Raw genomic sequence first — 57,671 nt, 5'->3', positions numbered from 1 at the left:
TCGGTGCCACCGGGTCGGGCAAGTCGGAATTCCTGCGCACGCTGGTGCTGTCGATGATCACGTCGCACTCACCCGAGCAGCTCAACCTGGTGCTGGTCGACTTCAAGGGCGGCGCCACGTTCCTCGGTCTGGACGGGATCGCCCACATCGCGGCGATCATCACCAACCTCGAAGACGAGCTGACCATGGTGGACCGCATGCGGGACGCGCTGGCCGGTGAGATGAACCGCCGCCAGGAGCTGCTGCGCTCCGCCGGAAATTTCCCCAACGTCACCGAATACGAGCGGGCCCGCGCGGCGGGCGCCGACCTCGAACCGCTTCCCGCACTGTTCATCGTGGTCGACGAATTCTCCGAACTGCTGTCCCAGAAGCCGGATTTCGCCGAGCTGTTCGTGATGATCGGCCGGTTGGGCCGCTCGCTGCACATGCACCTGCTGCTGGCCTCGCAGCGGCTGGAGGAGGGCAAGCTGCGCGGCCTGGACTCGCACCTGTCCTACCGGATCGGTCTCAAGACGTTCTCGGCAGGCGAGTCGCGCAGCGTGCTCGGTGTGCCCGATGCCTACCACCTGCCCAGCGTTCCAGGGTCGGCATTCCTGAAATGCGATGCCTCCGAACCGATCCGGTTCAACGCGTGCTACGTCTCGGGAGAGTACGTCAAGCCGCGGATATCGGCCCGCACCGGCCGGGTGGCCCAGTTGGGCGCGCTGGCGCCCAAGCTGTTCACCGCCACACCGGTGAAGAAGGACGCGGTGCCGGCGAGGGTGGCGGTGCCTTCGGAGCTACCAGAGGCAGAGCCGGTCAGTTCCGGTCCGACCAAGACCACGCTGCTCGACATGGTGGTCAGCCGGCTGCGCGGCCATGGCAGGCTCGCCCACGAGGTGTGGCTGCCGCCGCTCGACGACAGTCCCGCGGTGAACGAACTTCTGCCAGAATCGGATTGGTCGGCACCGCAGAACCTCAACGGCCGCTTGTGGATGCCGATGGGTGTGGTGGACCGGCCTTACGATCAGCGTCGCGATGTGCTCATGGTCGACCTGTCCGGCGCCCAGGGCAACGTGGCCGTAGTCGGTGGGCCGCAGTCGGGCAAGTCCACCACGCTGCGCACATTGATCTTGGCCGCGGCTGCCACGCACACCCCTGAGCAGTTGCAGTTCTACTGCCTGGACTTCGGCGGCGGCACCCTGACCAGCCTGGCGAAACTGCCGCACGTCGGCGGGGTGGCGGGCCGCATGGACGCCGACGCCATCCGGCGCACCGTGGCCGAGGTGGCCGGCGTGCTGCGGAGCCGCGAGCAACTGTTCCGCGAACTCGGCATCGAATCCATGCGCGACTTCCGCCAGCGCAAGGCCAAGGGCGAGGTGAGCCAGGACAAATTCGGCGACGTGGTGCTGGTCATCGACGGCTGGGCATCGATCAAGAGCGACTTCGAGTTGCTCGATCCGGTGATCCAGTCCCTGGCCATCCAGGGTCTGTCCTACGGCGTGCACCTGGCCATCACGGCGTCGCGGTGGATGGAGATCCGGCCGGCGGTCAAGGACATGCTCGGTACCCGCGTCGAGCTCCGCCTGGGCGACCCGATCGACAGCGAGGTGGCACGCCGCTCCGCCGAACTGGTGCCGATCGGGCGGCCCGGTCGCGGTATCAACTCCGAGCGCCTGCACATCCTGATCGGGTTGCCCCGACTGGATTCCAGTTCGGAGGTGGAGGATCTGCCCGCCGGGGTGGCCGGGGCCGTCGAGGCGGTGCGTGCCCACTACCAGGACCGGGAGGCGCCGAAGGTGCGGATGCTCCCGCACGACGTGAACCGCGACGACGTCGTACGCGCGGCCCGCGATTCCGGCCAACTCAGCAAGGCCCGGATCGCGATCGGCATCAACGAGGAAGAGCTCGCCCCCGTGGTTCTGGATTTCGATTCGCAACCGCACCTGGTGGCCTTCGCCGATACCGAATGCGGAAAGACCGGTCTGCTGCGCAACATTGCCGCCGGTGTCATGGAGAACGCCAGCCCGGTGGAGGCCAAGATCATCCTGGTCGACTTCCGTCGTTCGATGCTGGGCGTCGTGCCCGACGAATACCTCGGCGGCTACGCCACGGCCCCGCAGTCGTGCACCGATCTGATGACGGCACTGGCCGGTGCCCTGAAAGATCGCCTGCCGCCCAACGACATCACCCAGCAGCAACTCAAGGAACGGTCCTGGTGGTCGGGCCCGGACCTGTTCGTGATGATCGACGACTACGACCTGATCCCCGGTGGTTCGCTGAGCCATCCGCTCGGACCGCTGGTCGAATACCTGCCGCAGGCCCGCGACATCGGGCTGCGCGTCGTGGTCACCCGCCGCAGCGGCGGGGCCGGGCGGGCGATGATGGACCCGATCGTCGGACGTCTGAAAGACCTGTCCTGCAACGGCTTGGTGATGAGCGGAAGCAGAGACGAGGGCGGCCTGTTCGGCGGGCACAAGGCCAGCGCCATGCCTCCCGGTCGCGGCATGCTGGTCTCGCGGACCACTCGTAGCGGCGTGGTGCAACTGTCCCGGATGCCCGACCTGTGACCGGCGTCGAGGAGCTTCGCTCGGTGCACGTGGTGTCCGCGGCACCCGAGGCGTTGCGGGTGTCTGTGGTCGGCGGGCGCACCCAACTCGATGTCGCGCTGCCGGCCGACGTCCCGGTGGCCGCGTTCCTTCCGGAACTGGCCCGGTTGATCAAGTCCCGGGACGACGAGCGCAGTGACGACATGGCCGATCGGGACGAGCGACGGACGTTCTGGGTGCTCAGCCGCGCGGGCCGGGCTGGCAGCGGTGTGCTGGAACCCGACCGGACCCTGCGCGAAGCCGGGGTGAAAAACGGTGAGCTGTTGCGTCTCTCGGCTCGTCAGGCGTTGTCGCCGCCCACGTTGTACGACGACGTGGTGGACGCGGCGGCCCGGCTGAACCGCGCGTCCTACGCGGCGTGGAGCGCCACCGCGGCGCGGATGATGGCCTTCGCGGGGTTGTGGCTGTGCGCGGCCTTGTGGGTCGTTCTCCTGCTCGCCCCCGGGTTGTCGGCGCACCGGCCGCTGATACTGGTCTCCGCGGCCCTGATGACGGTGGCGCTGGTCGGCGCAGCCGCACTCGTGCGCCGAGCGCTCGGCAGGGGCGACATCGCCGCAGCGGTCGGCCCGCCGGTGATCGCGGTGGGCGTCGCCGCGGGCTGGGTGCTCGCGGCCCCGCACGGTGAGGTCGGCCTGGCGGTCGGGAGCGCAGTGTTGTTGGTGCTCACGGTGATATGTCACCGCGTGATCGGAGCCGGCCACTGGACCTACGTCGCGGCGGCGGTGCTGCTGGGCTTCGGTACGGCGGCATTCGCGGCCAGGGCGCTGGGCGTGCCGATCCCGGTGGTGGCTGCGGTCACCGCCGTGGTGGCGGTGTTCGGGTGTCTGGCGGTGCCGGTGCTGACGGCACGGCTTGACCAGTACCCGGTGGCCTCGGACGACGCCGCGCGCACGGACGACCCATTCACGACGGGGGCGCTCCAGGCCCCGGCGGCAACCCCGATGCCGAGCGCGGAACAGGTGTGGGACCGGGTGCAGTCGGCGGTGCTGACCCGCTCCGGCCTGCTGGCCGGGTCGGCAACCACCGCATTGATCAGCGCCACCGCATTGATGCGGGTCGACACGGGTTGGGCGGCATTCGCTTTCGCCCTCGTCTGTGCTGCGGTTCCGGCCCTGCGAAGCCGCCGGGCGACGACCTGGCCGGAACGCGCCGCGCTCGCCGTGCCTGCCGTGATGCTGGTGCTGGTGGCCTGTGTGCAAGCCCAGACCGGGGCCTGGTCGTTGCAGCTCGCCGGCGTCGTCGTACTCGCGGTGCTGGTGGTGGGCGGGGTCGCCGCCTCCTACGCTCATCGGATCCGGAGCGTCGCGGTGTATCTCGAGTATCTGGCCGTGGCCGCGGTGATCCCACTCGCGTTGTGGCCGCTCGGACTGTACGAACGGCTGGGCGGCTAATGACCGCCCGGCGGTACGCGGCGGTGGCGACGGTCGTCCTGACGGTGGCGCTGGCGGGCTTCGGCGCGCCGCCTGCCGGTGCGGTGGCGCCGCCCGTCGTCGAACCCGGTCCGCCCCCGAACGGGCCTGTCGCGCCGGCTCAGCCGACCGAGCAGAAGGCGATCTGCGGAGTCCCCACCGGCGTACTCCCGGGAACTGACTTCACCAAGCAGACCAGCGCGGAGGCAATGCTCGAATACCGCAGGGCATGGCGCTTTTCGCGGGGCGCCGGGCAGAAGGTGGCGGTGATCGACACCGGCGTCAACCGTCATCCCCGGCTTCCCGCGCTCGAACCGGGCGGCGACTATGTGTCGAACAGCGACGGCCTGGTCGACTGCGACGCGCACGGCACCCTGGTCGCCGGAATCATCGGTGCGGCCCCCGTCGACGGTGACAGCTTCGCCGGGGTGGCCCCCGAGGCCTCGATCCTGTCGATCCGGCAGAACAGTGGAGCCTTCAGCGTCGCGGGCACGAGCAGCAGCCAGAACGACGACCCCAACGCGACGTCGATCGGTTACGGCAATACGCACACTTTGGCGCTCGCGATCGCTCGGGCGGTGGACCTCGGTGCCACGGTGATCAACCTGTCGGAGGTGGCCTGCGCGCCGGTTTCGGCCGGAATGGACGACCGGGAACTCGGGCTTGCGGTGCGCTACGCCTACGAACGCAATGTCGTGGTGGTGGCTGCGGCGGGAAACTTCAACTCCCAGAGCATGTGCAAGGCACAGAACAACATGAACGATCCGAACCAGCCCCTGCACACCGGCTGGGACAGCGTCAGCACCATTGCCAGCCCGGCCTGGTTCTCCGACTACGTGCTGACCGTCGGCGCCGTGACGACCTCGGCCACCCCTGCCGACTTCAGCCTGCACGGGCCATGGGTGGCGGTGGCCGCCCCGGGCGAACGGGTCACCTCGTTGGACGCCGGTGGTCCTGGTCTGAGCAACGCACAACTCGGCCAGCAGGGGCTGGCCCCACTCAACGGCACGAGCTTCGCGGCGCCGTTCGTCTCGGGTGTGGTGGCGCTGATCCGGTCGCGTTACCCGGGCCTGACCGCGGGTGAGGTCAAGGATCTGGTCGAACGGACGGCCCGCACCCCGGGGAATGGACCCAACCAGGCCACGGGTTATGGAGTCGTGGACCCAGTCGCGGCACTGACCTACCAGCTCACGCCTGGGGTCGACGGCCGCGATGTCACTGCCGCTTCACCGATCAGCGGGCCGCCGCAACCCGACCCGGGTAATGTGCGGGCGCGCAGGATCGTCTTCACCGTCACCGCGGCGTGTCTTGCGTTGATGGTGGCGGCGGTGGCGGTGGCTGCTGCCCGGCGGCGGACCAGGTGAGTTAGGGGAAAGATGCCGGACGAGAATCGGCCGATCGGCGAGCCCACATCGCTCGACGACATGGCGCCTGGCGAATTGGACGCGGTGGAGGCCCGGGCGGCTGCGTTGCTGGAACAGATTGCGGCGCAACGGTCGGCCCGGCAGGCCCACACCGCCACCTCGCCGGCCGATGACACGACCGACGCCTTTGTGGTATCTCCTCCTCCTGCACCACCTGCACCTGCACCGGCACCGGCTCCTGCCCGTCGGCTTGCCCCGCCTCCGTGGCAGATGCACAGCTCGATCGGGTCGCGCGAGTTCGCCGAACGGTTCGAACTCGATGAGCCCGCTCGGGAGCCTGAACCCGAGCCGGACCCGGAACCGCAGCCGGAGCCGCCGACCGGCTTGATCCCGATTCCGCCGTTGCCGGAGACGGCAAGGCATGCGCGGCCGCCCGAGGCCGGCCCGCAGATGCCGCCTCCTCCACCGCCGCTGCCTCCGCTGCCGTTGCCGCCGCCGGGATTCATGCCCCCGCTGCCGCCGCTCCTGCCGCCGCCTGGCGCGGCGCCGCCGCCGCAGTACTCGCCGGTGCCGCCCTCGCTCGACGACGCCGGAATCATCAACCGTGCCCGCAACGCACCTCACTCCGGATGGCGCCGGGCTGTACATCTGGCGAGCGCGGGTCACGTCAATCCCGGTGAATCACGCAGGGAGCGTGAGCGCGAGGACCTGCTGGCCCAGATCCGTCAACCGATCGCGGGCGACTTCAGGATCGCGGTGCTGTCGATCAAGGGTGGTGTCGGCAAGACCACGACCACGCTGGGGTTGGGCTCGGCGCTGTCGATGATGAGGCAGGACCGGGTCATCGCGGTCGATGCCAACCCGGATCGCGGGACGCTGGCCGAACGGGTTCGGGACGCGTCGAGCCAGTCCACCGTGCGGGACCTGCTGTCGGATCCCGACATCGAGCGCTACGCCGACGTCCGCAACCACACCCGGATGGCGGGCAGCCGACTGGAAGTGCTGGCCAGTGAACAGGAACCCGCGGTTTCGGAGGTGTTCGGAGAATCCGACTACCGCCGCACCGTCAGCATCCTGCGTCGCTACTACAACATCATCCTCACCGACTGTGGCACCGGCATCATGCATTCCGCGATGGCGGGTGTGCTCGATCTGGCGCACGCGATCGTGCTGGTCAGCTCCCCGGCGATCGACGCGGCCCGCAGCGCATCGGCGACGCTGGACTGGCTGATGCAGCACGGTCACTCCGCGCTGGTCCGCGAAGCGCACGTGGTACTCAGTGCCTCGCGGCCAGGATCGGCGAAACTCAAACTGGACAAGGTCTACGAGCACTTCCAAGCCCGATGCCGTTCGGTGCACATGATCCCGTTCGATCCGCATCTGGCAGAGGGTGCCGACGTCGACTTCGACCTGCTGGATCCGGCCACACTCCAGGCGTATCTGGAATTGGCTGCGGCCGTTGCGGAGAAGTTTCCCAGGCTGCGCGCCGCACCCCAGTACGGGTGACCACCTGGCCCTCACGATCGGGGGAGGCAAAGAACACGCCCATCGGTCAAGGGTGTGAGAGCTATCGGCGTGGGAAGCGGACTGCCGAGTAAATCTCGGTTATCTACGCGCGGGTGGCAAATTGCGGTGTGAGTGGCATTGCGACGATGGCAATTTCGCAGACGTAATTGTTCGTACGCTCAAATATGGTCGGCTGTAATCGAATTCGGCAAAGAACGTGGCGGTGCCTGTGAGGATCTGGAACACTGGCCCGAATGAGTAACGATGCCCTCCGGCATCAGATGACCGAGGTGCTTGCCTTGGTCCAAGAGCAGATGGCCGATATTGCGGCGGTGCAGCGCGAGCAGGCGCAGCTCACCGCCAGCTCGAAGGCGGCCGATGGCTTGGTCGAGGTGACCGTCGACGCTCGGGGCCATGTCGTCGAAACCGTGATCGACGAGACGTATCTCGATGAGTACGAACTCGAAGAACTCGGCGGCCACGTGACAGAGGCCGCGCAGTCCGCGGCGCAACTCGTGGCGCAGCGGTCGGCTGCCCTGATGATGCCGATCGAGGAACGGCGCCGGATGATGCCGTCGCTGTCCGACGTCGTCGACAGCGCGCCCGATCTGCGCGATCTGACCAGAGCTGTATACGGCAACGATGACGCGGTCCGAGCGGGTGAGCCGGAGGACGACGACCGGGATGAATCCGCCTTCCCCACCGTGAGGAGATGAATCGATGGCTGACGAACTCGGTGTCGGACCTTCTGACCTGCGGGCGACCTCGAAGGACCTCAATGACGTCAGCGTCAGGATGAAGAACGTGCTGTCGTCCCTGCAATCCAATCTGGCCGCCGAAGGCGCCGCGTGGGGTGACGACAAGATGGGTGACGGGTTCGCGAGAGGCGGCGGAGGCTATCTGGCGCAAAAGGATTGGGTCGACGGGTCCGTGGCGGTCAAGACCGACCTGCTCGATTACTACTCGGACGGCTTGAAGGGCTCCGCGGACTCCTTCGAACAGCAAGACCAGCCGTAGCGGTCACCGCACCGCGTGGACATCCAGATCCCACCCGAGCTCCAATGGGTGTCATATCTCGCGGGCGGTGAGTGGCCGCAGGGCAGTGAAACCCGCACGCGCCGTATCGGCGAGCACTATCAAGCCGCGGCAGAAGCGCTTCAGGATCTCGTCCCGGACCTGAGCCGGGTCCGCGGTGAGACCATGTCGGTGCTGTTCGGCGACACCGCCGATGCCGCGGAGAAACAGTTCGCCATGCTGTTCGACGGCGACTACACGGTGGACAAACTCGCCCAAGGCATTTCGGGGATGGGCGAGGGCGCCACCAACTTCAGCTCCGAGATCGAATACAGCAAGCTGTCGATCATCGTCGGACTGGCGCTCGCCGCCGCCGAAATCTCCTACAGCCTGGCCATGTCGAGCCCGACACTCGGGGCGTCGACAGCGGCGATCCCCGTCATCGAGACAACGACGATGGCGTGGATACGTGCGCTCGTCGCGTGGGCGATCCGGCGTATCGGCGAGAAGATGGCCGAACTGCTGACCAAGACGATGATGAAAAGGCTCCTGCACGAGACCATCCAGGAATCCTTCGAGGAGCTGGGTCAGGGGCTGCTCCAAGAGGGGATCGTCCAGGGCATCCAGGCCAACAACGGACACGCCGATTACCGGTGGGACCGGTTCAAACAGACGGCGATCGCCTCGACGGTCGGTGGTGGAGCGGGCGGAGCCACCGCTGTCCCGGTTGCACACGGCCTGGGAGGTGCCCGCAACCGGTTCATGGCGGCGACCAAGGGCGCCACCACCATGTTCACCGCCGGTGTGTCGGGAAACGTGGCAGGCACCTTGTCGGTCGGCGGCGAGTTCGACACGATCTCGATCCTTGCCAGTTCCACCAGCACCAGCATCGGCGGTCTGAAAGGCATCGGCGGAGGCCATCCGGCACAACAGCAGGGCAACCAGACCAATCCGGCCGGCCCGCCGCGGCCCGACGCTCCCAATGTCGGCCTACGAGGTGAGAATCCAGACGGGAGGCTGGACACCGGACAGCAGGACACCGACGACGACGGTGAGACCACAACCAACCGAACTCCGCAGAACGATTCCTCCCAGCAGTCGGCCGCACCGGCCAAGGCGGGAACCGGGCGTGGCAGCAGTGGCCAGACGAACAACACCACACCGCAGTCCGATTCGAAGCCGACGTCCAAGAACGGGGAACGTCACGGTGCGGTCGACGAGTCCACGGATCAGGACTCCGACGAGACACCCGAGAAGGCCGACGCCGAAACCGATGCCGAGACCGACACCGACACCGACGCCGAAACCCAACATGCCCCCGCCGACCGGGATGAGCAGCAGGACTCGTCAAAATCGGAGCACGACAACAGCGATTCGGCCGACATCCCCGCCGATGAGCCCGCGCACACGGCCATGCTCAGCTCGGACCAGAATGCCGCCGACCCGGCGGCGAATGTCTCGACGACGGACGTGCCACACGCCGCAGTAGCCGCCGAACCGGTGTCGACCGATGCTGGGCAGGTCGATGCGACTCCCGACGCGCAGGGTGCGCAGCATGTCGAAGGCGCACAGGCTGCTCCCGAGGTCGCAGACGTCGCACAGGCACCTGCCGACCCGACGCAGGTGCAGCAGGCGCCCACGCCGGAAGCCCCGCCGACACCGGTGGCCTCCACGCCCACGCCCACCGCCACACCCGCGACCACCGCACCCGCACCCACGACCACCGCACCCACGACCACCACCAACACGCCCGAGCAAGCTGCCAAACCGGCTGCGACGAAATCTGATTCGAAGCCCGTCGAGCCGAAGCAGACCCCTCCGACTGCTCAGCCCGCCGGGCCGGAACAGCAGGCTGCGGGCGTCCCGGCCGCACGGATCCAGGAGACCGCGCAGGACACGAACCAGAACAACGCGCCGAACACCGGTGAGCAGGTTTCGGTCCCGATGCACGGCGACCAGAACTGCCTGCTCGACGCGGCCGATGATCTGTCAGCACACTTCGGCAAGCAGTACCAGGTCGACGGCGAGCCGACGTCCACCGGAATGCCGGCGCGGGCCCTGTACCAGGCAACCGGGTCACGGGCCGACTTCGCCACCTACAGCGAGATCGAGGCCGCGCTGCGCGGGATGGAACCCGGTTCTGCCGCGGTCATCACGTCGGCGTGGGCCGGCGACGGACAACGCCAGGGCGGACATGCCTACGTAGCGGTGTTCGACGGTAAGGACGTATATCTGCTGCACCGCGGGGAACGGCAGGGCTGGCCACCGTCCTGGGGGCAGAGCGCGGTGTCGACGACCGCAGTCGGTTACCTTGACGCACAGGGTAATCCGGTGAATGAGCTCGGATTCCGTTCCGATGATCTCGCCGCGGCGATTGCGGTGGGCGACGTACAGGGCACCCCAGACCAGGCGCCGGGTGAGCAGTGGCGGCATGTCACACCCCAGAGCCAGATCGCTGACGAGGCGCTCGCGAAACGCGTGCCCCCGGTCGATGCCGGTGACCTGCGAAACCCGCTGGGACTGATGGAGTCGGCCGACGCCCGGGCGCGCGCCAACGCGACCTGGTGGACCGGGCTGACGGGCGCCGAGCAGCGCGCCCTGATCGACATGCACCCGCAGCACATCGGCAATGCCGAGGGCATCCCGCCGGCAGCCCGCCATGCGGCCAACACTCAACTGCTGGACGCGCAACGCCGGCAATTGCAGGATTGGCGGGACAGCGGCCAGCGGTTGACGCGCAGCCAGAGCCGAATGCTGGCTCGGCTGGACCGGATTCAGAGCTCGTTGGCCGACGCGCAAGCCCGCGCCCAGGAGGCCGGGGTCGACGCGCCGATGCTGTTGGCCTTCGATGCCTCGGAATTCGGCGGTCACGGCCGAGCAGTCGTCAGTTTCGGTGCCGATCCGTATCGAGCGGATTCGGTATCGTGGCACGTGCCGGGGCAGGGCACCACGATCGACCGGATCGGCGCCTGCATGGACGGCGCTCTCAACCACCTGCAGGCCACCCTCCAGGCCAACCCGGGGCAGTCGGCGGCCTCGATCGCGTGGCTCGGCTATGACGCACCCAGCGGCTGGAGTGCGTGGCGGGTGGCGGGGCACGGGTCCGCGCGCGAGGGCGGCGCCGTCCTCTACAGCGATATCCGGGCGTTCAACGCGGGCCGCGACACCGTGGCCGCCGACGGCAGTCATTTCACCGACAACCACATCTTCGCCCACGGCTACGGTTCGACCGCCGTCAGCTATGCGGGCCGAGATGGCCGGCTGGCCAACGATATTCGCACGGTCACCCTCACCGACTCGCCGGGAGCCGGTCCGGTACGCCGCGCCGCCGAGTTCGGCATCGGGGCCGACAACGTCTACGTGGCGTCGACGTCGCGGGACGTTCCCGCTGCGCTGGCCGGACGAACACCGATCGCCGAACTCAGCCTCGGGGTCGACCCGTGGGCGGAAGCCTTCGGGGCCAACCGCGGAACCCACACACAACTCGAACCGTCGTCCGAGACCGATGCTCCTGCTCTCGAGCCGGCCGCGCCCACCGTCCAGAGCACGCGCGAGATCGCGGATGATGCGCTGGCGCAGCGGGATCCCCCCGCGAGCGCCGGCGATGTGGTCAATCCACTCGGTGTGGCCGAGGACGCCCGAACCCGGGCCGAGGCCAACGTGCGCTGGTGGGCAGGTCTGACCGAGGAACAGCGGCAGGCGCTGATCGACACGTACCCGACGCGGATCGGCAACTCCGAGGGCATTCCGCCGGTCTCCCGCGACCTGGCGAACCGCACCGCCCTGCAGATGGCCCGGGATCACGTGCAGCAGAAGCTCGATCGCGGCGAAAAGCTGACCAAGCCGGAAAAGAACCACCTGCTGCGCATGAACCGCCTGGATGCCGCGTTGCAACAGATGGGGCGCGAAGCAGCCGACGCCGGCCTCGACGCGCCGCTGGTGCTGGCATTCGACCCGCCTGCGTTCGGCGGCGACGGCCGGGCCGTCGTGAGCTTCGGTGCGGACCCGTATCAGGCGGATTCGGTGTCGTGGCTGGTGCCTGGATTCGCGACGACGATCGACAAGCTCGAAGGGAACATGCGCAATGCGCTGAACCACCTGCAGTCGACGCTCCAGGAGAATCCGACGCTGGCGGCGACGTCGATCGCCTGGATCGGCTATGACGCGCCGAACGATTCGGCCACTCCCCGGGTCGCCAGGCCGACGCTCGCACGCCAGGGCGCCGAGATTCTGTACAGCGACATCCGGGCGTTCAACGCGGCGCGCGACACCGTGGCCGGTGACGGGAGCCATTTCCGCGGCAATCACATCTTCGCGCATTCGTACGGTTCCACCACCGCCAGTTACGCCGGACGGAACGGGCGACTGGCCAACGACATCCGCACCGTGACGCTGCTGGGCTCGCCCGGTGCGGGCCCGATGCGGCATGCCCGCGATTTCGGGATCGGCGCCGACAACGTGTTCGTCGCGTCCTCCTCGCTGGACCCCGTCACCGGATTGGGTGGGCGCACACCCGGTGAGAACGGCCGGTTCTTCGGGCGCGGTCTCGGCCTCGATCCGGCGATGGATACATTTGGGGCGGTGCGGGTTACCGCCCAATTCCCAGCATCGATGAACGACGGCGGCAGCGTCGGCACCCACCGAAGCTACTACCGCTACATGGACGGCGACACCGCTCCACGGGTACGCACAGAATCGCTGGCCAACTTCGGCCGGATCGCCGCCGGGCATCCCGAGAGGCTTCATCGCGAACGTTACCGCACTGTCGTCGACGGGCGCACCGTCGAGCCGGCCGCCGGGCGTGCGTTGCGGCTGGACGGCGATATCGACACCCACCAGCCCGGGGAACCACGCCGGTGGAATCCTCGGTGGCATCCGGGCGAGGTCGAGCCGTCAGCGGTGCAGTTGGCGGCGGATCAGGCGCTGGGGCAACGGATCCCGCCGGTGGGCATCGCAGACCTGGTCACCCCGCTGGGGAACGAGCCTCAGGCGGTGGCCCGCGCACGAGCCAACGCGGCGTGGTGGTCGGGACTCGACGAGCAGCAGCGGGCCGATCTGATCGAGGCGTACCCCTTCCAGATCGGCAATGCCGAAGGCATCCCGGCCGCCGACCGCGACATCGCCAATCGCCGTGTGCTGCAACGCTATCTGGACCGTGCGGCCGGCATCCAGGCGCAGATCGATGCCGGTACCCAACCCAACGACACACAGCTCGACTTCCTGCTGCGGGTGAACCGGCTGGAGAGTGCTCTGCAACGGGCGCATGTGGCCGCTCAGCAGGCCGGTGTGGGGGAGCCGCTGGTCCTCGCCTTCGACCCTCCGGCATTCGGCGGCGACGGACGTGTGCTGGTGAGCTTCGGCGTCGACCCGTATGTGGCGGACTCGGTGTCGTGGTACGTGCCCGGCATGGGGTCGCAGATCAACAAGCTCGACTACATCATGCACTGCGCATTGAACATCCTGCAGTCGACGCAAACCGAGAACCCGACGTTGTCGGCGGCCTCGATCGCCTGGTTGGGGTATGACGCACCCAATGACTCGGCGACGGTCCGGGTTGGCAGTACGAAGTTGGCCGAGGCCGGCGGTGACATCCTGCACGCCGACATCAGCGCGTTCAACGCGACGCGTGACGCGTTCGCCGGGGACGGTAGCCATTTCACCGGCAATCACATCTTCGGACATTCGTACGGGTCGACGACCACCGGTTATGCCGGACGTGGCGGACGGTTGGGGGAGCACGTCAGCACGATCACGCTGCTCGGTTCACCCGGCGTGGGCCCGGTGCAGAGCGCCAGTGATTTCGGGATCGACCCTCGCAATGTGTTCGTGGCGTCGTCTTCTCGGGATTTCGTGACGGGCATTGGTGGGCGCACGCCGGATTCGCATGGAAGATGGGGCCGGGGCCTGGGCACCGATCCCGCGATGGACACCTTCGGCGCGCAGCGGATCCGCGCGGAGTTCCCGGCGTCGATGGACCGCAAGGACACCACGGCGACCCACAACGCGTACTTCGATTTCCAGGAGACCGACGGCCCGGGCACCCGGCAATGGCTGGTCACTCCGGCGAACGCGGTCCCATCCGAGTCGCTGGCCAACGTCGGCCGCATCGCTTCCGGGCACACCGAACGACTCGATCTCGAACCACACCGCACCATGGCGGAGCGGCCCGGGCGCTTCTTCGGAACTCGCAGGGAGACCGTCGAACCGGCGGGGGCACGGAACAACAACCAGGGCCGCAACTGGTGGAATCCGCGGTGGCGTGACGCCGACATCGAAGTCGACCCACAGCACGCCGTCACCGAACCCACCTGGACCCGGGCCGGCGGCCAGACCCAGCACACGGCAACCCGGGCAGTGGCGGATGCGGCTCTGGCGCAGCGGGTTCCGCCCGCCGGTGCCGCCGATCTGGTCAATCCGCTGGGTAGGGCCGGGGACGCGGTGGCGCGGGCCCGCGACAATGCCGTGTGGTGGTCGGGCCTGACGGATGCGCAGCGACAGGCGCTGATCGAGTCGTATCCGGCACGGATCGGCAACGCGGAAGGTATCCCGCCGGTAGCCCGGGATGCCGCGAACCGCCTGGCGATCAAGCGTTTCCAGGACCACGTGCAGTCGATGATCGACCGTGGTGTGCGACCGGGGAAGAACGACCTCGCCAATCTGTTGCGGGTGAATCGTCTGGACATCGCCTTGCAGGCAGCGGCGGCGAACGCGGCGCAGGCCGGGGTCGGCGGCCCGATGGTGCTCTCACTGGACCCGTTCGAGTTCGGTGGTGACGGCCGGGCGGTCGTGAGCTTCGGTGCGGATCCGTATCAAGCGGATTCGGTGTCGTGGCTGGTGCCCGGATTCGCGACCACGGTCGACAAGCTCGAAGGCAACATGCGCAACGCGCTGAACCACGTGCGGTCGACGATGCGCGAAGATCCCACACTCGCGGCCACGTCCATCGCCTGGATCGGCTATGACGCGCCCAACGGCGCAGCCAGTGGCCGGGTGCTGAGCCCGGCATTGGCGCGCGCCGGGGCCGAGATCCTGTACTCCGACATCCGGGCGTTCAATGTCGCCCGCGACACCGTGGCCGGAGATGGCAGCCGTTTCAACGGAAACCACATCTTCGGCCACTCCTACGGTTCGACCACCGTGAGCTACGCGGGCCGGGGCGCACGTCTGGCGAACGACATTCGCACCGTGACACTGCTGGGGTCCCCCGGTGCCGGACCGATGCACCATGCCGGTCAATTCGGGCTCGACCCCGGCAACGTGTTCGTCGCGTCTTCCTCGCTGGATCCGGTCACCGGCTTCGGTGGGCGCAGAGCGGAGCAGAACGGCCGCTTCGCGGGGCGTGGGCTGGGTATGGATCCGGCGATGGACGAATTCGGGGCAGTCCGGGTCACCTCCGAGTTCCCGGCGTCGATGAACACGGCGAGCACCGTCGGGACGCACAAGAGCTACTACCACCATGTGAGTGAGGGCGACGGTCCGCCGGTGCGGACCGAATCCCTGGCCAATTCCGGGCGGATCGCAGCAGGGCGCACCGACAGGCTGGACCGCGAAGGGCATCGTCGGGTGGTCGACGGCCGCACGGTGGATCCCGCGGCCGGACGGCCACTGCGATTGGACGGTGACACCCAGGTAGAGCACGAAGGCCCGCGACGGCCGTGGAATCCCCGGTGGCGTGCGGGTGAGATCGAGCCGTCAGTGGCGCGTGTGGTCGCGGACGAGGCGCTGGGGCAACGGATTCCGCCACTGGCTGTCGGCGACCTGGCACATCCCCTGGGTAGGGAACCGCAAGCGGTGGCGCGAGCTCGCAACAACGCCGCGTGGTGGTCGGGGTTGTCGGAGGAGCAGCAACAAGCTCTGCTTCAGGAGTATCCGCAGCAGATCGGCAACGCCGAAGGCATTCCGGCTGCCGTTCGCGACGCCGCCAACCGGGAGATGCTGCGGCGCCACGCCGAGCGGGCCGCGGCGGTGCAGGCAAAGGTCGATGCCGGTCAGGACCCCGGCAAACGCGACCTGGACTTCTTGCGAAGGATCAACCGGCTCGAAACCACCATGCAGCGAGCGGAAGTGGCGGCCCAGCAGGCCGGGGTCGGGCATCCGCTGCTGCTGGCGCTGGACCTGGGGGCGTTCGGCGGTGACGGACGCGCGCTGGTGAGTTTCGGAGTCGACCCGTACACGGCGGAATCGGTGTCGTGGTACGTGCCCGGCCTGGGTTCCCAGCTGGACAAGCTCGACTACATCATGCACTGCGCGTTGAACATCCTGCAGTCGACGCGAACCGAGAATCCGTCACTGTCGGCAGCCTCGATCGCCTGGCTGGGATATGACGCACCGAACGATTCGGCTTCGGCGCGGGTGGCCCGGCCCGGCCTGGCCCAAGCCGGCGGCGAGATGCTCTACACCGACATCAGCACCTTCAACGCTGTACACGACGCATTCGCCGGTGACGGAAGCCATTTCAACGGCAATCATGTGTTCGGGCATTCGTATGGGTCGACCACCACGGGCTACGCCGGTGCCGGCGGCCGGCTGGCGCCGCACATCACCACGGTGACGCTGATCGGATCACCGGGCGCCGGTCCGTTGCGGAGTGCCGGTGATTTCGGGATCGACACCCGCTACGTCTTCGTCGCCTCGTCGTCACGGGACTTCGTCACCGGGCTGGGCGGGCGGACCTCGGATTCGCAGGGCCGGTTCGGGATCGGTCTGGGGACCGACCCTGCGATGGATACCTTCGGCGGGCAACGCATCAGTGCTGAGTTCCCCGCGTCGATGGATCGCAAGGACACCCTCACGACCCACAATGCCTACTTCGACTACCTGGAAACCGACGGTCCCGGGACCCGGCAGTGGCTGGTCACCCCGTCGCACGCGGTCCGTACCGAGTCGCTGACCAACATCGGCCGCATCGCCGCCGGGAACTACGATGACGTTCACACCGAACGGCACCGCACTGTCGACGAAAGCGGTTCCCGCACCATCGAACCCGCGGCGGCCCGTCCGGTCATGCGGCTCGACGACGATCCCGGTGTCTTTCACCCGACCGACACTCACCAGCGGAACCGCATCCCGAGCTGGACCCGAGGCAGCGACTGCGCACAGGTTCTGGCCGGGGAAGTGTCAGCACGGACCGGCCGCGACATCCAGCTCGACACCGCGCCGTCACGGCGTGGGACACCCGCGCGGGCGATGTTCAAAGCGTTCGGATCCAGCGCCGATTTCGCGACGTACGCACAGATCGAAGAGACGTTGCTGGGCAGGCCCTCGGGCTCGATGGCGGTGATCGCGTCCCGCTGGAGCGGAGGGCAGCCCGCCGGGCATGCGTACATGGCGGTCAACATCGACGGCCGGGTGTATCTGTTCGACCCGCACACCCGGCAGTACTCGGGATGGCCCCCGCACTGGGGCCAGGACGCGGTGGCTCAAACCGCCGTCGGCTATCTGCACAGCAACGGTGATCCCGTCCAGCGCGGGCGGTGGCACAACCAGTTCGCCGCGGCCGCCATCGGCAGGGTCCAGGGACTCCCCGAAGGTCTGGCGCACGGGAACATCGACAACAGGCCGGCCGCCGAACGTGATGCCGCGAATCGCGATGCACTGCAGCACTATCGGGACCGCGCCGACCACATCCGGACCAAGCTCGACCAGTTCGGGCCGGCCACCCGCGAAGAACGTGCCTTCCTGGCGCGCATCGACCGGCTCGACCTCGCGGTGCGGCAGGCCGACGCCGACGCGGCGCGGGCCGGCCTCGATCCCCCGCTGGTGCTCGCCCTGGACACCTCGGCGTCCAGTGGCAACGGTTACGCCGTCATCAGCTTCGGCGCCGATCCGTACCACGCTTCGAACGTGACCTGGCAGACCGCACGTGGATCGATCGAGCAGCTGGGCACCGTGACCGTCCGCGCTCTCGACGGGCTGCAAACCTCCACCGGACTGCAGGACTCAGCGGCCATCGCCTGGATCGGCGACACCGGGGCGCTGCACCGGGACCTGGCCGCCTTCCATGCGACCCGTCAGTCATTGGGAGAGCCGGGGCCGTTCACCGGCAATCACGTTGTCACCCAAGCGGGCCCGCCGAGTCGCGCCGAGTCGGGAACCCAGGTGGTCGCCCACCGGGGCGCTTCCCACGACTTCCCGGAGCAGACCCGGGCCGCGTACACCGAAGCGTTGCGGCAGGGCGCGGGCGCCCTCGAATGCGATGTCCGGCTCACCAAAGACGGTGAATTGGTGCTCATCCACGACAAGACCGTGGACCGCACGTCGAACGGCACCGGCCGGGTCGGCGACATGACGCTGGCCGAGTTGCAGGCGCTCGACTTCGACGGTCACGGCATTCTGACCCTCGACGAGTTCATCCAGCTCGCCCAGGACGCCGAGCGTCCGGTGACATTGTTCATCGAGACCAAACATCCTGCGCAGCAAGGCTTGAAGATCGAGCGTGAGGTGGTCGCCGCGCTGGAACGGCACGGGCTGGCGAGCCCGGGACCGGACCAGTTGGTCAAGGCGGCGGTGATCTCGTTCTACCCCGATGCGTTGGTGCGGGTCCGCATGGCCGCGCCGAACGTCCCCACGGTTCTGCTGGGCCCGTCGGCCCGGTACCTGGCCGGCATGGTGGGTGCCACGGCGATCGGCCCGTCGATCGAAACGCTGCGCAACAATCCCGAGCTCGTCGGGGCGGCAGCCGCGCGAGGATTGGCCACCTACTGCTGGACGGTCAACAACGAGGCCGACGTGCAGTTCGCCCGGGACCTCGGCGTGGACTGGGTCGGCACCGACCATCCGGGCCGAACCGGGAACATGCTCGGAGATGCGCCCACGCGATCGTCCACCGAACATGAAAGCTCGGTGACTGCGCCGGAAACCGCCCTCAGCGAGACGGTTCGGCAGGTGGCCGACGACGCCTTGGCGCGGCGGATTCCGCCGGTGCGGCCCGACGAACTGCGCAATCCGATGGGGCCGGCCGAGGAGGCGTCGGCGCGAGCGGCCAACAATGCCCGCTGGTGGTCCGGGCTGACCGACGAGCAACGCAGCGCGGTCATCGAGACCTACCCGCAGCACATCGGCAACGCTGAAGGTATCAGCGCTGGGGACCGCGACCGCGCGAACCGCAATGTCCTGCAACAGATGCGGGAGCAGGCGGATGCCGTCCAGTCGAAGGCGGATCGCGGGGAACGGCTGAGCGGCGCGGAGAAGAAGTTCCTCCGCCGGATGGACAAACTCGACCTCGCGCTGCGCAAGGCCGCTGTCGACGCCACACAAGCAGGGGTCGACGGACCGCTGCTGCTGGCCTTCGACGCATCGGAGTTCGGCGGGGACGGGCGCGCGGTGCTCAGCTACGGCGCCGACCCGTACACCGCGGACTCGGTGTCCTGGCACGTGCCGGGTGTCGGTTCCACGGTGGACTCGATGCTCGGCTTCAACACCACCTCCGCACTCCACCACCTACAGGCCGTACAGCAGGAGAACCCAGGCTTGTCGGCGGCCTCGATCGCCTGGGTCGGCTACGACGCGCCCAGCGGCTGGAGCACGCTGCGTGCCGCCGGGCACGGTATGGCCCGCACCGGCGGCGACATCCTCTACAGCGACATCACGGCATTCAACGCCGCCCGCGACACGCTCGCCGGTGACGGCAGGCACTTCACCGGCAATCACGTCTTCGGCTACTCCTACGGATCGACCACCACCGGATACGCCGGTCAGAACGGAAGACTCGCCAGGCAGGTCCGAACCGTGTCCCTGGTCGGCTCACCCGGCGCTGGTCCGGTGCGTACCGCCGGTGAGTTCGGTATCGGCGCCGACAACGTGTTCGTCGCCTCCTCATCACGAGATGTGGTCACCGCGTTGGGCGGCCGTGCCTCGGGCTCCAACGGCCGGATCTTGGGCATCGGCCTAGGCACCGACCCGGCGATGGATTCCTTTGGCGCTGTGCGGGTCACCGGCGAGCCGCCGGCATCCATGAACCGCCTCCTCACGGGCGGCACCCACCACGCCTATTTCCTGAACACCGAATCGACGACGAATCTCGGGCGCGTCGCCGCCGGGCGTACCGATGCCGTCACCACCGAGCAGCACCGCACCGAGATGGGACGCAGCCGCAGGCAGCCATTGCTGCGCACCGTCGAACCCGCCGGAGATCGAGTGGGGGGCCGACGATTCTGGAACGCGCTGTGGCGCCGGCCGCCCAACTGCGCTGTCACGGTCGCCGACGAGTTGTCGACGCTGTTCGGCCGCACGTTCGGCCTGGATGCCACCCCGTCGCGTCGCGGTGTGCCGGCGCGGGCGCTGTTCCAGGCCGTCGGATCCGATGCAACGTTCGCGACCTACGACGAGGTCGAGGCAAGACTGCTGGGTGACCCGTCGCTGCGCGTGGCCGTGCTGACGTCGCAGTGGGCCGGTGGACGGCAGGGTGGTCACGCCTATCTGGCCGTCAAGGTCGACGGCCAGGTGCAGCTGTACGACCCGCACACCCGGAAGTACTCGCCGTGGCCCCCGCACTGGGGTCAGCACGCGGTGACCCAGACGGCCGTCGGCTATCTGCAGCCCAACGGCGACCCGGTCGGGCCGATGACCACCGATGTGCCGTTACAGCTCGACGCGGCCGATGCTGTCGGCAATGTGCAAGGCCCCCAGACTGATCCGGACTTCACCCGGCGGCAGGCCGAGTACCGCGCCCAGGATCCGGCCACCCGGCTCGTGGACAGCCGCTACGCCGAGCCACTGGGTGACGTTGTCGACAACGCCTCCGACCATGCCCGGGTCCAACAGCTCGCCCGGGACCTGTCCGGTGTGTACGGGCCCTACCGCATCCAGTTCAGCGCGGTGAACCTGCCCGGCGAGGTGATGCTGACCGGCGACATCTACGACGGCGATAACAAGATCGGGAAGATCCAGCGGTCGTTCGACAGGGACAGCGCGGGCAACCTCGTCGCGTATCACAGCGGCTTCGTCATCAATGAGAAGTTGGCCGACGGCACGCCGTTGCGCGGCAGGGGATTCTCGAAGGCGGTGACCTCCGAGCTCGAACGCTTCTACGTGCACTCGGGCATCGACCGGATCGAGCTGACCACCCACGACAAGGGTGCCTACGCCTGGGCCCGACGCGGCTACGCCTGGGATCCCGGGGCCCGTCAGCTGCAGGAATCGCTCGACCGGGTGAAGATGTCGGCCGGCCAGCTGCGCGAAACGGTCAGCGACGAGGCCAAGGCTATCCTGGATCAGGTTGTGCGACAGCTGGATCCGAGTAACCCGCGGTTGCCGGAACCCATCGACCTGGCCAACCTGGCCACCACTGCCGAACCTGATCTGGGCCGGCGCCTGCTGGACGGCACCGGCGCGGTGCCCGGCCGAAATGGCGTGCACTACGTCAAGTATCTGGACTCCGCGCCCGCCGCTCCGGCGCGCACCGGCCTAAAAAGCTGGCTGCAGAACCTGTTCGGTCGCGACGGCGCGACCCGCGCGGACGCCGACGACAACTGCGCCTACGGGGTGGCCGGCGAGCTGTCGACGCTCTACGGCAGGCGTTTCGATCTGTCCGTCGCGCCCACGAGTACGGGGGTGCCCGCCTGGGCGCTGTTCCAGGCGGCGCAGTCCCGCTCCCAGTTCGCGACCTATACCGACATCGAGACCGAACTGCTGGGCAGGCCCGCCGGGTCGTCGGCGATCGTGGTGTCGCGCTGGTCGGCCGACGGCGGACGGCAGGGTGGGCATGCCTACCTCGCGGTCACCGACGGCGAGCAGGTGCAGCTCTATGACCCGCGCACCCGGCAGTACTCGCCGTGGCCACCGCACTGGGGCGAAGGCGCCGTGGACCGCACCGCCGTCGGTTACCTGGACGAGAACGGTGCGCCGGTCCACCCGATCGGTGATGAACCCGTACAGGTTTCGCTGCGCGCTGCCGACAGCGTCGGCGATGTCAAGGGTCTGCCAGACGCCGACGGCTTCCTGGCCAGGCAACAGGAGTACCGCACCCAGGATCCGACCACCCGGCGCGTCGACTCGAGGTACCTGGAACCGCTCGGGCACATCGTCGACAATCTCGATACCGAACGGGTGCAGCAACTGGCCGCGGACCTGTCCGGGAGGTACGGCCCGTACCGCGTCGAGATGTTCCGGGCGATAGCCAACGAGCGGTCCGGTGAAGTCATCGTCGGTGGCGCGATCCTCAACGGTGACGAGGAAATCGGGTTCATGCAGGTGACCTTCGTCCGCGACGGGGACGGCAATCTGGTCGCTCATCAGAACGTGATCGAGATTCCCGACACAGACTTCCGTGGCAAGGGTTTCTCGAAGGCTTTGCGTGCGCAGCTGGAGGGCTACTACGCGATCTCGGGAGTCGACCGGGTCGAGCTGCGTACCGAGCAGGACGGTGGCTACGCCTGGGCACGCCAAGGTTTCACCTGGAACCCTGATCCGGCGAAGCTGCAGGCGTCGCTCGACAGCGTCAGGAACGCGGCGCTCCAACTGCGTGATCAGGTCAGTCCCGATGCGCGGGTGGTCCTCGATGACCTTGTACAGCGCCTAGATCCGAGTCGGCCGGATTTCCCCGAGCCCTTCGATGTGGCGGCGTTGGCCACAGCAGAGGAACCGCATCTGGGGCGCGATCTGCTGACCGGAACCCACTGGAGCGGGGTCAGGTACCTCGATGCCGCCGACGCGATCGGTGATGTCCAAGGTCATTCGGGGGACAGCGATTACCCGGCGAGGCAACAGGAGTACCGCGGTCAGGATCCCGCCGCCCGTCAGGTGGACAGTCGGTATGCCGAACCTGTCGGCGATGTCGTCGACAACGCGGCGGATCAGCAACGGGTACACCAGATGGCTCAGGATCTCTCCGGGGTGTACGGGCCGTTCCGGGTCGAGCTGCAGCGGGTGCCGGACGAGGCCACGGGGATCGCCGGCTACATCCTGAGCGACGGCAAGCGCATCGGAACCATCTACTGGTCGTATCACCGTGACGCCGGGGGCAATCTGGTCGCCTTCCACGGGATGATCGAGATCACCAGTGCATCCCATCGCGGAAAGGGATTCTCCAAGGCCCTGGCCAAACAGTTGGAGCCCTACTATGTGCACTCGGGCGTCGACCGGATCGAGATGGAAGCCGCCTGGGACGGCGCGTACGCCTGGGCCAGTTGGGGTTTCGGCTGGGCGCCGGACACAGCGAAACTGCAGGATTCACTCGTCAGCATCAAGAGCTCCGCCCAGAAGCTGCGGGCACAGGTCGGCCCCGAGGCGCAGGCCGTTCTCGACGAGGTTGTCCACCGGCTCGAACCCGACCACCCACGCCTGCCAGAGCCCATCGACCTGGCCCGCCTGACCGCTCCCGGCCATCCCGACCTGGGCCAAAGGCTGCTCACCAACACCAACTGGCACGCCGTCAGATACGTCGACTCCGATGCCGGCTATGGGATCGGTGACGTCCAAGGCCTCCTTGCCACCGCCGAGGCGCAGAACCCCGTGCAGAACTGCGCACTCGATGTCGCGGACCGGTTGTCGGAGCGCTACGGCCGCGACTACCGGGTCGACGTCGAACCCACCCGCACCGGTGTACCGGCCCGGGCACTGTACGAAGCTGTCGGATCCTCGTCGCGATTTGCCACCTACGCCGAAGTGGAACAGACGCTGCGGCAACTGGGCGACGGCTCCTCGGCGGTGGTGACGTCGCGCTGGCGGGGCGGACGCAGTGGCGGGCATGCATACCTCGCGGTCAACGACGGCGATGAGATCTATCTGATCGACCGGGAGACCGGGCAGCGTTCGGGATGGCCGCCGCACTGGGGTCAGGGTGCGGTCGACCGCACCGCAGTCGGCTATCTCGACGCCAATGGCGATGCGGTGAACCCTTTGCACGACGTGCCGTTGCGCCTGGGTGCCGCCGACTCCGTCGGCGATGTCAAGGGCGCCCCACGAGAACCGGATTCGCTCGGCGACGTGGTCGACAACCTCGATCCTCAGCGCGTGCGACAACTCGCCGAAGATCTGTCCGGAACGTACGGTCCGTACCGCGTCGAGTTCCGGGGTGAGGCATCGCCTGACACCGGCCAGGCCCTCCTCTCGGGGACAATCCTGAACGGCGACAACGAGATCGGTTCCGTCGATCGGGCGTTCTATCGCGACGAGGACGGCAACCTCGTCGTCGAGAACACGCTGATGTCGATCGTCCGGGAACAGGACCGGGGTGAAGGTTTCTCCAAGGCGCTGTCGGCCGAACTGGAGCGCTACTACGTGCGCTCCGGAGTGCACCGGATCGAACTGACTTCAGAGGGGCAGGGAAGCAACGCGTGGGCGCGTCGCGGGTTCACCTGGGGTCCTGATCTCGAGAACCTGCAGGGTGCGTTGGACCAGATCAAGATGCGGGCCGAGGACATGTATGACGGGCTCAGCGCCGAGGGCCGGGCGTTGCTCGACGACATGCTGCCGAAATTGGAAGTCGACAACCCCCGTCTGCCCGAGCCCATCGATCTCGCGATCCTGGAAACTGAGGCTGAACCTGATCTGGGCCGCCGACTGCTGGAGAACACCTCGATCGACTTGGTGAAGTACCTGTCGGCTCCGGTGATTGATCCCGTCGGTCAACTCGGCCTGCCCGACCTCGCACCGGGCTCCCTGTCGGAGGGCCAGGCGATCGGGGTGTTCAGCGACGGAGAGAGCAAGCTGCGTCAGCTCAACGAAGAACTGACGCGCAACGGCGTCAGCGCCGAGGAACGTGCCCGGCAACTGTCCGAACTCCGGAATTCGCTGCGCACCTGGACCTATCAGCTCATGAGCAACCGGGACGCCGCAGAGTTCCTGTCGCGCAACACAACCAACCCGACCTTCGAGGACCTGGTCGCGCGTAACACCGAGCGCGGTCTGACCGGGGATGCGATCTACGAAGCGATCGTCGACACCTCCACCCACAGCCGCATGGCCCCGGGCAGTCTGACCGACATCGAGACCGGCGCGGTGTACTCGCAGTTCGAACTCGGGCTGCGGGCGCTCAACGAGCAGATGATCCGCGACGGCGTCAGCGCGGAGGACCGCGCCAGGACCCTGGCGGGCCTGCGCAGCTCGCTGCGCGCCTGGACCCGGGAGTTGATGGAGAACCGCCCGGCCGCCGACTGGCTGTCGGCGAACGAGAGCAATCCGTCGTTCGAGGATCTGGTCGCGCGGTACGAACGTAAGGGACTGTCGGGCGACGCCGTCTACGAAGCCATCATCGACGGTGCCACGCACAGTCACTACTCGGCAGGGACCTTGTCCGACGAGGAGACCCGCACCGTCTACACCACGTACGAACTGCGGATGCGGGAGCTTCGGGACCAACTCCTGCGCGACGGCGTCGGCGCCGAGGAACGGGCCAGGACGATGTACGGGATGAGAGCGACCATCCGCAGCTGGACCCGCTCCCTGATGTCGGACCGGCAGCTGGCCGAATGGCTCAACGAAAATGAACCGAACCCCACCTTCGACGAGCTCGTGGAACGAAACCGCGCCAAGGGACGCGTCGGCGATGAGATCTACGAGGCCATCGTTGCCAGCTCCACCCGCAGCCGTGGCAGTGTGAACGCAGGTCTCGGCATCGATCCGGACAATCCGCCCGATCTGCCGCCCATGAGGGGGCCCGACGACGACCGTCCGCAGGATCAGGAAGAGGACACCACATGAGCAGCCAGAAGCCCACGCCGTTGCGGTACGACCAGACCGGCCTGCGCGGAAAGCGCGCGCATGTGCTGGTCGAGGAACCCACCGACGAGATCGACTGGCCGGCGAACCTCCCGGCCGGGATAAAGAGCGTGATCATCGTCGACGATGCGCCGAACCCACACCACACGCTGCGGGTGCACCCGACCGATGACCCGGACCGGGTGGCGTTGGTGGTCTTCGACCAGTTGGCGCTGTACGAGGGTGACGAGGAGTAGGTATGGACCCGCGACGGATCGAGCTCAACCGCAGGCACAGCCGGGAGATGGGTGCGCTGTTCAACCAGTTCCTGGACCACCACCCGGATGTCGAATCCGAGGTGCACGGCGCTCAGATGACGCCGGAGCAGGACGCCGCCTGGACCGCATTCAGCGCCGGGCTGCTGGCACGCCAACAGGCCGAACGCTCGGCGCTGGCCGACGAAATCGAAGCCGAACAGCAGAAGCTGGGAAGGTAGGGGGCAATGGAAGCGGCACAGGCAATCTCGTTGGTCACGAACTGGATCAGGTCCAGGGGGCTCGACTATCCGACCGAAGGTCTGGCGGCTGATCGCTTCGACAAGGGCTGGAGTGTGTACGCACCGGTCGACATCGACGACAGCGACCCGATGGCCTTCCTCGACATCCCGGTCGGACGGTCGATCTTCCTGGTGGGTGACTCCGGGCGCATCGAAGAGGTGTCGTCGTCGATCCCGCCGCAGCAGGCGCGGGATGCGTTCACCGCACAGGAACCCGCGGTCCGAACCAATGGCGGAGCTCAGTCCAACGGCGCCGGCTCCGAGGAGGCGGCCTTCATGGCCGAGTTCGAGAAGCAGTTCCGGTTGGCGGCTGCCGACGACCCGGGCGCGATCGCCGACTTCACGATCGTCGACGAGCCACCCGCACCGGTGGGCGATGCACCGACCAGTTCAGACACCGCGACGGCCGAGGAGGCGTCCCGCCTCATCGACTCGATCGTGCAGCAGCTGGCCCAGCTCGGTCCGGAAGGCTGGGACGAGTTCTCGGCGGTGTTCGCCTTCACCGTCACCTCTCAGATCGCCCAGGTGCAGTTCTGGGCCCAGGACCGAACCGGCTTGGTCCCGGTGCCCCAGTCGATCGCCGACCTGGTGCGCCAACAACGCGAAGTCGCGGCCCGCATGAGTGCCGGGCCGTGGTGGCGGCTGTTGCTGAACGTCAACAATCGCGGCGAGGCGACGGTCGACTACGACTACGGCGACGAGCCGTTCCCGGAGGACCAGATCGTGGCGGCCGAGCACTATCGCAACGACCTCGACGCCTACCCACGTGCGCAGGTGCCGGTGTGGCTGGCCGGCTACACCGCCGGACCCGACGCGCAGGGGCGCGACGCCGCCCAGGCCGCGGCCGCGGCCGCCGCCGACAAGGATGCCGGTCGCGAAGCCGTCGTCACAGAACAGATCCCGCCGCTTCCCGAGCTGCTGGCCCGCTGGGCGGTGCTGTCGGCTGCCTACGCAGGTAGCGGGTCGGGCTGGGGGCCACGCATCTATCCCGGGTACGCCTGGTTCGAGAGCGATGTCCGCAGCGGGTCGACGCTGTTCCTGCTGCCCGGTGACCGTGCGGTGCTCTCCGGTGGCAAATGGAATTCCGAGTTGCTCGAGGCCGCCTACAACGGCGGCGGTCCGCTGCCCGACCTGTATGGGGGAGCGCCCGCCTGGGTCAACGATTCGGTGCTGAACACCCGAAATCGCAATGGGCTGCTGAGTTTCTGCTTCTGGTGGTCGAACGGTCAGTGGTATCGCGGCGGAACCGACACCTCAGGCGAGCTCGACGTGCCGTTCCCGGCCATCTGGACCCCGGAGGCCACGGTGGCCGACATGGTGTCCCAAACCGGCGCCACCACGGTCGACCGCTGCCAGGCCCTGTTGGAGCTTGCCGCCGATCGCACCGCCACCGTCGATGACGTCGCGGCGATTTTCGGTGATCGTCCCGATGCACAGGTCTATGCCGCGGCCAACCAGCTGAGCCTGGCGGGTCTTCTGACTTAGAACTGGCGGGTAGCTGAACTCTCGGCGAACAAGGCCGTCAGAAATGGCGGTGTGCGGTAGCGCGCAATAGCGTTGAATTTCAATGCTGCACGGAACTTTTCGCCGATGGGGGATCGCGTGACCCTGCAGATTCCCGGGCCTTTACAGTGGGTGTCCTACCTGGTCGGCTCGCAATGGCCCAAAGGCGACGAGGATGCCATGTACCGCATCGGCGGTGAATGGGGCGACCGCGCCGAACAATTGAGAGATCTGATACCCGAACTGAACCGGATGCGGGCCAGCACGAGTTCGGTCCTGCAGGGCGTGACCGCGGGGGCCGCGGACAAGCAGTTCGCGATGTTGTTCGACGGTGACGCCACGGTCGACAAACTCGCCGATGCGATGGCCGCGCTCGGCACGCTTGCCGAAAGTACCGGCAAGAACATCGAATACACCAAGCTCCAGATTCTGACCTCACTGGCGATCGCGGCATTCGAGATCTCCTGGGCACTGGCTCAGACCTCGGTGACCTTCGGCGCATCGGCAGCCGAGATCCCCCTCATCGAGACGACGACATCCGCCGCGATCCAGCGGATGGTGTCGGTACTGCTCAAAGATGTCATGACTGACCTGGGCAAGGCCATGACGAAGACGACGGTGCACCGGATCATCAAGAAGTCCGGCGTCGAGGCGGCTGAGGCGCTCGGGCAGGAACTGTTCATCCAGAACATCCAGCAGTCCAAGGGACATCAGAACGGATACGACTGGGACAGGCTCGGAACCGTCGCTCTGGCCAACTCCGTCGGCGGTGCCACCCAGGGCACGGTCAGCATCTACGGCCAGCGGCTGGTGGGCAATTCGGCGGTCAAGGGTGCGGCTGTCGGATACGTCGCAGGCATGTCCAAGAAAGTGACCGGGGCACTGGCCACCGGCAGCGAGATCGACCCGGTTTCCGTCCTCGGATCGGTGCCTACCGCGGTCACCGGCGGGGTTCGGGGCCGCGCTGCTGCACGGAGCACCAAGGCGTCGACCCCCGATGGTGGCGGTGCCGCGGCGGCCAGTGGGGGAGACGGGGACTGAACATGGACAACGATGCGGCACGGCATGAACTCATCAATGCTCTTGCACTCGTGCAGGAACAATTCGCCGAGCTGGCTGCCGTCGAGGATGCGCGGGCGGCTTTGTCCGCATCGGCCACTCGGGCCGATGGGACAGTCACGGTCACGGTGAACGCCGACGGTGTCGTCACCCGGACGGCGGTCGACGAAGCCTATTTGGATGACCATGATCTGACCGACCTGGGATGGCACATCACCGCCGCGGCCCAGGAGGCCGCCCGCGACGTCGAGTCGAAAGTCGCTGAACTCCTTGCACCGCTGGCTCAGCGGCGGGAGGAGATGCCCTCGCTGTCGGACATTGTCGACGGAGCTCCTGACATCAGGGATCTGTTGTCGCCCGTTGTGCCCGCGCGGCATCACGACGGCGGAGAAGAACCCGACGAATACCCCACTGTGAGGAGTGTGCGATGACCGTACCGCTGGGCGTCACGCCGTCCGAGTTGCGCGGTACCGCGCAGTATCTCGCCTTCGTCAGCAATGACATGAAAGCCGTGCAGTCAGCACTGATGCAGATGCTCAGCGGTGAAGGCGAAGCCTGGGGGCATGACAAGATCGGCAACAGATTCGCCGACGGCTCCAAAGGCTATAAAGCGCAGCTGGACTGGGTGGACGGGTCGATCACCGCCAAGACCAACCTGCTCGACTACTACGCCGATGGCCTGCGGATCACCGCCGACGCTCTGGAACAACAAGACAAACCCTGAAGCGTCACTCCGAGCGTTCCTGCGTGAACTGTTGCGGGCGAGCGGGGCGAGCCGGACCGGGCTGGACCGCCGAGTTGGGCTGCCAGGTGCCGTCCCGCTGCGGAACGCGACGACGGAACTCGGACTGTTCGACGGGTGCGCTCTCCGGCTGTTCGGCTTCCTCGTTCGCGCCGACCACGGGCACCGATGCGTCCGAGTCGCCGATGACGTCCTTGCCGTTCTTCTTGCGGCGCAGCGCCTTGTTGACCTGGTGGCCCTTGCCGTTCTGATCACCGCGCTGGCCGGCAGCAGGGGCGCCCGCTCCGGGGCTGCCCGCTCCCGCACCCAGGCCGGCGGCGGCGGCCGGGGCAGTCACCTTGGCCGCGGTGGTCGCGGGTGCTGTGGCCGGGAGGCCACTCGGCATGCCGCGCAACGGGACTCCGCCACCAGCGCCACCCGTTCCCTTGCCTGCACCAGCGCCGCCGAGCCCTTTGCGGCCCGAGGCCGAGAACGCCCTCGGGCGGGCCGCCGAGCCCCTGCCCCAATGGGTTCTGCCCCGCAGCGTTCTTGGCGGCGTCCATCGCCTGGCCCAGCGCGTCCTTGGCGGCGTTGGTGGCCGAGTCGATGGCCGACTTGACCGGGTCGGTCAGGTTGTCGAGGGCATCCTTGATGGGATCGGTCGTGGAATCTGTCTGGTCCGTGGGCTTTTGGTCGATCGGCTTGTACTTGTCGAGGTCGGTCGGTTTGTCTGTTTTGAGCTTGTCCAAGTCCGACTTGTCGAAAGGCTTGATGCCGCTGCCGCCACCCGGTTTGAACGGGCTGGTGCCACCACCGGGCCCGCCGGGGCTGGTGGGTCCACCGGGCCCGCCGGGTGCGGTCGGATCCCCGTACTTCATGTTCGGCGGGGTGGGCAGGTTGGGGAAGTTCTTCGTGACCGCCTCGACGGTCGGGTTGTAGATGTTCTGAAACAGCTGAACCGCCTTCTGATAGGCGTCGATGGAGCGGTTGATCTCGTCCAGCTGTTTGAGTGCGTCGGCCGCGGTCACGTAACCGTCATCGTTGTTGCGCAGGTAGCCGCTGCCGTCGATGTGGTACTTGGAATTGAAATCGGCGATCTTCGCGTCGAGCTTCGCCTTGTCGAAATCACCTTTTTCGATCAACTGGTCGTTCGCATAGGTGGGGAACTGGTCCCGAAGACTGGTGAACGCGTCGTGGAGCACGGTGAGCCTGTCGGCTATCGCGTCGGAAGCCAGCGTGAAATCGTAGATCGACGTCTTGGTGACCTGCTTGGACGCGGTTTCGGCGGCCGAGGCACTCTCACCGGACCACTTTCCCTCGATCGTCTTGTTGACGGTCTCCTTGAAATCCTTGGAAGTCGTCTTCAGGGTGTCGCCGTGTTCCGTCCAGTCCTTGCCCAGCTGTTCGATCTTGCCGGGATTGAGCGAGTCCCTCTCCTTGCGCATGAAGACGAACGACTTGCCCTCCCAGTTCAGGGATTCGGGACCGGAGAGTTTGTCCTGCACCTCCAGGTACGTGCTGTTGTCTGATATCAATCCGGGGACTTCGCCGAGAAGGGCGCTGTTCGGTTGGTACTTGGCGACTTTGTTCTCGTCCTGCAGATCTGAGTCCAACTGGACGAACTTGCCGTCGTCGCCGATCAGCGCGGCGCGTTTGGGGTAGTTCGAGTTGGTGACGAAGGCATTGTCATAGACGGCGCCACTTTTGCCCTCTTCGTTGGTACTCGTGCCCATCGTGGCGCCGAGGTAATTGCCGAAGCCGCTCATGGTGTTCTACGCCGTCCCGTCCGTGCTGTTACTAGTCGTTCTCGGAGGTCCGCATGGCCTCCGCCGCATCCCGGGCAGTCTTGACAAAGCCCTGCGTCTGCGACAACTGCTCCTTCAGGTAGTCGGTCAACTCTTTGCCGCGGGCATCGAAGACCTTCTGAACCAGAACCGCCAGCGGGTTCTCCGGTGTCCCGAAGTATCCCGTGGTCTCGTCGAGGGAATCGCCGATGAGGGTTTCGAGGCTCTCCTCGTACGGTTCGAAGACCCTGTTGACCTCTGAGATGACAGTCGGATCAAGGTAGAGCTTCTTGTTCACGGTGTCGGCGTCCAGGCCGCCCCACGGGTTGGTCATCAGTCTTCTCCTCTGCGGTGGTGGTTCATGTGAATCGCGATGTCACGCCGGCATATTGAATGGGAGGGTCACCTCTTTCTCGATACGCAGCAGCACCGCGGCACAGTTGACGAAATTCCCGGCGGCGAACAGCAGCACCAGGTCGCCCACTTTGGCCATCTTGTTGTTCATCAGATAGGCGAGGTTCACGCCGAAATCTGAGACGGTCAGATGCCCGAATTGTGCGGCGAAGGAGTACAGCCCGGGCGTGGGTTGCAGGAAGGTCTGTTTGGCGAGCATGTCCGTGACGTAGCTCGGCTCGATGAACGACGGGGCGAACCAATCGATGTCGTCCGGCTGCACGCCCGCGCGTTCGTAGCATTCGGTCACGGTTTGGACGGCCACCCGAAAACTGGCTATCGCGTTGTCTCTCACCGTGCCGTGACCGCGTCGGTCATAGTCTTCCCACCGGGTGATCCAGTCTTCCAAGGTCGGAAACTTCGGATCGTCGATGGCGCCGTCAGCTCTGCCGTGCATCATGCCGGCGGACGGGTTGTGGGAGCGTGCGGCGGCAGACACGACTCGGGCGAACCCGTGGTCGCGGTTCAGAAGCGCGCAGAAACCGCTGTCGCCCAGCAGCGAACCTTCGGTGGCCGGGCTGGCGGCATATTCGTGCCGGTCGAAGTAGAAGATGCTGTCGCCGCCGGTCACCATCGCATAGTCACCGGCCCAACCCGCCTGCAGCACGGCATCGGCGAGCATCACGCCGTACAGGCCGCCGGAGCAGAACTGGCGGATCTCGGTGGCGGAACCGGCAGATGTTCTGCCCAGCAGGGACTGTTGCAGTGAATTCTGTATCGGCCAGAAATGTTCGCCCTGATACAGGGTGCCGCAATGGAAGGAGGCAGCCATGCTGTCCGCCGCCGCGGACAGTACAGAGCCGTCGATCTGGCGCCCGGCCAGTTCCACCATCTCGTGGACCGACTGCATCTCGGAAGCTGCGGTCGCCAGATGTTTCGGGCGGCCTTGACTGTCCGTACCCACAGGGACGTAGACAGAGACGGCGTCAAGGTAGGGCATCGAAATCCCGGTCTGTCTTCTCGGCAGAGAGCTTCTCCGCCAGGGCTTCTGCTTGCCGCTTCTCGACCTTCTTGAAAACCTGCATGAGATTGGGCACCGTCGCCGGGATGATCTGAAATGACTTCGTGCCCTCGTTCACCACGTACGCACCGTCGTCGGCGATGTTGATCACGGTCAGCTGGTCGGCGTTGAGAAGTTGATAGTCCATCGTGAACTCGGGCGAACCGCTGAGCAGAATCGATCCGGTGATCTTGGTATCCCGAAGCGCCGAGGTCGGGGTCTCGTCCTCGAGCAGCTCTTCCTTGCGGGGCCGGGTACCGGGCTTGTAGGCAGGGAGCGCTTCCAGGACGACCTGGGAAAAGTCGATGTTCACACAGCCGATGATCTGAACATCTTCGCCGAAGATGAGCTGCTCGCTCGGATCCTGGGTGATGACCGCGCAGTAACCCGTCGTGCCGATCACTCCGAGCAGCCGGTAGACCTGGCCGGACTCGATCTGGCCGAATCCCTGCAGGAGGTATGCCGGGTACCGCAAAGCCTCAAGGATGCGAACACGATTCGGGTTCAGTCCGGCGCGCAACCGGGCCAGCGCCTCGCGGCGGTCGGCCTCCACCTCGGACATGAACTTCGGTCCGCGATGGCGGTAGGACAGCGGGGACGGCAGGCGGTCGAGGCCGAGTGCCTCCCAGATGCAACGGAACTCGAAACCGCTCATGAACCACGGCTCGAGCCCATGGCGAAGCGGGGCCACCTCATCAGTGATCATGTTGAGCCCCTTTCTTTCTGCCTCGGGAGAACGGACGCGTAAGCGGGCTCGGTCGCGATGGAACCGACAACCGAGCCCGCCGACGATACTGCCGCCCTAGAAGCCGCCGGCAAGGTGGGCGTCGAGCGCCGCAGCGTCTTCCTGGGACTGATTGCCCCCGGTCCGGGTCTGGGTGATCTCGTTGAGGATCGCGTCCATCTGCTGCAGGATCTGAATCTGCTTCTGGTTCAGCGTCTCTGCGGCCTGGCCCTCGTACACGCCCTGCAGCGCTGAGAAGACCTGGCTGACTTCCTCACGCATGGCCTGCGCGTTGTTGGTCGCTCCCTGAATGTCGTCCAGGGACGCGTAGTTGGCTCCGTACTGGTACCGAATGTTGTCCGTATCCATTGATCAAACCTTTCGAGTTCAGTCGGCTGCTAGTCGGCGTCGTGGCTGACAAGTGTGTTGATGTCGGACTTTCCCTTGTCGACGATCTGCTGCAGGTTGTTGATGACGTAGTTGAAGTCTTCGTGGTGCTGCGTCATGATGCCGCGGAACTTCGCAGCCTTGCCGCCCGTCCACGAACTGGCCGTCATGGACTCGGTCTGGTCCAGGATCTGGGCCGCCAGCCGCCGGACATCCATCATCTGTTTATCGATGTTCTCGATCTTCTGCTGAGCTTCCGCGGGCGTCAGATGAAGCGTCATGCCGTACCTCTCTTTGTCATACCCGGCGCGAATCGCCGGACGGTGGTTGAGAATTCGCTGGTGAACAGGGAGCGGATCTAGCAGTCCCCCCATCTGTAGCCGGACAGCTCGACGAGTTGGCCGACGGCCTGCTTGATCGTGTGGTCCGATCCCGGCTTGAGGGTGGTCCACAACTGGCCGCTGGGCGATGCACTGGGCGCGCCCACGATCCGTCCGCGCTTGGTGTAGAAGATGCCGACCGCCCCGGCGGACCGCGAGATTCGGTCGACGTCGTCATCGAGTGCGTAGTAGACGATCTCGGCGAACGCCAACCGCGCCGCCAGCGCCGAACCCAGCGTCATCGCGGAGCGGGGATCGGCTCCGAGCGCCCGGATCCGGTCGGACAACACCGTGGCGTCATGGGTATCGGACAGTGCCTGGCTGACCTCGGTGAGCGGAGCGCCGACCGGACTGATCTCGGCGGGCGCAGCTGCCGGGAGCCGACGCAGCAGGCCGCCCGCCGCGCTGGACAGGTTCGCACCGTCGTCGATGGTCTCCACCGTGATCGCGTCACCCACCCGGCAGGCCGAAATGCACTGCGTGCCATCCCGCACGACTGTGACACGGGCCAACCCATCGGGGGTCACCAGGCGCATGGCCAGCTCGCGGTCGGGCCGCTGCAGCGACTGCACCACCGCAGACAACTCCGCGCTCACCTCCCCGGCCGTCAGAAGGCCGCGCTCGGTGAGGCTCCGGGTGGCCTGCCCGAGCGCCTCGGCGCGGGCGGTCTCGGTGGGGTGCCGGGGTCGCAGGTCCAGCACCAACGGCATCGCCTGGACACCGAGACGTGCTGCCACAACGTGCAGTTCGTCCTCGGTGAGGACGAACTGTCCAGCCAGCGATGCCGTCATAGGTTGAGCCCCCGGTCGACGCCGATCACGGGAGGAGTGACCCAGCGGTTGTCCACCTGCTCAAGAGTGCGCTCCGGTTCATCGGCGAAACCTTCACCGGCGGGCACCTCCGGGGCGGCGAGTTCGTCGAACACCGCGGTATCGGGACCCCAACTGACATTCGACACCATGAACGGTGCATCGTTCTGCTGCGCGGCCGGCAGCCAGGCCTGCCCAGCGTCGGACACCCCGGCACCCGGTTCACCCGCCCCGTCCAGAGCCGCCGCAGGCTGCACGGATTCGTAGTCGCGGTTCTGGTCGCCGCGTCCCATCGCAGCCATCGGCGCATAGGGGGCACCACTCATCCCGGTGCCCGAGCCACCGCCGCCCCCGCCGGCGAACCCGGTCTTCTGCAGGGCCTTCGGGTCGCCGCTGGACTTGATGCCCGGTGCGAACATGGGTGCCAGCGGCGGAGGTGGCACCGACGCGACGCCGCCGGCGGCCCCACCGCCGGCACCGGCTGCACTGTCGGCCCCCTGTTCGGCCTTGAGTGCATTGCCTTTTGACACCTGGGGAGGCACGGGCTGCTCCCACGGCTGGGCCAGGGGAGCAGCGGCCTCCTCATACTGCTGCATGACGGCTGCAGCGTTGGCCGCATCGGCGGTGGCGGCCGCGTCGAACTCGGCGAACGTCCCGGTCAGCACGGCCCCGTTGTAAGCCGCCAGCGAGGCCATCATGTCCTGGGCGGTCTTTGTCTCGATCGCCTCTGACACGCTGGGCATCGCCAGCACTGCCACGGTGTTGGCAACCGCTGCTTCCTCGGCACGCTGTCCGTTGCCGGCCGCGCTGAGGCTGATCGCCTGCAACCACTTACCGAACTCTTCCAGGCGCTGTGCCGCGGCGTCGGAGGCCTGGCTGTCCCAGACAGTCCGGAGGCGTGCCACCAGCTTGTCGAAATCAACAGAGACGTTTGCCAATTCGTTGGCAACCCGGATCCAGGCCGCACCGGCACCGCCGACCGACGCCGGACCGGGCCCCTCGGTGAGGTCGCGAGCCAGCTGTTCGGTGCTGCGCGACTCCCACGCAACGTCGGTGAACCCCACGCCCGGAAACCTCCCCTCGTCGACAGAACTCGAATGGTCGCGCTGATATCAGCCGGCGAAGTCCTCGGAGGCCGCGATGTTGGACGAATGGCCACGCAGTGTCGCCGCCACTTCGTGAACCTCGGTCATGCCCTGATCGGTGGACGTACCGAACGAGGCGTGGACCTCGTTGAGGGTCTGGGCGATTCGTTGCGACACTTCATCGCGGGCGGACGGCGTCACAGTGAGGTTGGGCGCCTCGTCGGTCATCACCCGCTGGACACGGTTGGCGAGCTCGTCGAGTTGACGGCTGATCTCCTGGACCTCTCCGGGCTGGATGGACATACCGGCGTTGTCGGCCATGACGGTTCTCCTTATCGGGTTGGTCAGATCCGGAGTTCGACGTCCGGGGTCTGATACGGGTCGGCTTCCCCGAGGACCGGGGGTGCCGCGGTACCGAGATCGCCGACGATCTCGCTGCCTTGGTCGGTGGTGTGCAGGAACGATGCCGAGGTGTGGTTGTTGCTCGATGAGGCGTTCGCGCCCTGCCCGGCGCCCATCGCCCCCATGGGTGCGCCGCCCATCATGCCCGGTGCTCCGGTGCCTCCCATTCGTGGTGCGGCTGATTGCGCTGGGGCACTTGCGCTTTCCGCTTGAAGCATTGATGACATGGGTAGTGAGCGCGGTGCCAGTGCGCCGCTGCCGATCCCACCGCCACCGCCGCCCGCGCCCATTCCCGCGCCCGCGATCGCGGGGCCGCCTTCGGCCTCGGCCGCATCGGCGGCGGCCGGGTCCAACGGATCGATGGCGGGATTCGCGGCGGCCTGACTGGCCGCCGACGCGGCACCGGTGCCGGCCTGCACCCCGGCCTCGGCGCCCTTCATCGCCATCGGCATCAGCGAGGCCAGGCCGGCCAGCGACGAGGCACCCTCGGGTGCAGCGGTGATGCCCACCGGTGCACCGGCTGTGGTGACCTGAGCTGCCTGGGTGGCCAGCGAAGTCTGCAGTTCGGTCATCACCTCGGCCGTGGTGGCAATTGCCTTGTTGGCGGCGGCGATTGCAGCTGCCCAGCCCCACGGAAAGATGATCATGGGTCCGATGGCCGCGATCGTCGCGGCGAATTCGGTGATGATCTCGATGAGCCGGACCCGAGCCTGGCCGACGTTGGTTGCTGCCGCGGACAAACTGGTCCTGAGCGAGTCGGATTGGGCTCCGACTTCAGCGCCGTCGGAAATCGCAGCGGTGGTCTTGGTCGCCGCGGCCGTACCGGAGGCGCCTTGCCACGCGTCGCCTGCCGAACTGACCGACTTGGACATGGACCCGCCGGTGGAGTCGAACATCTTGGAGATGGACTGCAGCATCGTCGTCGGATCGACGCCCTCGAACAAGCCGCTGCCCAAACTGCTCAGCGCATCGGTGACGGGGCTGATCAACGCGCTCGGATCCATCGGATTGGCCGGCGGCTGCTGCTCGGGTTGGCCCTCGGGCGGTGGTTCTTCTGCGGGCTTTTGATCGGCAATTGGTGGCAAACCCAGGCGCTCAAGAATTTGTCGTACTGGCAAATTCAGAAAATCTTGCAGGTTCTGTTCTTGAGCAGCGATAACCGGGGTGGCGTCGTAGCCGGGAACCTGCTGAGCTAGCTGACCTACCGGGGTCACCGGGCGCGGAGGCAAAATTGTCGGCATTTCGCGCCAGGCCTAGGCGTCGTCGTTGGACAGCACGGCGGACCGCGACATTTCGGTGGCGGCACTTGTGGCGGCATGCACCCCGCCGACCAACAGTGTGCCTGCCAGATTGTTGGCCTGAGCTGGGCCGAAGGCGGCGAGGTAGACCGCTCCGATCGGGCCGAGCGCGGCCGCTGCGGACATCAGCATCGCCGCCGAGTCGGCAGAACCGACTGTGGTTATCGCGGAGCCGGCCGCTTCGTTGGCAGCGGAAAAGGTGGCCATTCCCGAAGGTTGGGCGGCGAAAATGTCGCTCATCGTGCTAATACCTTTCCGGCTGTAAGCGGGGGTTGTGTGGGCACGAGACCAATAAACTATAGCGGCGCTGACCGACCGCAGCTAACTGAATTTTGTGCGAATTACACGTGTAGATCGTTCGTACTGGTAATTAGTGCAACAGCAAAAATTGCTGGATATGCAATTCTTGGGCGCCCTGAACTGCGGCGCAGTCGCCATCCTGTCCGCGGAACTCGTTTGCCCGGCAGTTATTGACGCTCGGGTTCGAAAGAGCCGCCGTCCCAACGGGTCAGCGGCGCCTGGCCGAGTTCCTGCATGCGCTGGGCAAACTCCTCGGTGAGGTACTGCTGCCGTGCCGATGCGACCTGTGCAGCGGCGCTGGCGGTTTCGACGATGAGCTTGGCAAGCACGTCGGCGCCCAGCTTGTGCGCGCCGGGCCCGAGCCAGAGCCCGGTCATCGTTCCCATGCCGTCGACCTCGGCACTGACGTTCCCGTCACGGCTGGTGACGCGCGCCGAAATCGATTGGCAGTGCTCGTCCATGGCTTGCACCAGGTCACGCTGCCTACGGATGCGGGCGAGGAGGGAGTCGGCGAGACTGGTCATACGGACCTGCCCCAGGTCGGCGGAAGGTCCCCCTCGTCACCGAGGACCGCGTCCTCGGCACGGGCCAATTCGTCTTCGGTCGCCAGTCGCAGCGGGTCGATGACCGATGTGCTGTAACCCTTTTCGGCCAGCTCCCGCCTGCGCTCGACCTGGGCGCGTGCCGCCGACAAGCGGCACAGCGCCATGATCTCATCGGCCAGTTGCGCGGGCGGTTTCTTCAACTCGACGGGGTCGAGGCGTAGCGCGACGGGCAGACCCCGTTCGGTCGTGTGCACCGAAATCGTTCCGCCCGGTGACTGCACCGGCTGTGCCATTCTGCTCAACTTAGTACACTCGCGGGCGAATCGCGGCTGACCGTGCAGTGAGGAGATGTGTCACCTCCGATGAGTGGATCTACCGATGCGCAGCGGGTTTTCGATGCCGGGGTGCTGTCGCTCGGCATTCCCATCGACGGGTTGGAGACCGAGCGCGACCTGCAGTACGCGGCACTGGCGTTCCGCCGGGCCACCGAGTACGACCCGGACATGTGCGATGCGTGGTTGGGTCGCGCGGCCACCGGCGACACCAGTCCCGAGGTCATCTACCACCTGTACCGAACCAGCACACTCTCATTGTTTCGGGAGCAGCGCCGACTCGGGCTGCCGCAACGGGCGTTGAGTGGACGCTTCCAGACCGGCCTGTACCTCGACTACCCGTTGAGCAGCAAGACCGAGATGTGGCTCGCATACGCGGCCAGCATGATTGGCGCCAAGGATTTCGACGAAGCCGAGCAGGTTCTGGACAAGCTGGAACAGACCACAACGCCTGCGGATGGCGACACCGGTGAGATCTGTGCGTACATCCGCGGCGTACTGCACTTCACCACGCAGCGCTGGCCTGACGTACTGAGTGCGTTGAGCAGGTCGGGATCCTTCACCGACAGCTATATCGGTGCCGGAGCCGATCTGATGGTCGGGTCGGCGTGCGCGCAGATGGGACTGTTCGGAGAGGGCATCCGCCGGCTCGACCGGGCGATCGAGGGCCCGGTACCCGGGGCCCGGCGGGCTGCGGAGTTCTGCAAGGGACTGACCCTGCGGGAGATGGGCGAGGAGCAGGACGCCCGGGTGATCTTCGAACGTATCTACAGCGAGGACCCGGGATTCGAGGCGAACGCCGCCGCGCTGGCCGATCCGAAGTACCGCCTCGTGATCACCTCGAAGGAGATCGTCGATTCGCGCTCCGACCGCTGGGACCCGGCCAGCGTGCCGTCGGCAGAGGACCTGTTGGCCGACGATCTGTCGGAGCGTGGCAACGAATACCTGCGGGCCGCACAGGAGGAGCTGGACCGGCAGATCGGCCTGTCAGAGGTCAAACTTCAAGTCGCCAAACTGAAGTCGGCGGCGATGCTGGCAAAGGTTCGCGGAGACAAGGGGCTCAGCTCGGCGGCGCGCAGCCTGCACCTGGCGTTCACCGGCCCGCCCGGGACCGGCAAGACCACGATCGCCCGGGTGGTCGCCCAGACCTACTGCGGGCTGGGGTTGCTCCGGACACCGAACATCGTGGAGGCCAAGCGTCACGATTTCGTCGGCCAGCATCTCGGCAGCACGGCGATCAAGACGACCGCGCTGATCGACTCGGCGATGGACGGGGTGCTGTTCATCGACGAGGCCTACACGCTGATCCAGACCGGGCTGTCCGGCGGCGATGCCTTCGGTCGTGAGGCAGTCGACACCTTGCTGGCCCGCATGGAAAACGATCGCGACCGCCTGGTCGTGATCATCGCCGGGTATGACGCCGAGATCGATCGCTTCCTGGCCTCCAATGACGGTCTGGCGTCACGGTTCACCAAACGAATCCGGTTCGGCTCGTACGGTCCCCACGAACTCGGGGACATCGGGAAGCTGGTCGCCCGCACCAGGGATTCGGAGCTGTCGGAGGCCGCCCACGAGGAACTCGTCAGCTCGTGCGTCACGCTGTGCCAGAGCGAGGCACTCGACTCGACGGGACAACTGCGCCCCGGCATCGACCTCGCCGGCAATGGCCGGTTCGTCCGCAACGTGATCGAGGCGGCCGAGGAGGAGCGCGAATACCGGCTCAGCGAGATCCACGGTACGAACCTGTCGGAACTCGACGAGGCGCAACTGATGCGGATCGAGCCGGCCGACATGCGGGCGGCACTCAAGCAGGTGCTCGGCATGACGGCCTCGAGTTGACGGAAAGGAAGCAGCGATGACCGACCGCGACGACGAGCGGCTCCCGCTCGGGCCGCCGGAGCAGACTCCGTTCACGTCCATCAAGCCGGACCCTGCGACGAGCCACCCTGCCTCGGTGGTGCCGAGCAACGGCGATCTGGGGCTGATCCGGGCTGCGCCCACCCCGAAATCTGGCTGGCGCAAGGCTGTTTACCGGGCCACCGGCATCAACCCGGGAGTCTCCGAGCAGGAGGCCAGCCGAAAGTCGCTCATCGACCGGGTCAACCAGCCGGTGGTCGGCGGTCCGTTCAACATCGCCCTGCTGTCCCAGAAGGGCGGGGTCGGCAAGACCACCACCACCGTCGGCCTGGGAGCCACGCTGGCCGCGACCCGCGGGGACCGGGTGATCGCGGTGGACGCCAACCCCGACTTCGGCACGCTGGCCCAGCGCGGGCCCAACGAATGCGCTTCCACGGTGCGCGACGTGCTCCTCGACGACGGCATATCCCGCTACTCCGACATCCGCCGTCACACCTCTCAAAGCACGAGCCGCCTTGAGATCCTGGCGTCCGAGCGGGACCCGGCCACCTCAGAAGCCTTCTCGGAGTACGACTATCGCGGTGTGCTGAGTGTGTTGCAGCGCTTCTACAACATCATCCTGACCGACTGCGGCACCGGGCTGGTGCACTCGGCGATGGCGGGAGTGCTGGACGCTGCGGACGCGATCGTGATCGTGGCCTCGCCTGCCATCGATTCGGCGCGAAGCGCGCTCGCCACGTTGGATTGGCTTGAGCGCAACGGCTATTCACGCCTGGTGCCGAAGGCGGTCGTGGTGGTCAGCGCGTCGAGGCCGGGCGCGCTCGGGCTCGACATGGGGCAGCTGTCCAACCATTTCCTGCCCAGGGTGCGGGCGTTGCACGTGATCCCGTTCGACGACCACCTGGCCGAAGGCGCCGAAGTGGACCTCGGCTTCCTCGGCGGGCCGACGCGGCAGGCCTTCCTGGAGCTGGCGTCCACCGTGGCCGATTTCTTCGCGGTTACGCCACAGGTCAAACGACGCGCCTGAGGAGATTCACCGTGCGCGTCTGGCGATGACGATCTGGGGCAGGTTCAGTCCGCTGCGCAGCTTGAGCTCGATCGACGGGTCGGCGTGGCGGGCAAGGCTGCGCAATGCCGAGGGGCTGTAGCTGCGCAGTGAGCTGATGACACCGTCGTGCGCGAACGGGAGCACCACCGCCGCGGGCAGCATCGTCGCCAGGCGCAGCAGGTGTAGCGGGGCCGGCGGGCGCGGCAGGTCGATGATCAACAGGGTGTCGGCAACCCGGGTGCCCTCGGCGAACACCCGCGCGGCCTGAGCCGGGCGCAGGTGGTGGAACGACAACGCGAACAGGGCCAGGTCATAGCTGCCGTCGGCGGCGTCGATCGCGGTGGCGTCCATCTGGCGGACCTCGGCGCGGGGATGGCTGCCCAGGTCACCCGCGGCGATGCGGGCCACCGATTCCGGGTCGACGTCGGTGACGGTGACCCGTGCCGATGGATGATCGGCCAGCAGTTGGCGGGACACCCCGCCGTGCCCGGCGCCCAACTCCAGGATTCGAGGATCGGGAACCTCGGCGACCAGATCGAGCGCGATCGCGGCGAAGCGCTGATGGTTCTTGAAGAACCGGCCGGTCCAATCCAGCGCCCCGATCACCTGGTTCTTCACGGAGGTGTCGACATCGTCGCGGTCCAGGTACTCCGGCCGGTCGGTCTCGAGCAGCCGGTCCAGGCACGACGCGCGGAACCCGCCCCGTGGCATCCGGTCGATATCTGAGGGGTCGGGAGCCATGTAAGCCATCATGTACGAATGTCCGCGGACTTCGTAGCTGCAATCGACCAGGGCACCACCAGCACCCGATGCATGATCTTCGATCACGCCGGTGCCGAGGTGGGGCGCCATCAGCTCGAGCACCAGCAGATCCTGCCCAAGGCGGGGTGGGTGGAACACAACCCGGTCGAGATCTGGGAACGCACCTCCGCGGCGATCATGACCGCGCTGAACAAGACCAACCTGGTGGCCGGCGACCTCGCCGCGCTGGGTATCACCAATCAGCGGGAGACCACGCTGGTCTGGAACCGCCACACCGGGCGGCCGTACCACAAGGCGATCGTCTGGCAGGACACCCGCACCGACCGCATCGCCGCGGCCCTGGACCGCGACGGCCGCGGTGACGTGATCCGCCGCAAGGCGGGACTGCCGCCCGCGACGTACTTCTCGGGCGGCAAGATCCAGTGGATCCTGGACAACGTCGAGGGGGTCCGGCGCGATGCGGAGAACGGTGACGCGATCTTCGGTACGCCCGACAGCTGGGTGACCTGGAACCTCACCGGTGGTTACCGCGGCGGCGTGCACGTCACCGACGTCACCAACGCCAGCCGCACCATGTTGATGAACCTGGAAACCCTCGACTGGGACGACGAACTGTTGTCGTTCTTCTCGATTCCGCGGCAGATGCTGCCCGAGATCAAGCCGTCGTCGTACCCCGCCTCGTACGGGATCACCCGCGACGACGGTCCCCTGGCCGGCCAGGTGCCGGTGACCGGAATCCTCGGCGATCAGCAGGCCGCGATGGTGGGGCAGGTGTGCCTGGAGCCCGGCGAGGCCAAGAACACCTACGGCACAGGCAATTTCCTGCTGCTCAATACGGGCGAGAAGATCGTGCGTTCGGAGAACGGACTGCTCACCACGGTGTGCTATCAGTTCGGCGACGCGAAACCGGTTTACGCCCTTGAGGGTTCGATTGCGGTGACCGGCTCGGCGGTGCAGTGGCTGCGCGATCAGCTTGGCATCATCAGCGGTGCCGCGCAGAGTGAGGCGCTGGCCAGGCAGGTGGCCGACAACGGCGGCGTCTACTTCGTGCCGGCGTTCTCCGGACTGTTCGCCCCTTACTGGCGCTCCGATGCGCGGGGCGTCATTGTCGGCCTGTCGCGCTTCAACACCAACGCTCACCTGGCCCGGGCCACCCTGGAGGCGATCTGCTACCAGAGCCGCGACGTGGTCGAGGCCATGGAAGCCGATTCCGGTGTGCACCTTGAGGTTCTGAAGGTGGACGGCGGTATCACCGCCAATGCGCTGTGCATGCAGATCCAGGCTGACGTGCTGGGAGTCGAGGTGGTCAAGCCTGTGGTGGCCGAGACCACGGCGCTGGGCGCGGCGTACGCGGCCGGGCTGGCGGTCGGGTTCTGGGAGAGCGCCGACGACCTACGGGCGAACTGGCAGGAGGGCCAGCGGTGGAGCCCGCACTGGGATGACGAGCAGCGTTCCGGGGGTTACGCCGGTTGGCGCAAGGCGGTTTCGCGAACCCTGGATTGGGTCGAGATCTAGCGGGTCACCTGGATCTGGCACTTCTTCAGGATCGCCCCGAGCTCGTCGTAGTACTCCTTGCCGAGCAGCGCGTGCTGGGCCTTGTCGTTGCTCCTGACCGAATCGGCGATCTGTCCTGCCAGCTCGCCCATCCGGTGCGCGTGCTGCGCGACGTCGCCGTCGGTCACCTGATCGGCCTGCTCGCGGATGATCTTGGCCCAGTCGGTGAAGTCGCCGACCGTCGGACCCTGGTTGGCCTCGATCGTCGGCATCAGAGCGCCCGAACTCGCGCGGCTGGACTGCACCAGCGGATCGGCCTGACGGCAGCCCTTGTTCCCGGTGTAGGTCAGTGTCGTCACGCCGACGATGACCAGGACCGCACACGCGGCGGCGGCGGTCGCGATCGCGACGTTGCGGGGTTCGGCGTCGGGAACACGCCGCCGCCACAGCACGTGTGCGAGGACGACGGCGGCCACCCCGACCACAGTCATGATGGTGGCCTCGATGAGGCTGCCCACACCGGAGGCCGATCCGACGGCCCCCAATGTCGCGGCGGCGGCGAGCAGGACCAGGAGCCACTGCCAGATGTTGCGCCGGCGCTCGTAGGCGTCGACATCACGGAATTGGAGTCCGATGACCGCGCCGGCCGCGGTCAAGACTGCGACGACGGCCGGCGCGATGGTTGTCACGAGGCTGTTCACAAACGCAGCCTACGGGCCGTTACTCCTCGCCGAGGACCTGGTAGACCTCGCGGCGGGCGTTGTTGACGATGTCGAGGATGCGCTGTTGCTGGTCCTCGCTGGCAGTGAAGCTCGACTGGCCGACGGCGGCCATCAGCTGGCCGAGGGCGCCGCGGAGGTTCATGGCAGCGGGATCGGCGTCCTCTGTGATCTGGTCCCAGGGCGCGGTCTCGATCCCGGCTGCGGCCTGCCGGCCGTCCTCGGTCAGCTCGAAAGTCTTCTTGCTGCCCTCGGTTTCGGTCGGGGTGATCAGACCTTCGTCGACCAGCAGTTGCAGGGTCGGGTACACCGAGCCCGGGCTGGGCTTCCACAGGTTGTGGCTGCGGGTGGCGATCTCCTGCGTCATCTCGTAGCCGTGCATGGGCCGTTCGGCCAGCAAGGTCAGGATGGCGGCACGGACGTCGCCGCGTCGACCGCGGCGTCCGCCGCGGCCACCACGCCCCCGGGGTCCGCCGAAGCCGAAGCCGAAGCCGCCGCGCGGCTCGAAACCGAATTCGAAGCCGCGACCGGGCCCGAAGCCCGGACCGCCGAAGCCTGGGCCGCCGAAGCCGGTCTGGCAGGTGGCGTCGACGCCGTGCTCACGGGTCGCGTCAGCCTGTGCGCGCATCTGCTCGCGCATGTCCCGGCGGGCCTGTCGGGCCTGGCGGAACATGATGCGGGCCTCTTCGCGGCCGAGTGGAACGAATCCGAAGCCGCCGTTTTGTGGATTGAATGGGTGGGTCATTGAAGTAAATCCTTCGTTGTCGTGGAGGAAGCATCGTTTCGCGCTTCCGATGCGTCAACGATATATCGGAACCTATCGGTTGTCGATAGCTTTCGTGAGTCGATGTGCCCACTCGGCCTGCATGGCGTTGAAACGCAGGCCGTACTCCAGGGCCGCGTGGCCGTAGAGGTCCTCGTCGGTGTCGGACCAGGGGATGGAGGACTCCAGTTCCTTGAGTCGCGCCACTTCGGAGTCGGCGTGCGCGGCCAGCGCTGCCAGGTGCTCGCGGGCCTGGTCGCGGGGCAGTTCGCCCAGCAGGAACACCCGTAGCAGTCCGGCGCTGCGCTCGGGCGGGTCGTCGGCGGGATTGGTGATCCAGCGCTCCAGTTCGGTGCGGCCGGCCGGGGTGATCCGGTACTCCTTGCGGCCGCGCGGGCCGATCGCCGACACCTCGATCAGGCCGGCGGCGGCCAGCTTGTTGAGCTCGCCGTACAGCTGGCTCTGGGTGGCGGGCCAGACGTTCGCCATCGATTTCTCGAACCGTTTGAGCAGGTCGTACCCGCTGCCGGGGTGCTGTGCCAACAGGCCAAGTGCCGCCATCCGCAGACTCATGTCGGCAGTCTACCGTCCACTATTGACATGTCAGTTATGGAATGTCACCGTGGAGTGCATGACTTCAGCCCTGCCCATCGGCGAAACCGACTTCTTCCGGCGCGGCAACTACGCACCCGTTGCCGACGAACTGACCGAGTACGACCTGCCCGTCGACGGCGCCATCCCCGCCGAACTCGACGGCTGGTACCTGCGCAACGGTCCGAACCCGCGCCAGGCGACCGAACACTGGTTCACCGGCGACGGCATGATCCACGGCGTCCGCATCGAGAACGGCGCGGCCAAGTGGTACCGCAACCGCTGGGTCCGGACCGACAGCTTCGTCAAGGACTTCCCCCTGTACAACGCCGACGGCACGCGCAACCTGCGGTCCGCCGTCGCCAACACCCACGTCGTCAACCACGCGGGCAAGACCCTGGCGCTGGTGGAGTCCTCGCTGCCCTACGAGATCACCAACGACCTGGAGACCGTGGGCGCCTACGACTTCGGCGGGAAACTGGTCGACTCGATGACCGCGCATCCCAAGATCTGCCCGACGACAGGGGAGTTGCACTTCTTCGGGTACGGCAGCATCTTCGAGCCCTACGTCACCTACCACCGCGCCGATGCCAGCGGTGAGCTGACGATCAACCGGCCGGTGGATGTCAAGGCGCACACCATGATACACGACTTCGCGATGACCGCCGGCCATGTGATCTTCATGGACCTGCCCGTGGTGTTCGACCTGGACATCGCGGTCAAGGGTGAAGGTGACATGCCCTACCGCTGGAGCGATGACTACGGCGCCCGGTTCGGTGTGCTGCGCCGTGACGACCCCGACGCGCCGATCCGCTGGTTCGACATCGACCCGTGCTACGTGTTCCACGTGGCAAACGCCCACGATGACGGCAATTCGATTGTGCTGCAGGCCGTTCGCTATCCCGAGCTGTGGCGCGACAACGGCGGGTTCGACGTCGAGGGCGTGCTGTGGGAATGGCGGATCGACCTGACCGCCGGGACGGTCCGCGAGCGTCAGCTCGACGACCTCGGGGTGGAGTTCCCCCGCATCGACGACCGGCTGGCAGGCCTGCCCGCCCGGTACTCGGTGTCCGTCGCGGACAACGCCTGGATCCGCCATGACCTGACCACCGGTGCCGGCGCGCGGCACGAACTCGGATCCGGCGGACCCGGGGAAGCCGTCTTCGTCCCAGGGGCGGGCCCGGCCGACGAGAGCAACGGGTGGTACCTGGGCTACGTCTACAACCCCGAGCGCGACGGCAGCGACCTCGTGATCCTGGACGCGTCGGACTTCGGCGGGAAGCCGGTCGCCACCATCAAACTGCCGCAACGCGTGCCCTACGGGTTCCACGGGAACTGGATCAGCGCCTAATGTGTGCGGATGGCCGTGAAGTGGCTCGATTCTCCCGAGGGGCACGACTATGACGCCGCCGCCGACTACCTCAGCCTGATCGCCGAACCCGCCGCTGTGACCGATACGGTGGCGGCGCTCAAGACGGCGGAGGTGGTGTACCGCAAGGCAAAAGACATCCTGCGGGCCGCCGGGCTGCCGTTGTTGCCCGAGACCAACGCCCACGTCCGCGACGACCTGTCGAAGATCAGCTCGGGTAAGCGGCTGTCACCGATCCTGTTGGTGCGCGGCCAGGCGGTCGGTGGCGTGCTGTTGCAGATCGCCGACGGCTATCACCGGGTGTGCGCGAGCTACGTCACCGACGAGAACACCCCGATACCGTGCCATCTGGTGTCCTGGCAGGCGTGACGGGCTGAGGTGGCCGGGTTCGGGTTCGACACATTGGCGCTGGTCGCGGTCATCGGCCTGACCGGACCGGCGCTGGCCACCGTGCCGCGGCTGCGCATCCCGGTGGTCATCGGCGAGCTGCTCGCGGGGATCGTTTTCGGCAGAACCGGATTCGGCATCGTCGATCACAGTGACCCGACATTCACCCTGCTGGCCAACATCGGTTTCGCGTTGGTGATGTTCGTCGTCGGCACCCACGTCCCGGTGCGCGACACCACGCTGCGTACCGCGATCCCCAAGGCGCTGCTGCGGGCGGTCTTCGTGGGTGCGGTGGCCGCGGTGCTCGGCGTCGTGATCGCGCGCGCGTTCGGTACCGGGCACGCGGCGCTGTATGCCGTGGTGATGGCGTCGTCGTCGGCGGCCCTGGCCCTGCCGGTGATCGACGGCCTGCGGCTGGAGGGGCCGCCGGTGCTGTCCGTGACCGCTCAGATCGCCATCGCCGACACCGCATCGATCGTGTTGCTGCCCTTGGTGATCGACATCCAGCGGGCGCCGCGCGCGGCCCTGGGGGCGCTGGCCATCGCGGGCTGCGCGGGCGTGCTGTTCCTCGTGCTGCGGGCCGGGTATGCGCGGGGTCTGCGCCGCCGCGTGCACCACTACTCGGCGAAGCGCAAGTTCGCGCTCGAGCTTCGGTTCAGCCTGATCTTCCTGTTCGGGCTGTCGGCGGTCGCGGTGACCACCCACGTCTCGATCATGCTCGCCGGTTTCGCGCTGGGCCTGGTGGTGTCGGCGATCGGGGAGCCCCGCCGGCTGGCCAGGCAGTTGTTCGGCATCACCGACGGATTCTTCGGCCCGTTGTTCTTCGTCTGGCTGGGCGCCTCTCTGCAGGTGCGCGAACTCGCCGACCACCCCGAATTCATCCTGCTCGGTGTGGCTTTGGGCCTCGGTGCGGTGCTCGCGCACGGCGCGGGCCGGCTGTTCGGTCAGCCCGCGACACTCGCGGTGTTCTCCGCTGCCCAGCTCGGCGTCCCGGTCGCCGCCGCCACGCTGGGTACCGAACAGCACCTGTTGGCGCCTGGCGAGCCCGCAGCCCTGATGCTTGGTGCGCTGCTCACCATCGCCACCACGTCGATCGCCGGGGCGCTCGCTGCGCGGCGGGCCGCAGGTGCGGTCACACCGCCCGATGCTCGTTCGGGCTGACCCCGTAGGACCGCTTGAATGCGCTGCTCAACGCGAACGGTGTCGAGTAGCCCACCTGCCGGGCCACGGCGGCGATCGTGGCCTCGCTGCCGCGCAGCAGGTCGGCCGCCAGCGCCAGGCGCCAACCGGTGAGGAACGCGATCGGCGGTTCGCCGACCTGATCGGTGAACCTGCGGGCGAACACCGCACGCGAACATCCAACGGCTGCAGCAAGATTGCCCACGGTCCAGGGATGTGCCGGATTGTTGTAGATCAACTTGAGGGCGGGCCCGACGACGGGATCCTGTTCGGCCTGCCACCACGACGGAGCATTGCCGTCCCGGTCGAACCAGGTGCGCAGCACGCCGATCAGCAGCAGGTCGAGCAGGCGGTCGAGGTAGGCCTCCTGCCCGGGTCCGTCGCGGCCGGCCTCGACGGACAGCAGATCGATCAGCGGGGTGTCCCACTCGTCCGCTCGCAGCACCAGCACCGCCGGGAGTGCGTCGAGCAGGCGGGCACTGACCTCGCTGCGGCCCTCGTAGGCGCAGACGATCGACTCCGATGATCCGGTCGCGCTGTTGCCCCAGCTGCGCAGGCCCAGCGACATCTCGAACTGCAGGTCTTCGCCGGACAGGGTCGTGCAGCGCTGGCCGGGATTGATCACGACGCTCGGCGGTGTGGCCGGATCGTCTGCGAAGACATAGTTTTCGGTACCGCGGGTCAGTGCGACGTCGCCCGCACCCAACCGGAACGTGCCGCTGTGATCGCCGGCGATGACCGCGTCACCGCGGGTCTGGCAGATCAGCGCCAGGGGTGCCTCGTCGCGAATGGCCAGTGACCAGGGCGGATCCATGCGCAACCGCAATACGAACGCGCCCCGCGCGCGTACCCCGTCGAGCAGTCCGACCAGGGCGTCCACGACCGTAGGGTAGCGCTCAACCCGGCTTGCGTGCCTCGATCAGGTGGCGCGACGAGTGTGCGACGAACGAACCGTCGGTCTCGATCTGCCGGTGCAGCGCTGCGAGCCGGTCGCGGTAGGCGTCAACCGTGAAGCCGGGCACGATCCAGATGACCTTGCGCAGGAAGTACACCACCGCGCCGATGTCGAAGAACTCCACCCGCAGCCGCTCGGCGCGCAGGTCGACGATGTCGAGTCCGGCAGCCCGCGCGGCGGCGGACTCGGTTTCCGGGTCACGGGCCCTGCGAGCCTCGGGCTGTGGGCCGAGAAAGAACTCCGTCAGCTCGAAAACACTTGCCGGGCCGACGTGTTGGGCCAGGTAGGTACCGCCCGGGGTCAACACACGGGCGATCTCGTCCCACCACACGGTGGCCGGGTGCCGGCTGAGCACCAGATCGAATGCCGCGTCGGCGAACGGCAGCGGCGGCTCGTCGGGATCGGCGACCACGACGACGCCGCGGGGTCCCAGCAGCCGGGTCGCGCGGTCGAGGTTGGGTGGCCAGGATTCGGTGGCCGCCATGGCCGGTGGGAACGTCGCCGCGCCGGCGAGAACCTCCCCGCCGCCGGTCTGGATGTCCAGCGCCGAGGACACCGTCGTCAATCTCTGGCTCATCAAGCGCTGATAGCCCCACGAGGGCCGGGCCTCGGTGGCCCGGCCTTCCAGCCACGAGAAGTCCCAGCCGTCCACCGACGCCGCGTCAGCCTCGGCCACCAACTCGTCGAACGTCACGGTTCCATCTTGGCAGTGCGAGGCGAGCGAGACGATCGCGTATGGAATCGGGATTCTCGGCGATGGAACGTCTCACCTCGGCGTCGTTGACTGAAGCCATGACCATCAGCCCCGTCGTCGTCCTCACCGCAGCCGCCGCTCTCGGCAGTGCCGCCGCCGGTGGAATCTTCTACGCGTTCTCCACTTTCGTGATGCGCGGCCTCGACCGCACCGGTCCGGTCGACGCCGTGACCGCCATGCGCGGCATGAACGCCGAAGCCAACACCAACGCACCGTTCCTGCTGTTCCTGTTGGGTTCGGCGATGCTGTCGGTGATCGTCGGCGTGATCGCGGTGGCCCAGATCGGCCGGCCGGGCAGTTGGTATCTGCTGGCCGGCGCGATCTTCGGCGTCCTCGGCGTGGTGATCACCATGGCGTTCAACGTGCCGCTCAACAACCACCTCGACCAGATCGACCTGGCCGATGCGGCCGCCGAATGGCAGGCCTACTTCACCACCTGGACCGCGTGGAACCACGTGCGCACCGCATCGGGGTTCATCGGCGCCGTGCTGCTGTTGATCGGTCTGCGTTACCGCTGAGCCTGCCTGCGGAACGCGGCAGCCACGATCCCGGCCGCCGCCAGCGCCAGCGTCGCCGCGATGATCGCCGTCGGCGCGATGCCGGAGTCGAACGCCAGGCGGGCCGAATCCAGCAGGCGCTGCGCGATTTCGGCGGGAAGATCCGCGGCCACCGAGGTGGCGCCGCCGATGCTCTCACCGGCGTCGGCGGCCTGCGCCGGGGTCAGTCCGGCAGGCACCTGGATGTTGTTGCGGTAGAACGCCGTGAAGATCGTGCCGAGCGTCGCGGTGCCCACCACGGCGCCCAGCTCGTAGGCGGTCTCCGAGACCGCCGACGCCGCACCGGCTTTCGCCGCGGGCACCGATGCCACGATGGTGTCGTTGGACACCGTCTGCGAGACACCGACACCCAGCTCCAGCACCACGAACGACGCGATCACCGCGGCCACCGACAGATCGTGACGGAAGGCCAGGATCAAGCCGAACCCGGCAGCGACGAACACCAGGCCGAAGATCATCAGTTTGTCCGCCGCAAACCGCTTGGCGGCCTTGACCACCGCCAGGCCGGCGATCATCGACACCACCGCGCCCGGCAGCGTCACCAGACCGGCCGCCAGCGGCGACAGGCCGAGCACCAACTGCAGGTGCTGCGAGATGAAGAAGATGAATCCGATCAGGCCTACGATCGACAGGAAGTTCGCCAGGATCGACGCGCTGAACGGCGCGTAGGAGAACAGGCCCATGTCGAGCATCGGTGTGGCACTGCGGTTCTGCCGGCGCACGAACAGCACGCCGGAGGCGACGCCGATCGCGAACGCCGCGACGACGCTGCCCGATAAACCGTCGTGGGCAGCGGTCTTGATCGCCCACACGAACGGCAGCATCGCGGTGAACGACAGGGTCACGCTCACCAGATCCAGCGGGCCCGGGTTCGGGTCACGCGATTCGGGCACCAGCCGGGGACCCAGCACCAGCAGCGGCAGCAGGATCGGCACGGCCACGAGGAACACCGAGCCCCAATGGAAATGCTGCAGCAGCGCGCCGCCGACGATCGGGCCCAGCGTCGAGCCCGCCGTGAAGCACGAGGCCCAGATGGCGATCGCGAGCCGGCGCGCGGAGGCGTCGACGAAGATGTTGCGGATCAGCGACAGCGTCGACGGCATCAGCATCGCGCCGAAGACACCGAGCGCCGCACGCGCGGCGACCAGGTAGGCCGCACTCGGCGCGAAGGCCGCGGCGGCCGAGACGATCGCGAAGCCCGTGGCGCCGATGAGCAGCAGGCGGCGCCGGCCGAACCGGTCACCGAGTCCGCCCATGGCGACCAGCAGCGCGGCCAGCACCAGGGAGTAGACGTCGACGATCCACAGCTGGGTGGACGCCGCGGGACGGAAGTCCTCGGCGATCGCCGGAAGGGCGAAGGCCAGGACGGTGTTGTCGATGGCGATCAGCAGTACCGGCAGCATCAGGACCGCGAGCGCCACCCAGGCGCGTTTCGGGGTCGGCGTCACAGCGGGGCTGCCGTCGAGGCAGGTGGACATTGGGTTTCTCCAGGCAAGTTTGGGGTCAGCCGCGCGGGAGATGAATGGTGCCCGCGGTCAGGCTGGTCATGATGGCGTCGACGATTTGGTGGCGGGGGGTGCCGTCCTGCTTGGCGGCTTCATAGCCGGCCAGCAGCAGCGCCCAGAACACCCGCCGGGCCCATCCTGGGGGATATTCGGGCCTGTCGACCGACGCTCGGTTGAGCACCTCGACGATCGCCTCGTCCCCGGTGTCCAGATAGGCCGCCAGCTCGGGATCCGCCAGGATCGTCGGCTCGCTGTAGACGAACAACACGATCGGACCCAGGTCGAGCTGGCTTTCCACCACGCGGCGCAGTGCCTCGTCGGCGGGACCGTGAGTCGGGTCCGCGCGGTCGATCTCGGCGTTGCTGAGCTCGTGGACGTGCCGGGCGAGGGCACGCAGCAGGTCGGTGCGCTCCGGGTAGTACCGGTGCACGGTGCTGCGGCCGACGTCGGCGGCGGTCGCGATATCGCTGAGCGACGCCGTCGCATTGTCGGCCAGGACCGTCATCGCGGCATCGAGAATCGCCTTGCGGGTGCGCTCACGCGGCCCGCTGTGCGTCGATGCCGAATTGATCATGGATCAAAATGTAGCACGATCGGGCCAAAATGAGACAGTGATGTCCCACACCTTAGCTGGGTGGGGTGAAACCGCTGGTCGGCGGTGGTGGCGGATAGCCGGGATAGGCCGCCGGATACGCCACCGCACGGGCTTGCGGCATCAGCCGGGCCAGTGCGCGACGGTGTCGCTCGGCCAGCACCGCTGCCAGCACATATTCGGCCGGCGCGCCGGGCGGTGGCGGGGGCGAGATGCGCGAGGCCACCTCCCCGAAGATCCGGTGCCCCATCTCATGGCGTATCCGCGGATCGAGCTGAGCCGACCGCGACAGGAACTGCCTGGCCAATTCGGCCTGCTCGGGGCCGAGTCCCGACAGTTCCAGCGAGGCGGCCCACCACGCCAGCGCCGGGGGCATGACCGGCGGCGGGTTCAGCTTGGGTCCGCGCTCACTGATCACCACGGTCCCGGCGAAGATGTCGCCGAGCCGTTTGCCCTTGGCCGACACCAGGCTGCAGATCACGGCGGGTCCACCGGTGAGCATCCAGATCTCGACGAAGCCGGCCAGCCCGCGGAACAGCGCCTGGCGGAAACGCTCCGGGCCGCCGTCGTCGGCGACCACCCGCAGGCCCAACGCCATCTTGCCCAGCGACCGGCCACGCGTCGCGGTCTCCATCAGCACCGGATAACCCACCAGGGTCAGCACCGTGAAGATGATCAGGATCGCGGCTGACAACGCCTCGTCGAGCTGGGTCAGGGTGATCGACCACAACACCACGCCCACCACGTACCCGACGGCGATGACCACGATGTCGATCAGTGCGGCCAGGGTGCGCACGGGCAACTGGGCGATCGCCACGTCGAGGACGACGGCGTCGCCGGTCACCACCGGCGCGGGCTGCCAAACCATACCGACACACGCTACCGACTACGCTTTGCCGGGTGGATGTCGATGCGTTCGTCGTGGCCCATCGCCCCACCTGGGACCGGTTGGAGCAGTTGGTAAAACGACGCCACCGGTTGACCGGTGCCGAGGTCGACGAGCTCGTCGACCTCTATCAGCGGGTCTCCACGCACCTGTCGATGGTGCGATCGGCCTCGCAGGATTCGGTCCTGGTGGGACGGTTGTCCGGGCTCGTGGCCCGGGCACGTGCGGCGGTGACCGGCGCGCACGCCCCGCTGTGGCGTGAGTTCGTCCGGTTCTGGACGGTGTCCTTTCCGGTGGTGGCCTACCGGTCCTGGCGCTGGTGGCTGGGATCCGCGGTGGCGTTCTTCATCGTCACCGTGGCGCTGGCGTTATGGGTGTCGGGCAACCCCGATGTGCACGCGGCCGTCGGAACCCCCAGCGAGATCGACGAATTGGTCCACCACGACTTCGAGTCCTACTACAGCGAGCACCCGGCCGGGTCGTTCGCCCTGCAGGTCTGGGTGAACAACTCCTGGGTCGCCGCCCAATGCATCGCCTTCGCGATCCTGCTCGGGCTACCCATCCCGTACGTGCTGTTCCAGAACGCCGCGAACCTCGGACTGATCGCCGGGTTGATGTTCAGCGCGGGCAAGGGGGGCTTCTTCCTCGGCCTGATCACCCCGCACGGACTGCTCGAGCTGACCGCCGTGTTCCTGGCCGCCGCGGTGGGGATGCGGCTGGGCTGGACGGTGATCGCGCCCGGCAACCGGCCGCGGGCGCAGGTGCTGGCCGAACAGGGCCGGGCGGTGGTCGCCGCTGCGGTCGGACTGGCCGTGGTGCTCCTGGTGTCCGGTCTGATCGAGGCCCTGGTGACCCCGTCGCCACTACCCACCTGGATGCGGATCGGCATCGGCGTCGCGGCCGAACTGGCCTTCCTGGGCTATGTGTTCCACTTCGGGCGCAAGGCCGTGCGAGCGGGGGAGAGCGGCGACCTCGAAGACGCACCCGATCTGGTTCCCACCGCTTAGAGCTTTCCCGCCGCCTTCATCGCCAGATAGTGGTCGGCCAGCGCCGGCGCCAGATCTTCGGGCGGGGCGTCGACCACATCGACACCGTGCCCGCGCAGCCGTGACGCGATGGCCCGGCGGTCATTACGGGCCCGTTCGGCAGCGGCGGCGTCATACACCTGCGCGGCATCGGAACGGCCGGCCGCCAACTGGTCCACCCGAGGATCGGCGACCGCGGCCAGCAGCACCTGATGGCGTGCCGACAATTGCGGCAACACCGTCATCAACCCCTCGTCGAGGGCAGAGGCATTGAGGTCTGTCAGCAGGACCACCAGCGCCCGTCCCCGCACCCGGCGCGACACCGCCGAAACCATCGCGGTCGCATCGGATTCCACCAGGGCGGGCTGCAGGGGTGCCATCGCCGAGACCAGCGTGGACAGCAGTTCGGTGCGCGAGGCATTGAACACCCCGGCGCGGGTCACCCGGTCGATGGCCAGGAAATCGACGTGATCCCCGGCCCGCGAGGCCAGGGCCGCCAGCAGCAGCGCCGCGTCCATCGACCAGTCCAGCCGCGGCCACCCGCCCGGATCCAGCGAGGTCGGGTCCACCCCGACCCGGCCCGCCGAGGTGCGTCCGGTGTCGAGCACGATCACCACCCGCCGGTCGCGTTCCGGACGCCAGGTACGCACCACCACGTCGGCGCGTCGGGCGGTGGCGCGCCAGTCGATCGAGCGGACGTCGTCGCCGACCACATACTCACGCAGCGAGTCGAATTCGGTGCCCTGACCGCGGATCAGCACCGGGATCGCACCGTCCAACTGCCGCAGCCTGGCCAGCCGGGACGGCAGGTGCTTGCGGGACAGGAACGGTGGCAGGATGCGTACCTGCCCGGGCAATTGCCGTGAGCGTTGCCGGCCGGCCAGCCCCAGTGGGCCGATCGAGCGCACCGTGACCAGCTCGCACCGTTGATCACCGCGGCGCACCGGGTGCAACCGGGTGGCCAGGGAAACCTGTTCTCCGGCCTCGATGTTCACCTGCTGGGCGCGAGGTTGCGCCGACGCGCTGGGCGGCCAGGCATCGCGGATCGCGCCGCGCACCCGGCGGCGCCCGGTGTTGCGCACGGTCAGCACCGCATCGACGGTCTGGCCCAGGCGCGCGGTGGACTCGCCGCTACGGGTCACCTGGAGGGCGCCGGGAGGGCCGGCCAGCGCGACATCGGCCGCCACCGCCCCGGCCAGCAGCGCCGCCAGTACGGCGAAAGCCGTTGCCGGCCAGGGGGCCAACGCGATCGGCAGCACGCAGACCAGTGCCACCAGACCGGCGCGGCCGGTGAGAACCATCAGCGCGGTACCGGGACGGCGGCCAGGATGCCGTCCAACACTCCGTCGGAGGTGGCCCCCTCCAGCTCGGCCTCCGGGCGCAACGCCACCCGGTGGCGCAGCGTCGACCGGGCCATCGCCTTCACGTCGTCAGGGGTCACATAGTTGCGGCCGGACAGCCAGGCCCACGATCTTGCCGTGGCCAGCAAGGCCGTCGCGCCGCGCGGTGACACACCGAGCTGCAGTGACGGGGAATGCCGGGTGGCGCCGACGATGTCGACGATGTAGCCGAGCACCTCGTCACCGGCCAGCACCTGGCGCACCGCGTCGCGACCGGCCGCCAGCTCGGCCGCACCGGCCACCGGCCGCACCGCCGACAGGTCGCGTGGATCGAAGCCCTGCGCGTGCCGGCTCAGGATCGCGATCTCCTGATCCCGCGGCGGCAGCGGCACGGTGAGCTTCAGCAGGAAGCGGTCCAGCTGGGCCTCGGGCAGCTGATAGGTGCCCTCGTACTCGATCGGGTTCTGGGTGGCCGCCACGATGAACGGGTCGGGCAGCGGGCGAGGTAGGCCGTCGACACTGACCTGACGTTCCTCCATGGCCTCCAGAAGCGCCGCTTGGGTTTTCGGCGGTGTCCGGTTGATCTCGTCGGCCAGCAGCAGGTTCGTGAACACCGGGCCGCTGCGGAATTCGAACTCGGCGGTGCGCGCGTCGTACACCAGGGAGCCCGTGACGTCGCCGGGCATCAGGTCCGGTGTGAACTGCACCCGCTTGAACTCCAGTTGCAGCGCCGCGGCCAGGGTGCGCACCAACAGGGTCTTGGCCACGCCGGGGACCCCCTCGAGCAGCACGTGCCCGCGGCACAGCAGCGCGACGACCAGGCCGCTGATCACCGCGTCCTGGCCGACCACCACCTTGGCGATCTCGTTGCGCAGGGCCAGCAGGGCGTCACGGGCGTTCTCGGAGGTGGGCTGAGTCACGACTGTGCGACCTGCCTTTCGATGTCGTCGAGTTGGTGTGCGAGGTGGACGAGTTCGGCGTCGGAGGCCGGCGGCGGGCCGAACAGTATGTAGCCCGCCGAGTTCGCGGCGG

Annotated in this window: 44 protein-coding genes and 5 pseudogenes (1 of these 49 only partly in view); 23 read left to right on the top strand and 26 right to left on the bottom strand. The window is 67.4% G+C overall.

Features of this window, described 5'->3' with window-relative positions; translation table 11 throughout:
- The 15 genes and pseudogenes from TX88_RS26585 to TX88_RS26530 all read left to right on the top strand — a co-directional run.
- Positions 1–2,549 carry the 3' portion of a type VII secretion protein EccC gene (locus tag TX88_RS26585; RefSeq protein WP_044521217.1) on the top strand. Its footprint begins 1,450 nt before the window's first position, so 2,549 of the gene's 3,999 nt are visible here — the last part of the coding sequence; its start codon lies off the left edge, out of view; its stop codon occupies positions 2,547–2,549.
- Positions 2,546–3,979 carry a type VII secretion integral membrane protein EccD gene (eccD, locus tag TX88_RS26580; RefSeq protein WP_049925399.1) on the top strand — a complete coding sequence of 478 codons (1,434 nt, stop codon included), beginning with the start codon at positions 2,546–2,548 and terminating at the stop codon, positions 3,977–3,979. Before TX88_RS26585 ends, eccD begins: the two co-directional genes overlap by 4 nt.
- Complete coding sequence (mycP, locus tag TX88_RS26575; RefSeq protein ID WP_044521215.1) at positions 3,979–5,361, top strand: type VII secretion-associated serine protease mycosin; 1,383 nt, start codon at positions 3,979–3,981, stop codon at positions 5,359–5,361. The genes eccD and mycP overlap by 1 nt, the downstream gene beginning before the upstream one ends.
- Positions 5,362–5,442: 81 nt before the next feature.
- Positions 5,443–6,867 (top strand): annotated as a pseudogene (locus TX88_RS35390) (MinD/ParA family ATP-binding protein); the annotation flags it as partial.
- Between the two features lie 254 nt (positions 6,868–7,121).
- Positions 7,122–7,583, top strand: coding sequence for a YbaB/EbfC family nucleoid-associated protein (locus TX88_RS26565; protein ID WP_084622137.1), 462 nt, complete (start codon positions 7,122–7,124; stop codon positions 7,581–7,583).
- A 4-nt stretch (positions 7,584–7,587) separates the two neighbouring features.
- Positions 7,588–7,884 carry a WXG100 family type VII secretion target gene (locus TX88_RS26560; protein WP_044521206.1) on the top strand — a complete coding sequence of 99 codons (297 nt, stop codon included), beginning with the start codon at positions 7,588–7,590 and terminating at the stop codon, positions 7,882–7,884.
- 15 nt (positions 7,885–7,899) lie between these two features.
- Positions 7,900–17,241: pseudogene (locus TX88_RS35385) on the top strand (alpha/beta hydrolase); the annotation flags it as partial.
- 657 nt (positions 17,242–17,898) lie between these two features.
- Positions 17,899–18,681: pseudogene (locus TX88_RS35380) on the top strand (glycerophosphodiester phosphodiesterase); the annotation flags it as partial.
- Positions 18,676–25,521, top strand: coding sequence for a toxin glutamine deamidase domain-containing protein (locus tag TX88_RS35375; protein ID WP_322786874.1), 6,846 nt, complete (start codon positions 18,676–18,678; stop codon positions 25,519–25,521). The pseudogene TX88_RS35380 and the gene TX88_RS35375, both read left to right, overlap by 6 nt.
- Positions 25,518–25,775, top strand: coding sequence for a DUF7161 family protein (locus tag TX88_RS26550; RefSeq protein WP_044521202.1), 258 nt, complete (start codon positions 25,518–25,520; stop codon positions 25,773–25,775). Before TX88_RS35375 ends, TX88_RS26550 begins: the two co-directional genes overlap by 4 nt.
- Before the next feature lie 2 nt (positions 25,776–25,777).
- Positions 25,778–26,014, top strand: a complete 237-nt coding sequence (locus TX88_RS32945) for a hypothetical protein (RefSeq protein ID WP_049925395.1) — start codon at positions 25,778–25,780, stop codon at positions 26,012–26,014.
- A 6-nt stretch (positions 26,015–26,020) separates the two neighbouring features.
- Complete coding sequence (locus TX88_RS35370) at positions 26,021–27,559, top strand: hypothetical protein (protein WP_049925393.1); 1,539 nt, start codon at positions 26,021–26,023, stop codon at positions 27,557–27,559.
- 105 nt (positions 27,560–27,664) lie between these two features.
- A complete protein-coding gene (locus TX88_RS26540) occupies positions 27,665–28,618 on the top strand; it encodes a WXG100-like domain-containing protein (RefSeq protein WP_044521198.1) in 954 nt (317 codons plus the stop codon).
- A 2-nt stretch (positions 28,619–28,620) separates the two neighbouring features.
- Positions 28,621–29,067, top strand: a complete 447-nt coding sequence (locus TX88_RS26535) for a YbaB/EbfC family nucleoid-associated protein (protein WP_049925390.1) — start codon at positions 28,621–28,623, stop codon at positions 29,065–29,067.
- Positions 29,064–29,360, top strand: coding sequence for a hypothetical protein (locus TX88_RS26530; protein WP_044521196.1), 297 nt, complete (start codon positions 29,064–29,066; stop codon positions 29,358–29,360). Before TX88_RS26535 ends, TX88_RS26530 begins: the two co-directional genes overlap by 4 nt.
- Positions 29,361–29,364: 4 nt before the next feature.
- Here TX88_RS26530 and TX88_RS26525 read toward each other — a convergent pair whose 3' ends face one another.
- From TX88_RS26525 to TX88_RS26460, 14 genes are all read right to left on the bottom strand, one after another.
- Positions 29,365–29,715, bottom strand: coding sequence for a hypothetical protein (locus TX88_RS26525; protein WP_044521193.1), 351 nt, complete (start codon positions 29,713–29,715; stop codon positions 29,365–29,367).
- Positions 29,630–31,123, bottom strand: a complete 1,494-nt coding sequence (locus TX88_RS26520) for a hypothetical protein (protein ID WP_044521192.1) — start codon at positions 31,121–31,123, stop codon at positions 29,630–29,632. The genes TX88_RS26525 and TX88_RS26520 overlap by 86 nt, the downstream gene beginning before the upstream one ends.
- Before the next feature lie 31 nt (positions 31,124–31,154).
- Positions 31,155–31,475 carry a hypothetical protein gene (locus TX88_RS26515; protein ID WP_044521190.1) on the bottom strand — a complete coding sequence of 107 codons (321 nt, stop codon included), beginning with the start codon at positions 31,473–31,475 and terminating at the stop codon, positions 31,155–31,157.
- Between the two features lie 42 nt (positions 31,476–31,517).
- Positions 31,518–32,534, bottom strand: coding sequence for a 3-oxoacyl-[acyl-carrier-protein] synthase III C-terminal domain-containing protein (locus TX88_RS26510; RefSeq protein ID WP_084622135.1), 1,017 nt, complete (start codon positions 32,532–32,534; stop codon positions 31,518–31,520).
- Positions 32,521–33,300, bottom strand: coding sequence for an ESX secretion-associated protein EspG (locus TX88_RS32935; protein ID WP_049925388.1), 780 nt, complete (start codon positions 33,298–33,300; stop codon positions 32,521–32,523). The genes TX88_RS26510 and TX88_RS32935 overlap by 14 nt, the downstream gene beginning before the upstream one ends.
- A 96-nt stretch (positions 33,301–33,396) precedes the next feature.
- Positions 33,397–33,687, bottom strand: coding sequence for a hypothetical protein (locus TX88_RS26500; RefSeq protein WP_044521186.1), 291 nt, complete (start codon positions 33,685–33,687; stop codon positions 33,397–33,399).
- 29 nt (positions 33,688–33,716) lie between these two features.
- Positions 33,717–33,986 carry a WXG100 family type VII secretion target gene (locus TX88_RS26495; RefSeq protein WP_044521184.1) on the bottom strand — a complete coding sequence of 90 codons (270 nt, stop codon included), beginning with the start codon at positions 33,984–33,986 and terminating at the stop codon, positions 33,717–33,719.
- A gap of 77 nt (positions 33,987–34,063) precedes the next feature.
- Positions 34,064–34,876 carry an ESX secretion-associated protein EspG gene (locus TX88_RS26490; RefSeq protein WP_044521180.1) on the bottom strand — a complete coding sequence of 271 codons (813 nt, stop codon included), beginning with the start codon at positions 34,874–34,876 and terminating at the stop codon, positions 34,064–34,066.
- Positions 34,873–35,958, bottom strand: a complete 1,086-nt coding sequence (locus tag TX88_RS26485) for a PPE domain-containing protein (protein ID WP_044521179.1) — start codon at positions 35,956–35,958, stop codon at positions 34,873–34,875. The genes TX88_RS26490 and TX88_RS26485 overlap by 4 nt, the downstream gene beginning before the upstream one ends.
- Before the next feature lie 48 nt (positions 35,959–36,006).
- Positions 36,007–36,300, bottom strand: coding sequence for a PE domain-containing protein (locus TX88_RS26480; RefSeq protein ID WP_044521178.1), 294 nt, complete (start codon positions 36,298–36,300; stop codon positions 36,007–36,009).
- 23 nt (positions 36,301–36,323) lie between these two features.
- The gene (locus TX88_RS26475; protein ID WP_162563211.1) at positions 36,324–37,499 is read right to left on the bottom strand and encodes a hypothetical protein; all 1,176 of its coding nucleotides are present in this window, start codon (positions 37,497–37,499) and stop codon (positions 36,324–36,326) included.
- A 135-nt stretch (positions 37,500–37,634) separates the two neighbouring features.
- A complete protein-coding gene (locus TX88_RS26470; RefSeq protein ID WP_044521174.1) occupies positions 37,635–37,919 on the bottom strand; it encodes a hypothetical protein in 285 nt (94 codons plus the stop codon).
- A 227-nt stretch (positions 37,920–38,146) separates the two neighbouring features.
- Positions 38,147–38,503, bottom strand: a complete 357-nt coding sequence (locus TX88_RS26465) for a YbaB/EbfC family nucleoid-associated protein (protein ID WP_044521171.1) — start codon at positions 38,501–38,503, stop codon at positions 38,147–38,149.
- The gene (locus TX88_RS26460) at positions 38,500–38,817 is read right to left on the bottom strand and encodes a hypothetical protein (protein WP_044521168.1); all 318 of its coding nucleotides are present in this window, start codon (positions 38,815–38,817) and stop codon (positions 38,500–38,502) included. The genes TX88_RS26465 and TX88_RS26460 overlap by 4 nt, the downstream gene beginning before the upstream one ends.
- 69 nt (positions 38,818–38,886) lie before the next feature.
- Between TX88_RS26460 and eccA the strand changes: the two genes are divergently transcribed.
- Positions 38,887–40,695, top strand: coding sequence for a type VII secretion AAA-ATPase EccA (eccA, locus tag TX88_RS26455; protein ID WP_044521164.1), 1,809 nt, complete (start codon positions 38,887–38,889; stop codon positions 40,693–40,695).
- 13 nt (positions 40,696–40,708) lie between these two features.
- Positions 40,709–41,740 (top strand): annotated as a pseudogene (locus TX88_RS26450) (AAA family ATPase); the annotation flags it as partial.
- Positions 41,741–41,746: 6 nt separating this feature from the next.
- Here TX88_RS26450 and TX88_RS26445 read toward each other — a convergent pair.
- Positions 41,747–42,511, bottom strand: coding sequence for a class I SAM-dependent methyltransferase (locus TX88_RS26445; protein ID WP_044522042.1), 765 nt, complete (start codon positions 42,509–42,511; stop codon positions 41,747–41,749).
- A 9-nt stretch (positions 42,512–42,520) separates the two neighbouring features.
- Here TX88_RS26445 and glpK point away from each other — a divergent pair, with 9 nt between their 5' ends.
- Complete coding sequence (gene glpK / locus TX88_RS26440) at positions 42,521–44,038, top strand: glycerol kinase GlpK (protein ID WP_044521161.1); 1,518 nt, start codon at positions 42,521–42,523, stop codon at positions 44,036–44,038.
- Here the strand turns inward: glpK and TX88_RS26435 are convergent.
- From TX88_RS26435 to TX88_RS26425, 3 genes are all read right to left on the bottom strand, one after another.
- Entirely contained in the window at positions 44,035–44,718 is a 684-nt protein-coding gene (locus TX88_RS26435; protein WP_044521159.1) for a hypothetical protein, read from the bottom strand. The two genes, glpK and TX88_RS26435, sit on opposite strands and share 4 nt — an antisense overlap.
- A gap of 19 nt (positions 44,719–44,737) precedes the next feature.
- Entirely contained in the window at positions 44,738–45,481 is a 744-nt protein-coding gene (locus tag TX88_RS26430; protein WP_044521156.1) for a PadR family transcriptional regulator, read from the bottom strand.
- Between the two features lie 72 nt (positions 45,482–45,553).
- The gene (locus TX88_RS26425) at positions 45,554–46,072 is read right to left on the bottom strand and encodes a PadR family transcriptional regulator (protein WP_044521148.1); all 519 of its coding nucleotides are present in this window, start codon (positions 46,070–46,072) and stop codon (positions 45,554–45,556) included.
- Between the two features lie 58 nt (positions 46,073–46,130).
- Here TX88_RS26425 and TX88_RS26420 point away from each other — a divergent pair, with 58 nt between their 5' ends.
- Genes TX88_RS26420 through TX88_RS26410 form a run of 3 tightly spaced genes read left to right on the top strand, consistent with a single transcriptional unit; the run spans position 46,131 to position 49,007 of the window.
- Entirely contained in the window at positions 46,131–47,441 is a 1,311-nt protein-coding gene (locus TX88_RS26420) for a carotenoid oxygenase family protein (protein WP_044521145.1), read from the top strand.
- Between the two features lie 9 nt (positions 47,442–47,450).
- Positions 47,451–47,828 (top strand): hypothetical protein, encoded by a 378-nt coding sequence (locus tag TX88_RS26415; protein WP_044521143.1) that lies wholly within the window; start codon positions 47,451–47,453, stop codon positions 47,826–47,828.
- 9 nt (positions 47,829–47,837) lie between these two features.
- A complete protein-coding gene (locus TX88_RS26410; RefSeq protein WP_044521141.1) occupies positions 47,838–49,007 on the top strand; it encodes a cation:proton antiporter in 1,170 nt (389 codons plus the stop codon).
- Here the strand turns inward: TX88_RS26410 and TX88_RS26405 are convergent.
- Both TX88_RS26405 and TX88_RS26400 read right to left on the bottom strand, forming a co-directional pair.
- A complete protein-coding gene (locus TX88_RS26405; protein ID WP_044521139.1) occupies positions 48,979–49,905 on the bottom strand; it encodes an AraC family transcriptional regulator in 927 nt (308 codons plus the stop codon). The genes TX88_RS26410 and TX88_RS26405 overlap by 29 nt on opposite strands.
- A gap of 16 nt (positions 49,906–49,921) precedes the next feature.
- On the bottom strand, positions 49,922–50,674 hold the full coding sequence (locus TX88_RS26400; protein ID WP_044521134.1) for a class I SAM-dependent methyltransferase: 753 nt from the start codon (positions 50,672–50,674) through the stop codon (positions 49,922–49,924).
- Positions 50,675–50,715: 41 nt separating this feature from the next.
- Between TX88_RS26400 and TX88_RS26395 the strand changes: the two genes are divergently transcribed.
- Positions 50,716–51,252 (top strand): anthrone oxygenase family protein, encoded by a 537-nt coding sequence (locus TX88_RS26395; protein WP_244438637.1) that lies wholly within the window; start codon positions 50,716–50,718, stop codon positions 51,250–51,252.
- Here TX88_RS26395 and lfrA read toward each other — a convergent pair.
- The 3 genes from lfrA to TX88_RS26380 are packed head-to-tail and all read right to left on the bottom strand — an operon-like array spanning position 51,243 to position 54,256.
- A complete protein-coding gene (gene lfrA, locus TX88_RS26390; protein ID WP_044521132.1) occupies positions 51,243–52,769 on the bottom strand; it encodes an efflux MFS transporter LfrA in 1,527 nt (508 codons plus the stop codon). The genes TX88_RS26395 and lfrA overlap by 10 nt on opposite strands.
- Before the next feature lie 25 nt (positions 52,770–52,794).
- Complete coding sequence (locus TX88_RS26385; RefSeq protein ID WP_044521128.1) at positions 52,795–53,370, bottom strand: TetR/AcrR family transcriptional regulator; 576 nt, start codon at positions 53,368–53,370, stop codon at positions 52,795–52,797.
- 52 nt (positions 53,371–53,422) lie between these two features.
- A complete protein-coding gene (locus TX88_RS26380; protein WP_044521127.1) occupies positions 53,423–54,256 on the bottom strand; it encodes an RDD family protein in 834 nt (277 codons plus the stop codon).
- 32 nt (positions 54,257–54,288) lie between these two features.
- Here TX88_RS26380 and TX88_RS26375 point away from each other — a divergent pair, with 32 nt between their 5' ends.
- Positions 54,289–55,281, top strand: coding sequence for a stage II sporulation protein M (locus TX88_RS26375; protein ID WP_044521125.1), 993 nt, complete (start codon positions 54,289–54,291; stop codon positions 55,279–55,281).
- Here the strand turns inward: TX88_RS26375 and TX88_RS26370 are convergent.
- From TX88_RS26370 to TX88_RS35850, 3 genes and pseudogenes are all read right to left on the bottom strand, one after another.
- On the bottom strand, positions 55,278–56,600 hold the full coding sequence (locus tag TX88_RS26370; protein ID WP_044521121.1) for a DUF58 domain-containing protein: 1,323 nt from the start codon (positions 56,598–56,600) through the stop codon (positions 55,278–55,280). The two genes, TX88_RS26375 and TX88_RS26370, sit on opposite strands and share 4 nt — an antisense overlap.
- A complete protein-coding gene (locus tag TX88_RS26365) occupies positions 56,600–57,559 on the bottom strand; it encodes an AAA family ATPase (protein WP_044521115.1) in 960 nt (319 codons plus the stop codon). Before TX88_RS26365 ends, TX88_RS26370 begins: the two co-directional genes overlap by 1 nt.
- Positions 57,556–57,671, bottom strand: a pseudogene (locus tag TX88_RS35850) (DUF4350 domain-containing protein); the annotation flags it as partial. The gene TX88_RS26365 and the pseudogene TX88_RS35850, both read right to left, overlap by 4 nt.

The sequence above is a fragment of the Mycolicibacterium septicum DSM 44393 genome, from assembly GCF_000455325.1.
GTDB classification, from domain to species: domain Bacteria; phylum Actinomycetota; class Actinomycetes; order Mycobacteriales; family Mycobacteriaceae; genus Mycobacterium; species Mycobacterium septicum.
The sequence above is the reverse complement of the archived record's forward strand: the minus strand, read 5'-3'. Positions and strand labels throughout refer to the sequence as shown.

Bases quoted from the DNA above. Each gene is read 5' to 3' on its own strand.
- TX88_RS26415 (WP_044521143.1), top strand. From the start codon at position 47,451: ATGGCCGTGAAGTGGCTCGATTCTCCCGAGGGGCACGACTATGACGCC.
- TX88_RS26535 (WP_049925390.1), top strand. From the start codon at position 28,621: ATGGACAACGATGCGGCACGGCATGAACTCATCAATGCTCTTGCACTC.
- TX88_RS26480 (WP_044521178.1), bottom strand. From the start codon at position 36,300: ATGGCCGACAACGCCGGTATGTCCATCCAGCCCGGAGAGGTCCAGGAG.
- TX88_RS26460 (WP_044521168.1), bottom strand. From the start codon at position 38,817: ATGGCACAGCCGGTGCAGTCACCGGGCGGAACGATTTCGGTGCACACG.
- TX88_RS26515 (WP_044521190.1), bottom strand. From the start codon at position 31,475: ATGACCAACCCGTGGGGCGGCCTGGACGCCGACACCGTGAACAAGAAG.
- TX88_RS32945 (WP_049925395.1), top strand. From the start codon at position 25,778: ATGGACCCGCGACGGATCGAGCTCAACCGCAGGCACAGCCGGGAGATG.
- TX88_RS26395 (WP_244438637.1), top strand. From the start codon at position 50,716: ATGGAATCGGGATTCTCGGCGATGGAACGTCTCACCTCGGCGTCGTTG.
- TX88_RS26500 (WP_044521186.1), bottom strand. From the start codon at position 33,687: ATGGATACGGACAACATTCGGTACCAGTACGGAGCCAACTACGCGTCC.
- TX88_RS26540 (WP_044521198.1), top strand. From the start codon at position 27,665: ATGGGGGATCGCGTGACCCTGCAGATTCCCGGGCCTTTACAGTGGGTG.
- TX88_RS26425 (WP_044521148.1), bottom strand. From the start codon at position 46,072: ATGAGTCTGCGGATGGCGGCACTTGGCCTGTTGGCACAGCACCCCGGC.
- TX88_RS26380 (WP_044521127.1), bottom strand. From the start codon at position 54,256: ATGGTTTGGCAGCCCGCGCCGGTGGTGACCGGCGACGCCGTCGTCCTC.
- TX88_RS26510 (WP_084622135.1), bottom strand. From the start codon at position 32,534: ATGCCCTACCTTGACGCCGTCTCTGTCTACGTCCCTGTGGGTACGGAC.
- TX88_RS26465 (WP_044521171.1), bottom strand. From the start codon at position 38,503: ATGACCAGTCTCGCCGACTCCCTCCTCGCCCGCATCCGTAGGCAGCGT.
- TX88_RS26470 (WP_044521174.1), bottom strand. From the start codon at position 37,919: ATGAGCGACATTTTCGCCGCCCAACCTTCGGGAATGGCCACCTTTTCC.
- TX88_RS26550 (WP_044521202.1), top strand. From the start codon at position 25,518: ATGAGCAGCCAGAAGCCCACGCCGTTGCGGTACGACCAGACCGGCCTG.
- glpK (WP_044521161.1), top strand. From the start codon at position 42,521: ATGTCCGCGGACTTCGTAGCTGCAATCGACCAGGGCACCACCAGCACC.
- lfrA (WP_044521132.1), bottom strand. From the start codon at position 52,769: ATGTCCACCTGCCTCGACGGCAGCCCCGCTGTGACGCCGACCCCGAAA.
- eccA (WP_044521164.1), top strand. From the start codon at position 38,887: ATGAGTGGATCTACCGATGCGCAGCGGGTTTTCGATGCCGGGGTGCTG.
- TX88_RS26420 (WP_044521145.1), top strand. From the start codon at position 46,131: ATGACTTCAGCCCTGCCCATCGGCGAAACCGACTTCTTCCGGCGCGGC.
- mycP (WP_044521215.1), top strand. From the start codon at position 3,979: ATGACCGCCCGGCGGTACGCGGCGGTGGCGACGGTCGTCCTGACGGTG.
- TX88_RS26495 (WP_044521184.1), bottom strand. From the start codon at position 33,986: ATGACGCTTCATCTGACGCCCGCGGAAGCTCAGCAGAAGATCGAGAAC.
- TX88_RS26385 (WP_044521128.1), bottom strand. From the start codon at position 53,370: ATGATCAATTCGGCATCGACGCACAGCGGGCCGCGTGAGCGCACCCGC.
- TX88_RS35375 (WP_322786874.1), top strand. From the start codon at position 18,676: ATGCTCGGAGATGCGCCCACGCGATCGTCCACCGAACATGAAAGCTCG.
- TX88_RS26520 (WP_044521192.1), bottom strand. From the start codon at position 31,123: ATGAGCGGCTTCGGCAATTACCTCGGCGCCACGATGGGCACGAGTACC.
- TX88_RS26370 (WP_044521121.1), bottom strand. From the start codon at position 56,600: ATGGTTCTCACCGGCCGCGCCGGTCTGGTGGCACTGGTCTGCGTGCTG.
- TX88_RS26565 (WP_084622137.1), top strand. From the start codon at position 7,122: ATGAGTAACGATGCCCTCCGGCATCAGATGACCGAGGTGCTTGCCTTG.
- TX88_RS26560 (WP_044521206.1), top strand. From the start codon at position 7,588: ATGGCTGACGAACTCGGTGTCGGACCTTCTGACCTGCGGGCGACCTCG.
- TX88_RS26490 (WP_044521180.1), bottom strand. From the start codon at position 34,876: ATGACGGCATCGCTGGCTGGACAGTTCGTCCTCACCGAGGACGAACTG.
- TX88_RS26430 (WP_044521156.1), bottom strand. From the start codon at position 45,481: ATGACCCACCCATTCAATCCACAAAACGGCGGCTTCGGATTCGTTCCA.
- TX88_RS26530 (WP_044521196.1), top strand. From the start codon at position 29,064: ATGACCGTACCGCTGGGCGTCACGCCGTCCGAGTTGCGCGGTACCGCG.
- TX88_RS35370 (WP_049925393.1), top strand. From the start codon at position 26,021: ATGGAAGCGGCACAGGCAATCTCGTTGGTCACGAACTGGATCAGGTCC.
- TX88_RS32935 (WP_049925388.1), bottom strand. From the start codon at position 33,300: ATGATCACTGATGAGGTGGCCCCGCTTCGCCATGGGCTCGAGCCGTGG.
- TX88_RS26445 (WP_044522042.1), bottom strand. From the start codon at position 42,511: ATGGCTTACATGGCTCCCGACCCCTCAGATATCGACCGGATGCCACGG.